This is a genomic window from Micromonospora sp. NPDC050695 (genome assembly GCF_040654415.1).
In the GTDB taxonomy this organism is placed as follows: Bacteria; Actinomycetota; Actinomycetes; order Mycobacteriales; family Micromonosporaceae; genus Micromonospora.
Genome location: NZ_JBFAHZ010000010.1, coordinates 1 through 56593, shown reverse-complemented (window position 1 = coordinate 56593; position 56593 = coordinate 1). Strand labels below are relative to the sequence as shown.

50 protein-coding genes, 1 tRNA gene and 2 pseudogenes (2 of these 53 running past the window's edge) are annotated in these 56593 nt (G+C 71.1%); 23 read left to right on the top strand and 30 right to left on the bottom strand.

Going from position 1 to position 56593, the window contains the following annotated elements; genetic code table 11:
- Nucleotides 1-13, bottom strand: partial view of a cold shock domain-containing protein gene (locus AB0H52_RS10325; RefSeq protein ID WP_088986676.1) — the start only. Its footprint begins 374 nt before the window's first position; the window shows 13 of its 387 coding nt (coding positions 1-13); the start codon lies at nt 11-13; its stop codon lies off the left edge, out of view.
- Nucleotides 1-665 carry the 5' portion of an HAD family hydrolase gene (locus AB0H52_RS10320; RefSeq protein WP_357946493.1) on the bottom strand. 49 nt of this gene lie to the left of the window's left edge, so 665 of the gene's 714 nt are visible here — the first part of the coding sequence; it begins with the start codon at nt 663-665; the stop codon falls past the left edge of the window. Before AB0H52_RS10320 ends, AB0H52_RS10325 begins: the two co-directional genes overlap by 62 nt.
- Nucleotides 666-748: 83 nt before the next feature.
- Between AB0H52_RS10320 and AB0H52_RS10315 the strand changes: the two genes are divergently transcribed.
- Nucleotides 749-3235 carry a helicase-associated domain-containing protein gene (locus AB0H52_RS10315; RefSeq protein ID WP_151487959.1) on the top strand — a complete coding sequence of 829 codons (2487 nt, stop codon included), beginning with the start codon at nt 749-751 and terminating at the stop codon, nt 3233-3235.
- Between the two features lie 28 nt (nt 3236-3263).
- Here the strand turns inward: AB0H52_RS10315 and AB0H52_RS10310 are convergent, their stop codons facing one another.
- The gene (locus tag AB0H52_RS10310) at nt 3264-3500 is read right to left on the bottom strand and encodes a hypothetical protein (protein WP_151487958.1); all 237 of its coding nucleotides are present in this window, start codon (nt 3498-3500) and stop codon (nt 3264-3266) included.
- A 278-nt stretch (nt 3501-3778) separates the two neighbouring features.
- On the opposite strand from AB0H52_RS10310, the gene AB0H52_RS10305 reads away from it, so the two are divergent.
- Nucleotides 3779-5458, top strand: a complete 1680-nt coding sequence (locus AB0H52_RS10305; RefSeq protein WP_151487957.1) for a DNA repair helicase XPB — start codon at nt 3779-3781, stop codon at nt 5456-5458.
- An 88-nt stretch (nt 5459-5546) separates the two neighbouring features.
- On the opposite strand, the pseudogene AB0H52_RS10300 reads toward AB0H52_RS10305, so the two are convergent.
- The 4 genes and pseudogenes from AB0H52_RS10300 to AB0H52_RS10285 all read right to left on the bottom strand — a co-directional run.
- Nucleotides 5547-5639 (bottom strand): annotated as a pseudogene (locus AB0H52_RS10300) (GntR family transcriptional regulator); the annotation flags it as partial.
- 158 nt (nt 5640-5797) lie between these two features.
- Nucleotides 5798-6016, bottom strand: coding sequence for a TetR-like C-terminal domain-containing protein (locus AB0H52_RS10295; protein ID WP_357946488.1), 219 nt, complete (start codon nt 6014-6016; stop codon nt 5798-5800).
- 155 nt (nt 6017-6171) lie between these two features.
- Nucleotides 6172-6891: a hypothetical protein gene (locus tag AB0H52_RS10290; RefSeq protein WP_357946485.1), complete on the bottom strand. Its 720-nt coding sequence runs from the start codon at nt 6889-6891 to the stop codon at nt 6172-6174.
- Between the two features lie 1194 nt (nt 6892-8085).
- Complete coding sequence (locus AB0H52_RS10285) at nt 8086-8838, bottom strand: TIGR03089 family protein (protein ID WP_151489302.1); 753 nt, start codon at nt 8836-8838, stop codon at nt 8086-8088.
- A gap of 141 nt (nt 8839-8979) precedes the next feature.
- On the opposite strand from AB0H52_RS10285, the gene AB0H52_RS10280 reads away from it, so the two are divergent.
- On the top strand, nt 8980-10077 hold the full coding sequence (locus tag AB0H52_RS10280) for a hypothetical protein (RefSeq protein WP_192580209.1): 1098 nt from the start codon (nt 8980-8982) through the stop codon (nt 10075-10077).
- 280 nt (nt 10078-10357) lie between these two features.
- Here the strand turns inward: AB0H52_RS10280 and ligD (AB0H52_RS10275) are convergent, their stop codons facing one another.
- Entirely contained in the window at nt 10358-11272 is a 915-nt protein-coding gene (gene ligD, locus AB0H52_RS10275; protein ID WP_151489303.1) for a non-homologous end-joining DNA ligase, read from the bottom strand.
- Complete coding sequence (ligD, locus tag AB0H52_RS10270) at nt 11262-12203, bottom strand: non-homologous end-joining DNA ligase (protein ID WP_151489304.1); 942 nt, start codon at nt 12201-12203, stop codon at nt 11262-11264. The genes ligD (AB0H52_RS10275) and ligD (AB0H52_RS10270) overlap by 11 nt, the downstream gene beginning before the upstream one ends.
- Before the next feature lie 85 nt (nt 12204-12288).
- Here ligD (AB0H52_RS10270) and AB0H52_RS10265 point away from each other — a divergent pair, with 85 nt between their 5' ends.
- The 6 genes from AB0H52_RS10265 (at nt 12289) to AB0H52_RS10240 (ending at nt 17615) form a co-directional block, all read left to right on the top strand.
- On the top strand, nt 12289-13311 hold the full coding sequence (locus AB0H52_RS10265; protein WP_278124981.1) for a Ku protein: 1023 nt from the start codon (nt 12289-12291) through the stop codon (nt 13309-13311).
- Nucleotides 13312-13383: 72 nt separating this feature from the next.
- On the top strand, nt 13384-14022 hold the full coding sequence (locus AB0H52_RS10260) for a DUF4241 domain-containing protein (RefSeq protein ID WP_151489306.1): 639 nt from the start codon (nt 13384-13386) through the stop codon (nt 14020-14022).
- Nucleotides 14023-14122: 100 nt separating this feature from the next.
- A complete protein-coding gene (locus AB0H52_RS10255; protein WP_151489307.1) occupies nt 14123-14833 on the top strand; it encodes an FKBP-type peptidyl-prolyl cis-trans isomerase in 711 nt (236 codons plus the stop codon).
- Nucleotides 14834-15022: 189 nt separating this feature from the next.
- Nucleotides 15023-15850, top strand: coding sequence for a hypothetical protein (locus AB0H52_RS10250; RefSeq protein ID WP_151489326.1), 828 nt, complete (start codon nt 15023-15025; stop codon nt 15848-15850).
- 33 nt (nt 15851-15883) lie between these two features.
- Entirely contained in the window at nt 15884-16537 is a 654-nt protein-coding gene (locus AB0H52_RS10245; protein WP_151489308.1) for an HAD family phosphatase, read from the top strand.
- A gap of 67 nt (nt 16538-16604) precedes the next feature.
- Nucleotides 16605-17615: an NADPH:quinone reductase gene (locus AB0H52_RS10240; protein ID WP_151489309.1), complete on the top strand. Its 1011-nt coding sequence runs from the start codon at nt 16605-16607 to the stop codon at nt 17613-17615.
- 210 nt (nt 17616-17825) lie between these two features.
- On the opposite strand, the gene AB0H52_RS10235 is transcribed toward AB0H52_RS10240, so the two are convergent.
- Nucleotides 17826-19460, bottom strand: coding sequence for a fatty acid--CoA ligase (locus tag AB0H52_RS10235; RefSeq protein ID WP_357946647.1), 1635 nt, complete (start codon nt 19458-19460; stop codon nt 17826-17828).
- A gap of 71 nt (nt 19461-19531) precedes the next feature.
- Between AB0H52_RS10235 and AB0H52_RS10230 the strand changes: the two genes are divergently transcribed.
- Nucleotides 19532-20023: an NUDIX domain-containing protein gene (locus tag AB0H52_RS10230; protein ID WP_151489311.1), complete on the top strand. Its 492-nt coding sequence runs from the start codon at nt 19532-19534 to the stop codon at nt 20021-20023.
- 226 nt (nt 20024-20249) lie between these two features.
- Here the strand turns inward: AB0H52_RS10230 and AB0H52_RS10225 are convergent, their stop codons facing one another.
- Complete coding sequence (locus AB0H52_RS10225; RefSeq protein WP_151489312.1) at nt 20250-21359, bottom strand: FAD-dependent oxidoreductase; 1110 nt, start codon at nt 21357-21359, stop codon at nt 20250-20252.
- Nucleotides 21360-21508: 149 nt separating this feature from the next.
- Here AB0H52_RS10225 and AB0H52_RS10220 point away from each other — a divergent pair, with 149 nt between their 5' ends.
- On the top strand, nt 21509-22363 hold the full coding sequence (locus tag AB0H52_RS10220) for a helix-turn-helix transcriptional regulator (RefSeq protein WP_225854311.1): 855 nt from the start codon (nt 21509-21511) through the stop codon (nt 22361-22363).
- Between the two features lie 46 nt (nt 22364-22409).
- Here the strand turns inward: AB0H52_RS10220 and AB0H52_RS10215 are convergent, their stop codons facing one another.
- The gene (locus tag AB0H52_RS10215; RefSeq protein WP_151489314.1) at nt 22410-24086 is read right to left on the bottom strand and encodes an MDR family MFS transporter; all 1677 of its coding nucleotides are present in this window, start codon (nt 24084-24086) and stop codon (nt 22410-22412) included.
- A 105-nt stretch (nt 24087-24191) separates the two neighbouring features.
- Complete coding sequence (locus AB0H52_RS10210) at nt 24192-24527, bottom strand: DJ-1/PfpI family protein (protein ID WP_357946475.1); 336 nt, start codon at nt 24525-24527, stop codon at nt 24192-24194.
- Nucleotides 24528-24659: 132 nt separating this feature from the next.
- Between AB0H52_RS10210 and rfaE2 the strand changes: the two genes are divergently transcribed.
- Both rfaE2 and AB0H52_RS10200 read left to right on the top strand, forming a co-directional pair.
- Nucleotides 24660-26483 (top strand): D-glycero-beta-D-manno-heptose 1-phosphate adenylyltransferase, encoded by a 1824-nt coding sequence (gene rfaE2 / locus AB0H52_RS10205; RefSeq protein ID WP_357946472.1) that lies wholly within the window; start codon nt 24660-24662, stop codon nt 26481-26483.
- Nucleotides 26480-27358 carry a glycosyltransferase gene (locus AB0H52_RS10200; protein ID WP_151489315.1) on the top strand — a complete coding sequence of 293 codons (879 nt, stop codon included), beginning with the start codon at nt 26480-26482 and terminating at the stop codon, nt 27356-27358. The genes rfaE2 and AB0H52_RS10200 overlap by 4 nt, the downstream gene beginning before the upstream one ends.
- Before the next feature lies 1 nt (nt 27359).
- Here AB0H52_RS10200 and AB0H52_RS10195 read toward each other — a convergent pair whose 3' ends face one another.
- The 3 genes from AB0H52_RS10195 to AB0H52_RS10185 are packed head-to-tail and all read right to left on the bottom strand — an operon-like array spanning nt 27360 to nt 29526.
- Nucleotides 27360-28466 carry a glycosyltransferase family 9 protein gene (locus tag AB0H52_RS10195; protein WP_151489316.1) on the bottom strand — a complete coding sequence of 369 codons (1107 nt, stop codon included), beginning with the start codon at nt 28464-28466 and terminating at the stop codon, nt 27360-27362.
- Nucleotides 28467-28474: 8 nt separating this feature from the next.
- The gene (locus AB0H52_RS10190; protein WP_151489317.1) at nt 28475-29023 is read right to left on the bottom strand and encodes an Hsp20/alpha crystallin family protein; all 549 of its coding nucleotides are present in this window, start codon (nt 29021-29023) and stop codon (nt 28475-28477) included.
- A complete protein-coding gene (locus AB0H52_RS10185) occupies nt 29023-29526 on the bottom strand; it encodes a DUF2231 domain-containing protein (RefSeq protein WP_151489318.1) in 504 nt (167 codons plus the stop codon). Before AB0H52_RS10185 ends, AB0H52_RS10190 begins: the two co-directional genes overlap by 1 nt.
- Before the next feature lie 180 nt (nt 29527-29706).
- On the opposite strand from AB0H52_RS10185, the gene AB0H52_RS10180 reads away from it, so the two are divergent.
- The 3 genes and pseudogenes from AB0H52_RS10180 to AB0H52_RS10170 all read left to right on the top strand — a co-directional run.
- Nucleotides 29707-30324 carry a pyridoxamine 5'-phosphate oxidase family protein gene (locus AB0H52_RS10180; protein WP_151489319.1) on the top strand — a complete coding sequence of 206 codons (618 nt, stop codon included), beginning with the start codon at nt 29707-29709 and terminating at the stop codon, nt 30322-30324.
- A gap of 45 nt (nt 30325-30369) precedes the next feature.
- Entirely contained in the window at nt 30370-31014 is a 645-nt protein-coding gene (locus tag AB0H52_RS10175; RefSeq protein ID WP_151489320.1) for a class I SAM-dependent methyltransferase, read from the top strand.
- Nucleotides 31015-31098: 84 nt separating this feature from the next.
- A pseudogene (locus AB0H52_RS10170) lies at nt 31099-31326 on the top strand (patatin-like phospholipase family protein); the annotation flags it as partial.
- A gap of 161 nt (nt 31327-31487) precedes the next feature.
- Here AB0H52_RS10170 and AB0H52_RS10165 read toward each other — a convergent pair.
- The 3 genes from AB0H52_RS10165 to AB0H52_RS10155 form a co-directional block, all read right to left on the bottom strand.
- Nucleotides 31488-32279: an ABC transporter ATP-binding protein gene (locus AB0H52_RS10165; RefSeq protein ID WP_151489327.1), complete on the bottom strand. Its 792-nt coding sequence runs from the start codon at nt 32277-32279 to the stop codon at nt 31488-31490.
- Between the two features lie 26 nt (nt 32280-32305).
- On the bottom strand, nt 32306-33022 hold the full coding sequence (locus tag AB0H52_RS10160) for an ABC transporter permease (RefSeq protein ID WP_357946467.1): 717 nt from the start codon (nt 33020-33022) through the stop codon (nt 32306-32308).
- Between the two features lie 211 nt (nt 33023-33233).
- Nucleotides 33234-34250 (bottom strand): ABC transporter substrate-binding protein, encoded by a 1017-nt coding sequence (locus tag AB0H52_RS10155; RefSeq protein ID WP_225854315.1) that lies wholly within the window; start codon nt 34248-34250, stop codon nt 33234-33236.
- A gap of 385 nt (nt 34251-34635) precedes the next feature.
- Between AB0H52_RS10155 and AB0H52_RS10150 the strand changes: the two genes are divergently transcribed.
- The 4 genes from AB0H52_RS10150 to AB0H52_RS10135 are packed head-to-tail and all read left to right on the top strand — an operon-like array spanning nt 34636 to nt 37691.
- Nucleotides 34636-35349, top strand: a complete 714-nt coding sequence (locus tag AB0H52_RS10150) for a GntR family transcriptional regulator (protein WP_225854317.1) — start codon at nt 34636-34638, stop codon at nt 35347-35349.
- A gap of 37 nt (nt 35350-35386) precedes the next feature.
- Nucleotides 35387-36322 (top strand): DUF6282 family protein, encoded by a 936-nt coding sequence (locus tag AB0H52_RS10145; protein WP_151489322.1) that lies wholly within the window; start codon nt 35387-35389, stop codon nt 36320-36322.
- Nucleotides 36319-37035 (top strand): PIG-L deacetylase family protein, encoded by a 717-nt coding sequence (locus AB0H52_RS10140; RefSeq protein WP_151489323.1) that lies wholly within the window; start codon nt 36319-36321, stop codon nt 37033-37035. Before AB0H52_RS10145 ends, AB0H52_RS10140 begins: the two co-directional genes overlap by 4 nt.
- On the top strand, nt 37032-37691 hold the full coding sequence (locus AB0H52_RS10135; RefSeq protein ID WP_225854319.1) for a 4-carboxy-4-hydroxy-2-oxoadipate aldolase/oxaloacetate decarboxylase: 660 nt from the start codon (nt 37032-37034) through the stop codon (nt 37689-37691). Before AB0H52_RS10140 ends, AB0H52_RS10135 begins: the two co-directional genes overlap by 4 nt.
- Here AB0H52_RS10135 and AB0H52_RS10130 read toward each other — a convergent pair.
- The 3 genes from AB0H52_RS10130 to AB0H52_RS10120 form a co-directional block, all read right to left on the bottom strand.
- Complete coding sequence (locus AB0H52_RS10130; RefSeq protein ID WP_225854322.1) at nt 37643-37915, bottom strand: ATP-binding domain-containing protein; 273 nt, start codon at nt 37913-37915, stop codon at nt 37643-37645. The genes AB0H52_RS10135 and AB0H52_RS10130 overlap by 49 nt on opposite strands.
- Nucleotides 37912-41184 carry a DEAD/DEAH box helicase gene (locus AB0H52_RS10125; RefSeq protein WP_357946462.1) on the bottom strand — a complete coding sequence of 1091 codons (3273 nt, stop codon included), beginning with the start codon at nt 41182-41184 and terminating at the stop codon, nt 37912-37914. Before AB0H52_RS10125 ends, AB0H52_RS10130 begins: the two co-directional genes overlap by 4 nt.
- Nucleotides 41185-41528: 344 nt before the next feature.
- Nucleotides 41529-41602 (bottom strand) — tRNA-Thr (locus AB0H52_RS10120).
- A 144-nt stretch (nt 41603-41746) separates the two neighbouring features.
- Between AB0H52_RS10120 and AB0H52_RS10115 the strand changes: the two genes are divergently transcribed.
- The gene (locus AB0H52_RS10115; protein ID WP_357946460.1) at nt 41747-43459 is read left to right on the top strand and encodes a metallophosphoesterase; all 1713 of its coding nucleotides are present in this window, start codon (nt 41747-41749) and stop codon (nt 43457-43459) included.
- Nucleotides 43460-43613: 154 nt separating this feature from the next.
- On the opposite strand, the gene ricT is transcribed toward AB0H52_RS10115, so the two are convergent.
- The 6 genes from ricT to tmk all read right to left on the bottom strand — a co-directional run bounded on the left by ricT (nt 43614) and on the right by tmk (nt 49536).
- Nucleotides 43614-44453 carry a regulatory iron-sulfur-containing complex subunit RicT gene (ricT, locus tag AB0H52_RS10110; protein ID WP_278125011.1) on the bottom strand — a complete coding sequence of 280 codons (840 nt, stop codon included), beginning with the start codon at nt 44451-44453 and terminating at the stop codon, nt 43614-43616.
- 299 nt (nt 44454-44752) lie between these two features.
- Nucleotides 44753-45433: a hypothetical protein gene (locus tag AB0H52_RS10105; RefSeq protein WP_151492242.1), complete on the bottom strand. Its 681-nt coding sequence runs from the start codon at nt 45431-45433 to the stop codon at nt 44753-44755.
- On the bottom strand, nt 45433-45738 hold the full coding sequence (locus AB0H52_RS10100; RefSeq protein WP_151492243.1) for a hypothetical protein: 306 nt from the start codon (nt 45736-45738) through the stop codon (nt 45433-45435). Before AB0H52_RS10100 ends, AB0H52_RS10105 begins: the two co-directional genes overlap by 1 nt.
- Nucleotide 45739: 1 nt before the next feature.
- Nucleotides 45740-46069 carry a YbaB/EbfC family nucleoid-associated protein gene (locus tag AB0H52_RS10095; RefSeq protein ID WP_151492244.1) on the bottom strand — a complete coding sequence of 110 codons (330 nt, stop codon included), beginning with the start codon at nt 46067-46069 and terminating at the stop codon, nt 45740-45742.
- A 123-nt stretch (nt 46070-46192) separates the two neighbouring features.
- The gene (locus tag AB0H52_RS10090) at nt 46193-47446 is read right to left on the bottom strand and encodes a DNA polymerase III subunit delta' (RefSeq protein WP_151492245.1); all 1254 of its coding nucleotides are present in this window, start codon (nt 47444-47446) and stop codon (nt 46193-46195) included.
- Nucleotides 47446-49536, bottom strand: a complete 2091-nt coding sequence (gene tmk / locus AB0H52_RS10085) for a dTMP kinase (protein ID WP_225854736.1) — start codon at nt 49534-49536, stop codon at nt 47446-47448. Before tmk ends, AB0H52_RS10090 begins: the two co-directional genes overlap by 1 nt.
- A 316-nt stretch (nt 49537-49852) precedes the next feature.
- Here tmk and AB0H52_RS10080 point away from each other — a divergent pair, with 316 nt between their 5' ends.
- Nucleotides 49853-51061 carry an amino acid deaminase/aldolase gene (locus tag AB0H52_RS10080; protein ID WP_151492246.1) on the top strand — a complete coding sequence of 403 codons (1209 nt, stop codon included), beginning with the start codon at nt 49853-49855 and terminating at the stop codon, nt 51059-51061.
- 23 nt (nt 51062-51084) lie between these two features.
- On the opposite strand, the gene AB0H52_RS10075 is transcribed toward AB0H52_RS10080, so the two are convergent.
- Complete coding sequence (locus tag AB0H52_RS10075) at nt 51085-51687, bottom strand: TetR/AcrR family transcriptional regulator (protein WP_151492250.1); 603 nt, start codon at nt 51685-51687, stop codon at nt 51085-51087.
- A 226-nt stretch (nt 51688-51913) separates the two neighbouring features.
- Between AB0H52_RS10075 and AB0H52_RS10070 the strand changes: the two genes are divergently transcribed.
- Nucleotides 51914-53230 carry a D-arabinono-1,4-lactone oxidase gene (locus tag AB0H52_RS10070; protein ID WP_357946453.1) on the top strand — a complete coding sequence of 439 codons (1317 nt, stop codon included), beginning with the start codon at nt 51914-51916 and terminating at the stop codon, nt 53228-53230.
- Between the two features lie 74 nt (nt 53231-53304).
- Here the strand turns inward: AB0H52_RS10070 and topA are convergent, their stop codons facing one another.
- A complete protein-coding gene (topA, locus tag AB0H52_RS10065) occupies nt 53305-56160 on the bottom strand; it encodes a type I DNA topoisomerase (RefSeq protein ID WP_357946450.1) in 2856 nt (951 codons plus the stop codon).
- Between the last annotated feature and the right edge of the window lie 433 nt (nt 56161-56593).

Here is a 56593-nt window from a genome sequence, read left to right as displayed (position 1 = left end):
GACCCGTAGGCACCTGAAAACCCCTGCTTCACTTGAGCCGCTACTGCTCCAAGGCTAGCTGGATCATGCCGTCGAGCGCCCCCTGGGAATCCGGTGAGATCGTCCAGCACCACTTCCGCACCCGCCGCGAGCAGCTCATCTCGCGAGCACGGACCCGTCGCCACGCCGATTCCCGGCACCCCGGCCGCCCTCGCCGCCACCATGTCCGCCACGTGGTCACCGACGTAGTGGGTTGCCCCGTGCTGCCGCAGGGCGGTCGCCTTCTGCTCGGCGAACAGGTCACCGGCCACCTCGTCGACCGCGATGCCGAGATGATCCAGGTGCAGCTGTGCCAGCCGGGCGATCTTGGACGTGACGACGAGCACCCGTCCGCCCCGGGCACGGATCACCTCGATCGCCTCCCGTGCACCCGGCAGCGGCACCGTCGGGGTGATCGCGTACGCCGGGTACAGCTCCCGGTACACCAGCACAGCCGACTCGACCTCCTCCGGCGGGAACCAGTGCGCGATCTCGGTACGCAGCGGCGGGCCGAGCCGGGACACCGCCAGCTCGGCGTCCACCGGCACGCCGGTCCTCGCGGTCAGCGCCCGATAGGCCGCGGCGATACCGGGACGGGAGTCGACCAGCGTCATGTCGAGATCGAATCCGACGGTCAGTGCAGACATGTCGAGAAACGTACCGCCGACTCCCGACCGGGCGGACGTCCGAGGGGCGCGACAGCCCGGTGCCGGGCTAGCGTGGAAAGACGATGACCACCTCACTCGCCGACCACCTACGGTCGCTGCCCGACGATTCGCTGGCCGCGCTCCTCCAGCTGCGGCCCGACCTCGTCGTGCCCGTGCCGGCCGACATCTCCGCCCTGGCCATCCGTGCCCAGTCCCGGGTCTCGGTGGCCCGCGCGCTGGACGGACTGGACCAGTTCACCCTCCAGATCCTCGACGCCGCCCGCCTCACCCGGACCCCGGACGACGGCACCACGGCCACCGACGCCGTGCTCGCCATGGCGACCACCGGACCCCACCCGCCGGCCCCGACGGCCGTCCGGGCCGCCGTGGGCAGGCTACGAGCGCTCTTCCTGCTGTACGGCCCGGAGCACGCGCTTCAGGTGGTACCCGCCGTCGACGAGGTGGCTCCGTACCCCGCCGGGCTCGGCCGGCCTGCCGCGGAGCTGGACCCGCGCACGGCCGCGCTCTGCGCGGACCCGGCGAAACTGCGTCGGACGCTGCTCGCCGCGCCCCCGTCGGCCCGGGCGATCCTGGACCGGCTGGCGGCCGGGCCGCCCGTGGGCAGCGTGCCCCCGGGCGCGCTGCAGGCGCCACCCGTCGGCGCGGAGGACCCGGTGCTCACCGACCCCACCAACGGCGGCGCGCCGGCCGGCTCCCCGGTGCGCTGGCTGGTCGACAACCGGCTGCTCGTGCCCATTTCGGCCGGCTCCTCGACGGCCAGCGGCACGGTCGAACTGCCCCGCGAGGTCGGCCTGCTGCTGCGCCGCGACAGCGGCCCGCTCGGCCCGCTGCGCACCAGTCCACCGCCGGTGGCCGCCGCGCCCCGCGAGGCGAAGGCCGTCGACTCCGCCGGCGCCGGTCAGACCATGGAGGTGGTCCGGCACACCGAGGGACTGCTGGAGCAGCTCGCCGCCGAACCCGCGCCGGTGCTGCGCTCGGGCGGCATCGGTGTCCGCGACCTGCGGCGGCTGGCGCGCACGGCCGGGCTGGACGAACCGATGACCGCGCTGCTGCTGGAGGTGGCATACGCGGCGGGGCTCGCCGGTGAGCTGGAGATGCCCGGTGCCGCCACCACCCGGTACGGGGTGGATCAGCAGGTGATGCCGACCGGCGGGTACGAGGTGTGGCGAGCTGCCTCACTGGCCCAACGCTGGGAGCAGTTGGCCCGCGCCTGGCTGACGATGACCCGGCAGGTGGGACTGGTCGGCCGCCGCGACGACCGGGACCGGCCGATCACCGCGCTCTCCGCCGAGGCCGAGCGGGCCGGAGCGCCGGGCACCCGACGGGCCGTCCTCGGTGTGCTCGCCGACCTGGAGCCGGCGACCGCACCCACCCCGGAGGAGGTGCAGGACCTGCTGGACTGGCGGGCGCCACGGCGCAGCCGGGGCCGGGAGGCCGGCCACCGGGAGGTGCTGGCCGAGGCGGCGCAGCTCGGCGTCACCGGGCTGGGGGCGCTCACCTCGTACGGGCGGCTGCTGCTCGGTGACCTGACGTCGACCGACGGGCGGGGTGCCGACGACCCGCTGGGCGTGCACGCGGACGTCGAGAGCGGCGACCCGTCCGACGCCGCCCGGGCGTTGGACGCGTTGCTGCCCGCACCCGTCGACCATTTCCTGGTGCAGGCCGACCTGACCGTGGTGGTGCCCGGCCCACCCGAGCCGTCGCTGGCCGCGGAGTTGGAGGCGATGACCGAACCCGAGTCGGCCGGCGGGGCGAGCGTGCACCGGGTCACCACGGCGAGTGTCCGGCGGGCGTTGGATTCCGGCTACTCGGCCGGCGACCTGCACGACGTGTTCCGGCGGCGGTCCCGGACCCCGGTGCCGCAGGGCCTCACCTACCTGGTGGACGACGTGGCCCGTAAGCACGGCGGGTTGCGGGTCGGCCTTGCCGGGGCGTACCTGCGCAGCGACGACGAGGCCCTGCTCAGCGAGGTGCTGGCCGACCGGCGGTTGGAGCCGTTGACGCTGCGCCGGCTCGCGCCGACGGTGCTGTGCACCCCGTACCAGGTCGCTCGGCTGTTGGGCGCGCTGCGCGACGCCGGGTACGCGCCGGTGCAGGAGGACGCGACCGGCGGCACGGTGCTGTCCCGGCCACGGATCCGACGGGCACCGACCCGGGTTCCGATGACCACCCGGACGCTCGATCCGCTGGCCGCCCCGAAGCTGCCCATGCCGCGTCTGCTCGGCGTGGTGGAGCACATCCGGCGCGGTGACGCGGCGGCGCGGGCGGCTCGACGGGCACCGGCGGTGGTGCGCGGTGGGGCGGCGGGGCTCGGCGGCGGTCCGGTGCCGGCGCACACCCACAGCGAGGCGTTGGCGGTGCTCCAGCAGGCGGTCCGCGACAAGGCGCTGGTCTGGGTCGGGTACGTCGACGCGCACGGGGCGACCGCGTCCCGCCTGGTCAAGCCGGTGTCGATCGGTGCGGGTTACCTGCGCGCCGAGGACGAGCGGACCGAGATGCTGCACACGTTCGCGCTGCACCGGATCACCGCGGCGGTGCTGGCGGACTGAGGTGTGACGCCGCCGGCGGCGCGGTCGGTCAGCGGCGGCTGCGTCGTACGGTGCCGATGACGGAGACGACCAGGAGCAGCGCGAAGCCGGCACCGGCGGACTCCCCGACCGAGTCGACGAAGCCCTGCTGAAGCACCAGCCACCCGAAGAGGAACCACCCGAGGAGGAGCGTCGCCGCGACGGCGTAGGCGATGACGGTCGCCCGGGACACCTCGTCGGGTGGTGCCTGCTCATGCTGTGCGATCACTTCACGGTCGACCGTCATGCCCAGCCTCCCCGCCCGGTACGGCCCTGGACTCCAGGGTGACACTCCTGGGACCGGTGTGACAGGGGATAAAACCCGGAGTGCGGCGCGTGTCGCTCAGGTGCCGGGGCGGCGGCCGATCAGCACCACCCGGGTGCCGACCTTGCCCAGCTCCCACAGCCGTCCCTTTGCTAGACGTTCGCGAGTGCCGTCCCGGTTGCACCCGGTGCGCATCTTTCTTTCGAGATTCCGAACCGTGCAACACTGGATGGTCGGCCAACCGAGGAGAGGACGCTGGCGTGAGCGGTGGACCACTGATCGTGCAGTCGGACAAGACCCTCCTGCTGGAGATCGACCACCCCGATTCGCAGGCCTGCCGGATGGCGATCGCGCCCTTCGCGGAACTGGAGCGTTCACCGGAGCACGTGCACACGTACCGGCTGACCCCGCTTGGCCTGTGGAATGCCCGCGCGGCGGGGCACGACGCCGAGGGTGTCGTCGATTCGCTGATCAAGTACTCCCGCTATCCGGTGCCGCACGCGCTGCTGGTGGATGTGGCCGAGACGATGGACCGCTACGGCCGGCTCCAGTTGGCCAACGACCCGGCGTACGGGCTGGTGTTGCGCGCGCTGGACCGGCTGGTGCTGATCGAGGTGGCCAAGAGCAAGAAGCTCGCCGGGATGCTCGGCGACAAGATCGACGACGACACGATCCGGGTGCACCCGTCCGAGCGTGGTCGGCTCAAGCAGGCGCTGCTGAAGTTGGGCTGGCCGGCGGAGGACCTGGCCGGTTACGTGGACGGTGAGGCGCACCCGATCGAGCTGGCCGAGGCCGGCAAGGACGGCCGTAAGCCGTGGACGCTGCGGTCGTACCAGCGGGAGGCCGTGGAGGCGTTCTGGGCCGGCGGGTCGGGTGTGGTGGTGCTGCCCTGCGGGGCCGGGAAGACGCTGGTCGGCGCGGCGGCGATGGCCGAGGCGAAGGCGACCACGCTGATCCTGGTCACCAACACGGTCGCCGGCCGGCAGTGGAAGCGGGAGCTGATCGCCCGCACGTCGCTGACCGAGGAGGAGATCGGCGAGTACTCGGGTGAGCGTAAGGAGATTCGCCCGGTCACCATCGCCACGTACCAGGTGCTCACCTCGCGGCGCGGCGGCGCGTTCACCCACCTGGACCTGTTCGGCGCCCGCGACTGGGGTCTGGTCGTCTACGACGAGGTACACCTGCTGCCCGCGCCGATCTTCCGGTTCACGGCGGACCTCCAGGCCCGCCGCCGGCTGGGCCTCACTGCCACTCTGGTACGCGAGGACGGCCGCGAGGGTGACGTGTTCAGCCTGATCGGGCCGAAGCGGTACGACGCGCCGTGGAAGGACATCGAGTCGCAGGGCTGGATCGCCCCGGCCGAGTGCACCGAGGTCCGGGTGACGTTGACCGACGCCGAGCGGATGTCGTACGCGACGGCGGAGGCCGAGGAGCGCTACCGGATGGCGGCGACCGCGCGCACGAAGCTGCCGGTGGTCAAGGCGCTCGTCGACCGGCATCCGGAGGACCAGGTGCTGGTGATCGGCGCGTACATCGACCAGTTGCACCAGCTCGGCGAGTACCTCGACGCACCGATCATCCAGGGCTCGACGACGAACAAGGAGCGGGAGCGGCTGTTCGACGCGTTCCGCTCCGGCGAGTTGCGGACCCTGGTGATCTCCAAGGTGGGCAACTTCTCCATCGACCTGCCCGAGGCGGCGGTGGCCATCCAGGTGTCCGGCACGTTCGGGTCGCGGCAGGAGGAGGCGCAACGCCTGGGTCGGGTGCTCCGGCCGAAGGCCGACGGCCGGCAGGCGCACTTCTACACGGTGGTCTCCCGGGACACGATCGACACCGAGTACGCGGCGCACCGGCAGCGCTTCCTCGCCGAGCAGGGCTACGCGTACACGATCGTCGACGCCGACGACGTCCTCGGCCCGTCCCTGCCGTCCTTCGACTGACCCGCGCGGCTTGATCGACGCGAGGGCGGCGCGGGGGCGGGGTGCCTGTCGTGCTCGCTTTGCAGTGATGTCGTAAACGAATCGGCCGTCAGCGCTTGGGGGACTCCGCGACAAAGACACCCCGCCCCGGACGACCGACGAGCACGCCCTGCTGCCGCAGCTTCGCCACCGCACGACTGACCGGCGGAGGGCGTACGACATTGGGTCTTCTGCGGTCGACCACTGCCCGACGGCGCGCGGTGCGCCCTGCCGGTCGACCACCTCGCGCCCTGCGCCCGACGCACGCCCCGGCCCAACCGTCGATGAACCCAGCGCGCGCCCGGTCTCGACCGCAAACGCTCACCGGGAGAAGTGGCGCACCAGCACCGCGAGCCGCCGGCCGTGGCCGTCACGTCGGAGCCGGCCACTGCGCATCAGCGTGACCAGCCCGTGCAGGCCGCTCCAGAATGTCTCGGTGACCGTCTCCAGGTCACCGTCCCCGACGAACGGACGTACCGTCTCGGCCAGCTCGGCAAAGCCCCGGGCCAGGTCGGTCGGGACGTCCTGTTCGGCGTCCACTTCGCCACCGCCGCGGTGGCCCTCCTCAACGCCGCCCTCCTCTTCGCCCTGTAGACCCAGCGCACCCCGTGACCCGCAGGGGTGATCAAGAGGTTTGCGTCATCGGGAGGCCGATCGACGACGCAAACCTCTTGATCAACAGGGTCGGCGGCCGGTCAGGACGTGGGGGGTGGGCAGCGGTCGGGGAGGGTCACCTCGCCGGGGCGGTGGTCGAAGGTGTCCAGGGTGAACCATTCGTCGAGTTCCGGGTCGAAGAGGTTCTGCAGGCCGAACTGCAACACCTGCCACCAGCGAGTCGAGTCGCGCTGGTCGACGTAGATGTCGCCGAGCGCGAGCGGAAACCGGAAGAACTCCCCCGGCACGGTCGAGCCACCGACCACGCCCACCCGCCAGTGGTCGACGTGCCGGTCCTGCTGCCCCTGCAGGATCTCCGGCCCGACGTAGCGGGCGGTCTTCAGCTTGTCGTTGAAGATCTGGCGGTTGAAGAATCCCGGAACCTTGCTGCACGCGCGCGGCGGGAACAGCGGGATGTTCGGCCACTTGTAGGTGAGCGTGTAGAGCGTGTTCTCGTAGATCAGGTTGGTGAACCAGATCGGGTGCTCCGGCCCGCCGGCGGTCATCTGGCTGTTGCCGTCCCGGCCCTGCCAGGTGAACGGCACGTCAATGCCGAGGTCCCGCACGATGTACCGGCCGGTGCCCTGGAAATCGGCGGGCAGCAGTGGAGGGCGCGGCTCCCGCGGCACGGGGGCCACGTCGCCGTCCACCCGGGCCGCGCGGGGCAGCGGCGCGGCGGACGGGCCGGGCGCGACCACGCCGAGGGCGAAGAGCCCGCCGGCCACGGCCGACACCACCATCCGACGTGTACGCCTCGACACCACCATCGCCCTCCGCCGCCCACACCTGCCTTCGGCGAAGAGTAAGAGCGGGCACAACGTGAGAGATGGTGGAACGCGTCGGCTCCACCGGACGGGTGAAGAGACGCCACCGGCCCGGGACCGCAGCGGCCAAGGCTGTTGCGTAGCCGGTTGAAGAGTGTTTGAGCTGGGGTTTTGATGCGGGACCGATCGAGGGTGGGTCCATGTAGGACGGGTACGGCCCGTTGGTGATCATGGTGTTTGCGAAGACCACATGACCCAGCAGAAGGACCGCACCCGCCGATGTCATCATCACCGACCCACCGGCACGCTCCCCGACTCAGGTGACGCCTATTGCCGGTCGCTCTTAAATTCCCCGGCCAATCGACGGTCCTGGGTTTGCCGCGTAATTGCTCGCGGATGGTTTCACGTCGCCCCCGGACCCCGCCCCCCGGCCCCGGGGGCCACCACCCCGTCCTGCAGCGTATCTGCTAACCGGATTCGAAGCGGATCGTCCTTTATAAGGATTCTCGCCTAGTCCTTGCTGATATGCATGAACTAATACCAGCATGTCATAGGCGTGAAAAGCCACAGACTCCCACGTGGGCTGACCGGCATTGGGTACCGACGCCCACTGCGCGCGTGCCTCAGAAATATCAACTTGGTTATCAGACACGAATACTGCCCAGTTATGCGCCAGATCAACAGCCAACTGCAACTTTCCGGTCTGATACGCATGCTCGCCACTCGACCAGAGGGATGCTGCCTGAAATGCAACGAGCTGATCGTGCGTGGAGTTCACGTGTCGCCGACCCCTTCCAGGTAAATCAATCGGTATGGAGCGCGCCACAGTCAAGTGGCACACTTACACAACGGGCCTGAGGGGCAGCGGGTTCATCAGAGGGCATTCGAATTCTTGAGCGGGTTGAGTCCTCCACGATCCCAGGGGATTGACCAGCCGACTTCGCCCGGGCCTGCGCCCGTTGGAAGGTACGCCAGTCGATGGGCCGGGTCGGGTCATGCTTCGACAACACCGTCGCCGAGGCGACCGGTGTGCCCTGCCGCCCGACCACACCGCGCCCTGCTCACGGCGCGCCCTGGCACAACCACCAGCGCTACGCGCCCTCTCGGAAATGATCAAGAGGTTTGCGTCACCGATCAGCATTCCGGCGACGCAAACCTCTTGATCAACGTGGTGGAGCCGTCCGGCGTGCGTCAGAGCACCCGGGTCACGTGTTCGGCAGCGACGATCGCGTCCCGCCGCGCCGGGTGGAGGTTGGCGCTGATGACCACGGACGCGCCCGCGGAGAGCGGCGCGAGCAACCACTTCAGCGGCTGCTCGTGCTCGGCGGCGTCGACCAGCAGCCGGTCGCCGGCGCGCAGGTTGAGCATCGCGGCGAACTCCTGGGCGAGCGCACCCCACTGCCCGTAGGTGGTGCCGTCCGCGGTGGCCGGGTCCGACGGGCGGATGGCGGTGTGGTCGGGCGTGGCCTCACCGTGGCGGAGCACCTCGGCGGACCAGTCGAGCCAGCCCAACGGCACGTCGGCCAGCCGCCCCGGGCCGGTGCCGACGAGGTAGCGGTGCGTCGCGTCCGGCACGTCCTCCAGCCAGTCGTCCTGCCGCTCGGGGGTCACGAACACTGCGTCGAACGGCCGGTCGCCGCCCGGTTCGAGCACCGCCAGGCCCGCGGTGGCGCGCGGCCGGAACGACACCGCCAGGCCCGAGGCCCACGCGCCCAACAACACCACGGCGGTACGCCAGTGCGGAGGCAGCAGCACCGCTACGCGGCTGCCGGGGCCGAGCCCGCAGCCGTCCCGCAGCAGGCTGGCGCTGCGCGCCGCCCACGCACCGACCTGCTGTGCGGTCAGGTCGACGCGCTCCCCGGTCGCCTCGTCGCGGTAGCTGAGCAGCGGGCGCTCAGTCTCGACGGGTTGGCCACCCAGGTCGGCCGTGACGGTCTGCCGCATCTCCACGCTCCCCGGGTCGACGTCGGCACCACCCTACTCAACGACTTTGGTCGCACCGGTCGTCGGCCGATGGCCGTATCGGGTGACCGGGTGGCCCGCGCACGGTGCGGGTGACCCCCGAGACGCCGCCGAGGAGTGCCGATGCCGACCGAACCCGACCCCGTCACCGCCGATCGACCTTCCGCCGACCGTGCGGTGGGCGCCGGCCGGCTGCCACTGCGCCGGCGGCTCCTGCCGGTGATCGCGTTGCTGCTGCTCGCGCCATGGGCGGCCGAGTGCTCGTGGGGTGGATTCGCCATCGACGACTTCCTCCCGGTGCTGATCGTCCTGGGTCCGATGTACGGCGGGGCGGCGATCCTGATCCGGGAGACCGCCCGCCGCCTCGGTGCGGGCTGGCCGACGATCGTGCTGCTCGCCGCCGCGTTCGGTGTGCTCCAGGCCGGCCTGGTCGACCAGTCGCTGTTCAACCCCGGCTACCTCGACGACACGCAGTACGCGGACACCCGGGCGGCGGCCGAGGCGTCGCTGGTGCCGGGGCTCGGGTTCAGTCTGCGGCAGGCGTTCGACTACGTGGGCAACCACATCCTGCTGACCATCTGCGCGCCGATCGCGTTCGTCGAGTCGTTCCTCGGACCGGAGCGCCGGCTTCGGCCGTGGCTGGCGCGCCCCGGGCTCGTCGTGGTCGGGGTGGTCTACCTGCTCGGCAGCCTCTTTGTCTTCTCGTCACCCGAGGGCCGGAAGAACTTCCTGTCCAGCCCGCTCCAACTGACCGTCGCCGCGCTGGTGGTCCTGGCACTCGTCACGACGGCCCTCCTGCCGCACTGGCGACGCCCGGGCCGCACGGTCGGTGGTGCAGGGCGGAGGGCACCACGTCGCACGCGCCGGGTGCCGCATCCGCTGTGGGTGGGTCTGCTGGTCGTCCTGGCCCACCTCTTCACCGACCTCACGCCCGGCTGGGCGGGAGTGGCCATCGCCCTGGGGCTCGCGGCTGCCGTCGGTGGCCTGGTCGGGCACTGGTCGTCGGGCGTGAACTGGGGGCAGCGGCACGTGCTCGCGGCCGCCTCGGCGAGCGTGGTCAGCGCCGCCGCGTTCGCGTACCTGGTGCCGCCGTACTCCCCGGCGAGCCCGGCGGCGGCCCTCGCCGGCGACGTCGCGGTCTCCGTCATCACGCTCGCCCTGGTCGTGGGTGCCTGGTGGCGGCTGCGTGCTTCGCCCGCTGTTCACGTCGCCGCAAGCTGATGCTCCCCAACGGCTGTCAGCCTCCGTCCGGGTACGACCTAACGGAGGAAGTCCTTGACACTCAGAAGAGCATTCACCGCGCTCACCGCGGCCGGTGTCGCTGCCGCCAGCCTGACCGGGGCCACCCCCGCGTCGGCGGGCGCACACCACCACCCCGGTAAGCCGCTCGCCTTCGATCGGGTCGCCACGTACCCGGTCTTTGCGAACCATCCGGCCGGCGAGGACCCGGCGACGCCGACGGTCGCCGAGATCTCGGCGTGGACGTCGGGCCGGGCGGCCGTCAGCGCGCCGGCAACTCCGGGCCGCCGTCGAGCAGCGGGGCGAGCAGGTCGCCGTACTCGTCGACCCGGTCCAGGACCTCGGCGGCGGTGAACTGGCGGACGGCTGGCCTGCGGCCGTGGGCGCCGGCCTCGACCTCGTCCCAGGTCAGCGGCGTGGACACCGACGGCACCGCCTGGGCCCGCAGCGAATAGGGCGCCACGGTGGTCTTCGCCGCGTTGTTCTGGCTCCAGTCGATGAAGACCTTGCCGGGGCGCAGCTTCTTCGCCATCTTCGACACGATCAGCTTCGGGTGCGCATTCTCCAACTCCTGGGCGATCCGCCGGGCGTAGTCGGAGACGAGATCGGACGGTTGGGTGCCGGCGATCGGGCAGCAGAGCTGCATGCCCTTCTTGCCGGAGGTCTTCGGGTACGAATCGATGCCGTCGTCGGCGAGGCGGTCGCGCATCAGGACGGCCACCGGGCAACACTCGGCGAGCCCGGCCGGCGGGCCCGGGTCCAGGTCGACGACCATCATGTCCGGGTGCTCGCCCACCTTCCACTGGGGTGTGTGCAGCTCCAACGCGGCCAGGTTGGCCAGCCAGACCAGGGTGGGCAGATCGTCGGCGACCACGTAGTCGATCGTCTCCCGGCCCTTCGTCGAGCCGGGGGCGGGCAGATTTTCCACCCGCACCCAGTCCGGGGTCGCGGCCGGCGTGTTCTTCTCGAAGAACGACTTGTCGTCCACCCCGTTGGGGAAGCGGATCCGGGTCACCGGCCGGTCCCGCAGGTGCGGCAGCAGCACCGGGGAGATCCGGGTGTAGTAGTCGATCACCTCACCCTTGGTGAAGCCGGCCGCCGGATAGAGCACCTTGTCCAGGTTGGACAGCTCCAGGGGGCGGCCCTCGACGTCCACCCGCAGCCGTTCAGCCGGCATCGTCGACCTCCTCCGGCGGCTTGTCCGGACGCAGCCGCAGCACCCGGGGGAAGCGCAGCCGGCCGTCCGGGGTGCGTTGGCCGTACTTCACCTCCACCACCACCCGGGGTGCTACCCAGATGGCGCCCCGGGCATCCTCGCGCGGCACGCCCGACGCGAACGGTGACACGCCGGAGCGCAGCGGTTCCAGCTCGGTGAGGAGCGCCCGTTCGATGGCCGCGCCGATTCCGCCGCCGACCCGACCCCGGTAGATCAGCCGGCCGTCCGGGCCGGGAACCCCGACCAACAGCCCGCCGATCCGGCGCGCGCCCGGCCGCCAGCCGCCGATGACGAAGTCTCCGGTCACCTCCAACTTGACCTTTACCCAGTCCGGCGAGCGCACCCCCGGGCGGTAGACGGCACCGACCCGCTTGGCCATCACCCCCTCCAGGCCGTGTTCGCCGGCCGCCTCGTAGGTGGCCGGGCCGTCCGAGAAGACCGGGGGCACCGCCCACCGGACACCGCCGAGAGCGAGGGCGTCCAGGGCCGCGCGGCGGCGCTCATACGGCCAGCCGGTCAGGTCGTCGCCGTTGAACCGCAGCAGGTCGAAGATCATGTACGTCACCGGCATGACCGCCGCCAGCCGGGCCGCCTTGTTGCGGTCCCGCACGTGCATCCGCTCCGCCAGGGCCGTGAACGACGGCTGCCCACCCTCCCCGAGCAGCACCACCTCGCCGTCGAGCAGCGCGTCGTCGACCTGCTCGTTGAGCGTGGCCAGCTCGGGGTACGCGGCGGTGATCTCCACGCCGGAGCGGGCGTACAGGTGCTGGCCGCCGCCGGAGATGTCGGCGAGCGCGCGGACCCCGTCCCACTTGAACTCGTACGCCCAGCCGGCACCGGCCGGGAGCGGCCCGGTCATCGCGAGCATCGGCTTGAGCGGCGCGCCGGACACGACCCGACTGTAGTAGCAGGCCGAACACCTCGCGTCATGTTCTTTCGGATGCGAGCATGGTCGATACCGGGGAAGGGAGCGCAGGATGCGTGCCATCTGGAAAGGAGCCGTGTCGTTCGGGCTCGTCTCGATCGGGGTGAAGCTCTACTCCGCGACCGAGGAGAAGGACATCCGGTTCCACCAGGTGCACCGTGAGGACGGCGGCCGGATCCGCTACAAGCGCACCTGCTCGGTCTGCGGCGAGGAGGTCACCTACGACGACATCGCCAAGGGCTACGACATCGGCGGCGGTGAGATGGTGATCCTCACCGACGAGGACTTCGCCGATCTGCCGCTGACCAGCTCCCGTGCGATCGACGTGCTGGAGTTCGTGCCGGCCGAGCAGGTCGACCCGATCCTCTACAACAAGGCGTACTTCCTGGAGCCGGAGGGCACCGCAACCAAGCCGTACGTGCTGCTGCGCGACGCGCTGATCGACTCGGAGCGGGTCGCCATCGTCAAGGTGGCCCTGCGCCAACGCGAGCAGCTCGCCACGCTGCGAGTACGCGAGGGCGTGCTGCTGCTCAACACCATGCTCTGGCCCGACGAGATCCGTACCCCCGATTTCGGGTTCCTCGACGAGGACCTCAAGGTGCGCCCACCCGAGCTGGCCATGGCCAGCTCGCTGATCGACTCGATGACCGGCGAGTTCGAGCCGGACGTCTTCACCGACGACTACCGGGCCGCGTTGCAGGAGGTCATCGACGCCAAGGTGGAGGGTCGGGAGGTCGTCCAGCCGGAGGAGGTCGAGGAGGCCCCGGCCGCGGCGGTGGATCTGATGGCCGCACTGAAGGCGTCGGTGGACCGGGCCCGGGCGGCCCGCGGCGAGCAGCCCGCCGGCGGCGGCGGGGGCGGCGAACCGACGCCCATCTCGTCGGCCCGCTCGGCGCAGAAGGCGGCCGAGAAGAAGACGGCCAAGGCACCCGCGAAGAAGACCGCGGCGAAGAAGACGACCGAGAAGAAGACGGCCGCGAAGAAGGCCGAGCCGGCGAAGAAGACGGCCGCGAAGAAGACGGAGCCGGCGAAGAAGACGGCCGCCCGCAAGACCGCACCCCGCAAGAGCGCCTGACCGTACGCGGCACCGACGGTGTCCGCCGGACCGGGTACGCTCCGCCGGCCAGTGGCCACCGGAGGAGCCCTCATGCCGTACACCCCTGACCTGGGCCGGTTGTTGACGCCCGGTGCCCGCTTCACGGATCAGCACGGCGCGTACCTCATCGAGGTCCACCCGGTGGGCGACATCGTGCTGCCGACCGGCCAGGTGGTGGGGTGTGATCCGCTGGTGCGGCCGGAGGCCGAACCGTTCACGGTCACCGTGCCCCCGGGGCGGCATCCCGCCCGGGCCTGGGTGGCCGCGGTGCTCCGGGAGGACGCCGAGGTGGACCGGCGGGTCGCCGCGCTGGAACTGGTCGTCTCCGACGAGCCGACGGTCCGCTGGGAGCCGGCCGTCGTCGGCGACCAGGACGTCGCCGCGCTCGGCGCCGACGACTACTTCGGGTACGGGGTGGACGCCGGCGCGGGCACCCTGGCCGATCCGACGGCGCTCACCGCCCTGGAGGCGTGGGAGTACGACCGGGTGGAAGAGGTGTTCATCCCGGCCGAGACGCCCGCCTCGCCCGTTCCGGGGCTGATCACGGTGGTGCTGGACGAGGCCACCGGCGCGAACGTCGTCACCGTGTCCACCGGGTGGGGCGACGGCTGCTACGGCACCTGGATCGGGCGGACGGCCGACGGCCGGGTCACCTCGTTCGTGACCGACTTCATGGTCGTCCCGGAATAACCGTCGCGGACAGCGTCACTCGGCGATCCGTTGCATCCGGGGCGGGCACAGCAGGCCGCCGGGCGGGTACCGTGTGCGTCGGCTTTCCCCCCGGCACCGCGTGCCGGCCACACCTTCGCAGCAGGGAGTCGACGACGTGAGCGAGCGCACGCAGCAGAACCGGTCGGAGGGCCAGAGCCCGGCGACGAAGGCGGGGCGGCGGCTGGCCGCCCAGCTGGCGGCGCAGAAGGCCGCCGAGGCGAAGCGACGCCGCAACGCGTGGATCGGCGGTGCCGCCGGCGTTGCCGTGATGGCGCTGCTGATCACGGTCTTCGTGATCGTCGACAAGAACCGGGAGGACAAGCCCGCGACCCAGGCCGGCGCGACCCCGTCCGCCTCCGCCCCGGCCCCGGACGCCCCGACCGCGCCCCCCGCGCCGCAGCTGCCCGAGGGGGCCGACCCGGCGCTGGGCAGCAAGCCGGCGGTGAAGGCGGGCACGGGTGAGCTGAAGAAGCTCACCGTCACCCCGGTGATCAAGGGGACCGGCGCGGCGGTGAAGAAGGGTCAGTCCATCACCACCAACTACGTCGGCGTCTTCTACAAGGACGGCAAGGAGTTCGACTCCTCCTGGAACGCCGGGCGGCCGGCCTCCTTCCCGATCGGTGTGGGTCAGGTCATCCCCGGCTGGGACCAGGGGCTGGTTGGCGTGACCGTGGGCAGCCGGGTGCAGCTCGACATTCCGGGCGAGTTGGCGTACGGCAAGGACGCCGCCGCTAGCGGTTATCCCGAAGGCCCGCTGCGCTTCGTGGTGGACGTGCTCGCCGCCCAGTGACCTGCCCGGATCGTCCTGGTTGTCGCCGGGACGCGATGGAGTTGTTCACATGAGGCTTCCGGCCCGTCACCCTCCGGCAGTAGGTTCGGCGACACCCCGGGCGGCCCCCCGTCCGGGGTGACCATGCGGACGCAGGACCCGGAGGTGCACGTGACGGCGCTGGACGAGCCCGGGCGGACCGCTCGGTTGATGTGGACGCACTTCGAGCCGGTGCACGCGGTCACCTACTTCCACCCCCGGGCTCGGGCCGCGTACGAGGCGGTCGGGCTGCGCGGCTACTGGCGGGGCTACTTCGCCGGTCGGGCCGCACCGCTGGGCGCGACCGAGGCGGCCCCGGTGATCGCCACCTTCTTCACCTTCGCGCCGCCGATGGTGACCCGGGCGCTGCCGGCGGTCTGGCGGCTGGCCACTCCGCAGGAGGCGCTGCGCGCCCGGCTGACCGGTGCGGTGCAGGCCCTCGCCGAGCTGACCTACGAGCTGCCGGAGACGCACCTGGCGGAGGCCGCCGACCTGCTGGAGAAGGCCGCCGGGGCGGCGCGGACGGCTGGCCGGGTGCTCGGCGCGGTCAACGCGGCGCTGCCGACCGGGGAGTACCCCCTCGCCCGGATGTGGCAGGCCGCCACCACGCTGCGCGAGCACCGGGGCGACGGGCACGTGGCGGCGCTGGTCGCCGCCGACCTGGACCCGGTGGAGACGCTGGCGTGGCGGGTCGCGTTGGACGGCACGGCGCCGGAGTATCTGCTGGGCCGGGGCTGGTCGGAGGAGCAGTGGCACGCCGCCCGCGAGCGGCTGTCGCAGCGGGGCTGGTTGACACCGGACGGAGCGGCCACCGACCACGGGCGGGTCGCCTTCCAGGCGGTCGAGGACGCCACCGACCAGGCCGCCGCGCACCCGTGGCAGGCCCTCGGCCCGTCCGGCACCGATCGGCTCCGGGAGCTGCTGGAGCCGATCGCCCGGACCTGCCACACGCTGATCCCGGCGGGCAGCCCGATCGGGCTGCCCGCGCTGCCCGGCTGACCGGACGCCTCCGGTTCGGGCAGGATGGGGCCCGTGGTGGATGCGGTGGTCTTCGACCTGGACGGCGTGATCGTGGATTCCGAACCGGTGTGGGAGGAGGTCCGGCGGGCGTACGTGGCGGCGCACGGCGGCACCTGGCAGCCCGACACGCAGCGCCGGTTGATGGGCATGAGCACCGGCGAGTGGGCGCACTATCTAAGCGGTGAGCTGGGCGTGGACCGCACCGCCGCGCAGGTCGCCGACGAGGTGGTCGAGGAGATGACCCGGCGCTACCGCGACCACGTACCCCTGATCGACGGCGCCGACGACGTGGTGCGCCGGCTGGCCGCGCGGTGGCCGCTGGGGTTGGCCAGCTCGTCGCCGACCCGGCTGATCGCGGCGGCGCTGACCGCCACCGGCCTGACCGACGCGTTCGTGACGACCCTGTCCACCGAGCAGACCGAGCGCGGCAAGCCGGCGCCCGACGTCTACCTGGACGTCGCGCGGCGCCTCGGCGTCGACCCGGCCCGCTGCGTGGCCGTGGAGGACTCGTCGAACGGGGTCCGGTCCGCCTCGGCGGCGGGGATGCGGGTGGTCGCGGTGCCGCACGGGTCGTACCCCCTCGACCCGGACGCCGCGGGCCTGGCCGTGGTGTCGCTGAGCGCGATCGGTGAGCTGACCCCGCAGCTGGTGGACGACCTGGGTTGACGCGCGCTGAGCCGGGTACCGCAGCCGCGGTGCCCGGCCGGACGCCCTGCGTGTGAGGAGATCACGGATGAAAGCCGTCGTGTACGAACGCACCGGCGACCCTTCGGTGCTGGAGCTGGTCGACCGGCCGGTGCCGGAGCCCGGAGCGGGCGAGGTGTTGATCCGGATGGCGGTCTCCGGGGTGAACCCGACCGACTGGAAGTCGCGCCGGGCCTTCGCACCGGACGGCTGGCAGATCCCCGGGCAGGACGGCGCGGGTGTGATCGAGGCGGTCGGCGAGGGGGTCGACCGTGAGCTGATCGGCGAGCGGGTCTGGATCTGGGAGGCGGCCTGGCAGCGGCCGTGGGGCACCAGCGCGGAGTACACGCTGGTGCCGGTCCGGCAGGCGGTGCCGCTGGGCGACGCGTCGTTCGAGGTGGGGGCCAGCCTGGGCATTCCGTTCCTCACCGCGCACCGCTGCCTGACGGCTGGTGAGTTCATGCCGGACGCGCTGCGCGCCGGTGCGCTGACCGATCACACCGTGCTGGTGCAGGGTGGGGCGGGTGCGGTCGGCAACGCGGCGATCCAGCTCGCCCGCTGGGCCGACGCCACGGTGATCGCCACGGTGAGCAGTGCGGAGAAGGCGCAGCTCGCGGCGGCGGCCGGCGCCTCCTACGTGATCAACTACCGGGAGGAGGACGTGGTCGAGGAGGTCCACAAGATCGCTCCCGACGGGGTCCACACGATCGTGGAGGTCTCTCCGGCGCGGAACGCGGCGGCGGACGCGCAGGTGCTCCGTAACGGCGGCGCGGTCTGCGTGTACGCCGACGACGGCGGGACCGACGTGACGATCCCGATCCGCCCGCTGTACGTGGTGAACGCCCGCTGGCAGTTCGTGCTCGTCTACACGGAACCGAAGGCGGCGAAGGCGCAGGGCGTGATCGACGTCGCGGCCGCCGCCAACCAGGGTTGGGTGCGTGTCGGGGCGGACGCCGGTCTGCCGCTGCACCGCTACCCGCTGGCCGAGACGGCCGCCGCGCACCAGGCGGTGGAGGACTCGGCGGTGGGCAAGGTGCTGATCAGCACCAGCGACGCCTGATCGGGTCGCTCAGCACCCGATTTCCCCGTCATCAGGCCCGATTTCCCCGTCATCAGGACAGAGGCGAACAAGTTTCGCAACAATGACTGTGCGGGTCGCCCCGCGTGAAGCGGGCGGCCCCGGCGCGGTGCGAACGCCGGGGCCGCCCCCTGGGGGGAGGAACGTCAGGAGTAATCCCTCACCCAACAGGCGACGGTGCCCGGAAAGACGTTACGGGGCTGTCAGCTCCCGGACAGTCAGCTCGCCCTCGGCGTACCGCGAACGGACGACCTTCTTGTCGAACTTGCCGACGCTGGTCTTCGGCACCGCGTCGATGAACGCCCACCGCTCGGGCAACTGCCAGCGGGCCACCGAACCGGCCAGGAAGTCACGCAACTCCTCGGCGGTCACCGAGGCACCCTCCCGGACCACCACGGTCGCCAGGGGCCGCTCGTCCCACCGCTCGTCCGGCACACCCACCACGCACGCCTCCAACACCGCCGGGTGGCCCATCAGCGCGTTCTCCAACTCCACCGACGAGATCCACTCACCGCCGGACTTGATGACGTCCTTGGCGCGGTCGGTCAGCGTGATGTACCCGTCCGGGGAGAGGGTGCCCACATCCCCCGTACGCAGCCAACCGTCGCGGAACCTTTCCTCGTCTCCGACGTCGTCACCGACGTACCGCGCGGTCACCCACGGCCCACGGACCTCCAACTCGCCCACGGCCGTGCCGTCGGCGGGCAACGGCTCACCCAGCGGGCCGACGATCCGCGCCTGCACGCCCGCCGGCACGCGGCCCTGCGTGTAGCGGTAGCGCCACGCCTCTTCGCCACTCACGCCGGCCGGCGGGCGGGAGACCGACCCCAACGGCGACATCTCGGTCATCCCCCAGGCGTGGATGACGTCGATCCCGTGCCGCTCGTCGAACGCGTGCATCAGCGCCGGCGGACAGGCCGACCCACCCACGATCACCTCGGTGAGCGACGATGTGTCCACCTCGTGGCCGTCCAGGTAGGCCAGCAGGTCGGTCCAGATCGTCGGCACCGCGCCGGCCAGGGTGGGTCGCTCGGCGGCGATCATCTCGGCGATCGGCGCGGCCTGGAGGAAACGGTCCGGCATGATCAGCGACGCGCCGGAGAGGAACGCCGCGTACGGCAGGCCCCACGACATGGCGTGGAACATCGGCACGATCGCCAACTCCCGGTCGGTCGGCTCGAGGCCGAAGCCCTCCGGCATGCAGACCTGCAACGAGTGCAGGTAGATCGACCGGTGCGAGTACGCCACACCCTTCGGGTGGCCGGTGGTGCCGGAGGTGTAGCAGAGCGCCGCCGCGTCGTGCTCGTCCACCGCGGGCCAGTCGTACACGTCGGGACGGTCGGCGAGCAGCGCGTCCCAGTGGTGCACGGTGATCCGGTCGCCGGCCGCCGCCACCAGCGGCGCCGGATCGCCACCGCCGACGACCACCACGTGCCGCACCGTGGTCAGCTCGCCGATCACCCGGGCCAGCAGCGGGATGAGGGTGCTGTCGACCAGCACCACCCGGTCCTCGGCGTGGTTGGCGATGTAGACGACCTGGTCGGGGAAGAGCCGGATGTTGAGCGTGTGCAGCACCGCGCCCATGCTCGGCACCGCGAAGTAGGCGACCAGGTGCTCGTTGTTGTTCCACATGAAGGTGGCGACCCGCTCGTCGCCGGTCACCCCGCACTCGTCCCGCAGTGCGTGTGCCAGCCGGGCGGCGGCCCGGCCCACCTCGGCGTACGTCATCCGCCGGGGTTCCGCGCCGGTCCAGGTGACCACCTCGGCCGTGCCGTGCACGGTGGCGCCATGGTCGAGGATCCGGGCGACCTGCAGAGGGGCGTCCATCATCGTGCTACGCATGGGTAACAAGCTAGTGTCGCCGGTCACACGTTGGGAACCCCCGTAAATTGTCGCAGGTGAGCATCTCCTGGGCCGACTCGTACGTGGGGCAGTTACGCGCGCTCGCCGGCGACCGAACGCTGATGTTCGTCGGTGCCCGCGCCGTGGTCAGCGACAACGCCGGCCGCACCCTGCTGATCCAACGCTCCGACAACGGCCAGTGGGCCATGCCCGCCGGGGCGATGGAACTGGGCGAGTCGATCGCCGACTGCGCGGTGCGCGAGGTCCGCGAGGAGACCGGGCTGCGGGCACTGCGGGTCTGCGCGTTCGCCCTCTACACCGGGCCGGACCGGACCAGCACCAACATGTACGGGCACACCTACCAGGTCTTCACCACGGCGTTCAAGGTGGAGGAGTGGGACGGACAACTGACCCGGACCACCGACGAGACCACCGACGCGGGCTTCTTCCCCCGCGACCGGTTCCCCAGCCCGCTCTCCGCCTCCGTCGCCGAGACCCTGGCCGACCTGGACGTCTTCGAGCAGACCAACCGTCTGATCCTGAAGTAGGTCCGGCTCCGGAGGGCCGGGTCGGCCGGCCGGCCGAGGTAGATGTCCAGCGGCTCGGCCGAGCCGCCCGCCGGCACCGGACCGGAGATGTTCACGCAGACGAACGGGGAGTAGTCACACTGCCAGGACGGCTCCGGTTTCACCGTAGTGGTACGGCGCGCCGGCCTGCCTGCGCATCGATCCGCACGACGGGCGCGTCAGAATCGCCGTCAGCCGGTCGGTCTGCTCAGGCAGCCGTGGGGCCGAACTGTTCGGTGAAGCGCCCGGTGAACAGGTCGACACCCTTGTACTCGGAAACCGTCGCGGCGGGAACGACGGCCGGGCCGTCCGGCGTGGGCATCTGGCCGACACCGCGACGCGACCCGAGTGGAATCAGGATCATGGGGTCGGGCATCGGTCGGTAGGTGGCCGCGACCTGCTCGCCACGCAGGTGCGCGGTGATGTTCTGCGCCACGACCTCGGCGTGTCGCAACGCGTACGCCGCCATCTTGTCCTCGGCGACATCGGTGAGGTCGCCGATCGCGTAGACGTGGCCGAGGATGCCGTCGGGCCCGTGGACGTTGAGGGTCTCGGTGACGGACACCTGCCCCTGCGGCGTGAGCGTGGTGAGCCGGCCGTCGGTGAGGTAGTCGCTGTTGACACGCAGGCCGAAGGCACGGAACCAGATGTCGGCAGTGATCTCCTCACCCCCGGTGGTGGTGGCCGTGAAGGTCCCGGCCCGACTGGCCTCGGTCGTCGGCGGTGCGGTCAGGCCGGTGCCCAGCCGCACCTGGATGCCCAGCTCATCGAGCTGCCGGTGCAGGTCGTCGCGCATCTCCGACTTGAAGTCGGGCAGCAGCCGCTCGGCCGGATCGACGATGGTGACGTGCTTGTCCGGCCAGACGTCCTTGATCTCACCGGCCAGCTCCAACCCGACCGGCCCGGCACCGAGGATCAGCACCCGCTCGGCGCTGGCCAGCTCCTTGTGGGTCTGGCGCAGGTCGTCGAGTGCCTCGTCGACGGAGTCGGCGTTGAGTCTGGCCGGGTAGGCGTAACTGGAACCGGTCGCGAGGACCAGATAGTCCGCCGCGACGCGCCGGCCCGAGGCCAGCGTGACGCCGTCGGGATCCACCGAGACCGCTCGGTCGCGGATCACCGTCCCCCGCGTGAGCAGCGTGTCGAAGGGAAAGAACATGTTGCCGGCCCAGTCGGGCCGGGTCAGCGCCCGCAGCGATCCCGCCACGTTGACGAACGCGTCCCGAGGGTCGATGAGGACGACGTCGGCCTCGTCCTGGAGCGCCTTGGCGACCGCCGCGCCCCCGTAACCGCCGCCGACGACGACAACCGTACGACTCATGATTTCAGCTCCTGCCGACCATCGATGTGCGCTCGACCGCTGTCGAGCGCCGTCCCCAACCGTCGTCAGCTCGACGGCACCCAGGGAGGCCGCTGTGAGGCTGGTAGTGGCAGGGACACCATCGGAATGGCCGGCGTTGTTACGTTCGGATGGTGAGCGACAACGAACTCGGACTGTTCCTGCGCGTCCGCCGAGAGGCGGTGACTCCGGCCGAGGTGGGGCTGCCCTCCGGGTCGCGCCGGCGCACCACCGGGCTACGCCGCTCCGAGGTGGCGGCCCTCGCCGACGTGAGCGTGGAGTACGTCACGAGACTCGAACAGGGCCGTGACCGTCGACCGTCTCCGCAGGTGCTCGCCGCCCTCGCCACCGCACTCCGGTTGACCCGCACCGAACGCGTTCACCTGTACCGCCTCAGCAAGGGGGCCGATCCCGGCTTCAACTGCCGGGGCGACACCACGCCGGAGCGCACGGTACGTCCGACCGTGCAGGCCCTGCTCGACCGTCTCGGTCCGACACCGGCGGTGCTGCTCAACCAGCTGAGCGACATCCTCGCCCACACCGCCGGCTTCGTCCGGCTGGTCGGACCGATCGGGTTGCTGGACGCGACACAGCCCAACCTCGCCCGGTTCGTCCTCAGCGACTCCCGGGCACGGGGCGCGTACCCCGACTGGGACCACGTCGCCGACGAGCAGGTCGCCACCCTCAAGCAGGGGCCGTTTCGGGCATATCCGCCGATGGCCGCCCTGGCTGACGAGTTGACCGTCACCGCGGGCGACGCGTTCACCCGTCGCGTCGACACGGTCCCCAGCCTGCCGAAGGCCAGCGGCATCGTCCGTCTGGCCCATCCCGAGGCGGGCATGCTCCGGCTGGCGTACGAGATCCTCGAACTCCCCGACGACGACCAGCGGCTGATCGTCCACCTGCCCGCCGACGCGGCGACCTCCGCCGCGCTGGACCGCCTCACCAGCCAGCACTCGCAGCCCCTGCGCCTCGTGGCCGGATGACGCCGGCCGCCTCGGAACTGGTCCGGGGCGGCCGACGTCGACGCGGTCAGATCATCGTCTGGGACTTGGACTCCATGTCCGCGGCGGCCTCTTCCTTGGACTCGCGGTTCAACGGCTTACCGCCCGGCGCGGCGGCCTTACCGCCGAGCGGGTCGGCACCACCGGTGGCGCCCTCCGGCCCCGCGCCCCGCAGCGTGCTGTTGGGCATCGTCACCGTGACCAGCACCGCCACGATGGCGATCAGGCCGGCGGTCAGGAAGACCAGGTGCAGTGATTCGACGAACGACGCCTGGATGGCGGCCCGGACGGCACCGGGCAGCGCCATGATGGTCGCCGGGTCGTTGATGGAGATGTTCGTGCCGCCGCCGGCGGCGACCGCTGCCCGCTGCTCCGGGGGCAGCTGGGCGATCGCTCCGGGCAGCCGGTCGGCCAACTGCGAGTTGAGCCGCGACGACAGCAGCGTACCGAGGATCGCCACCCCGAACGAACCCCCCAGCGACCGGAAGAAGGTCGCCGAGGACGTGCCGGCGCCCAGGTCCCGCACGGAGACCGCGTTCTGCACCGCGAGGACCAGCGACTGCATGCACAGACCCAGGCCGACGCCGATCACCACCATGAAGCCGAACGCCACCCAGAGCGACGTGCCCACCTGCAGTCGGGTGAACAGCAGCATGCCCACCACCAGGGTCGCCGACCCGACCACCGGGAACCACTTGTACCGCCCGATCCGGCTCATCGCCCGCCCGGTCAGGATCGAGGTGACGATGATGCCGGCCATCATCGGCAGCATCAGCAGACCGCTCCGGGTCGGCGAGGCGCCCTTCACGATCTGCAGGTACAGCGGGATGAAGATGATCGAACCGAACATCACCAGACCGAGCACGAAGCCGGCCGAGTTGGCGAGCGCGAACGTGGCGCTGCGGAACAGCCGCAGCGGCAGGATCGGTTCGGCGACCCGGGCCTCCTGGAGCACGAACAGGACGGCCAGCACGGCACCCGCCACCAAGAGGCCGATGATCACCCCGGAGCCCCACGGGTACTCGTTGCCGCCCCAGCTCAACGCGAGCAGCAGACAGCTCACCCCGGCCACCAGCAGTCCCGCGCCGAGCCAGTCGATCGCGTGGTCACGGCGCTCGAACGGGATCAGCCGCATCACGTGGTAACAGACCACGATGGCGAGGATCGCCAGCGGCACGTTGATGTAGAAGATCCACCGCCAGTCGGTCTCCGCGAAGTAACCACCGACCAGCGGACCGGCCACCGACGAGATCCCGAAAACGGCACCGAACAGCCCCTGGTAGCGGCCACGCTCCCGAGGTGACACGACATCCGAGATGATCGTGAACGCCAACGTCAGCAGACCACCGGCACCGAGGCCCTGGATGCCCCGCGTGACGATCAGCTGGGTCATGTTCTGCGACAACCCCGCCAACAGCGACCCGACCAGGAACGTGCCGATCGAGAACAGGAACACCGGGCGGCGCCCGTACAGGTCGGCCATCTTGCCGTACAGCGGCGTCGACGCCGTCGAGGCGAGCAGGTACGCGGTGACCACCCACGAGTAGTGGTTGATCCCGCCCAGCTCGCCGACGATGGTGGGCAGGGCCGTACCGACGATGGTCTGGTCGAGTGCGGCCAACAGCATGCCGGTCATCAGGCCGAACATGAGCAGCCGGATCTGCTGGCGATTCAGCACCGGCGCTGCGGAGGCTTCGGTGGTCATGTGCCCATCTATCCCGCGAGCCCCGAAACATGCGCCGAACCGAAAAAAACCTCCCACCGCCCACGCAGGGTTGATCAAGAGGTTTGCGTCATCCCGCACGGCGTGTCATGACGCAAACCTCTTGATCACCGGGGTGGGGTTAGGAGGTTGCGAAGGATTTCGTGATCTGGGCGCAGAAGGCGGGGAGGTCGTCGCCATCCCGCCCGGCAGCACCAGCGCGTCGTAGCCGCCCGCGTCCGCCTTGTCCGCGGTGACGTCCACGTCGTACGTCCTGGACTTGTCCAGGTGGTTGAAGGACTGGATGGAGCCGGGCTTGAGCGAGACCAGCTCGACCGTCGCGCCGGCGTCCTCGACCGCCTCGCGCGGCTGGACGTACTCGACCTCCTCGACGCCGTCGGCGGCCAGGAAGGCGATCCGCTTGCCCTGCAGTGTCGGTGCCATGTCGGTACATCTCCTTTCCGGGGGTACCAGAGTTCCCTTCCCGACCTCGAACGCCCGAAACAGCCCAGCGGGGGCTTCCGGGCCGAGCAGCGGGCAGGTTTGTCCCGAGGGCCGCTGGGGACCCGGGGAGGCATGGCAGGAGCAGCAGCGGAACAGCGCCGGCTCGCGACCGTCGTGGAGAGCTGGCTCGGACGCCCAGTCCTGATCGTCGGCGACGCCATGTTGGACGAGTGGCGGTTCGCCGACTCCGACCGGCTGTGCCGGGAGGCGCCCGCCCCGGTCCTCACCCTGCGCCGGCGGATCTCCGCCGCCGGTGGGGCCGCGAACACCGCGGTCAACGTCGCCGCCCTCGGCGGTCGGGCGGTGCTGGTGGCACCGGTCGGTGCCGACGTGGCCGGCGACGAACTGCACGACTGTCTGGACCGGGCCGGCGTCTGGGACCGTACGGTCAACCAGCCGGGCCGGCCCACGCCGGTGAAGCGGCGGATGCTGGCGGGTAACCAGATCCTGCTCCGGGAGGACTCCGGCGACGCGGACGACGCGCTCGACCCGGACGGCGTGACCCGGCTGCTCACCGCGCTGGACTGCGCCACCGAGGAGCTGCGCGCCGCCGCCGGTGGGCAGGCGCCGACCCTGGTGGTCTGCGACTACGGTCTCGGCGCGCTGCCCGCGCCGGTGCGCGCCTGGCTGGTCGAGCAGCGGGAGCGGTACGCCACGGTCGCGCTGGACGCCCACGACCTGGCCGACTGGCGGGGCCTCGCGCCCACCGTGGTCACCCCCAGCTTCGCCGAGGCGACCCGGCTGCTGGCCCGCGCCGGCGGTGCGACCCGGCCGACGGCCGACACCGGCCTGCACCTGGAACACCCCGACATCGACCCGGCCGACGGTCCGTCCGAACTGAGTGTCGGCGCCGCCCCGGGCGGGGCCCGCGCCGACGATCGCCCCGGGCCGGTCGGTGAACCCACGCCCGGCGAGGGCCGGGTGGCCCTCACCGGCGACGGGCTCAGCGTCACCGGCACCGGCGTCACCGTGAACACCGAGGCCGGTGCGGGTGTCGACCGGGCCGTCCTGGCCGAGTCACGCCTGGCCGAGCTGCGCGCGCACACCGGGGCGGACGTGGTCGCGGTGACCCTGGACACCGAGGGTGCGGTGGTCGGCGGCGCCGACGGGGAGCCGCGGCGCAGCCACAGCACCCCGGTCCCGGCGAGCCACGCCGTGGGCGCCGGCGACGCCTACCTGGCGGCGATGACGCTGGCCCTGGCCGCCGACGCCCCGCTGCCCACCGCCGCCCAGCTCGCCCAACTGGCGGCCACCAGCACGGTGTCCGACACCGGCACCTGCGTGTGCCGGCGCGAGGATCTGCTGACCGCGCTCGACCTGCCGGCGGAGACGATCGGGCACCCGTCGCTGGTCGGCACCGACGAGTTGGAGGCGCTCGTCGCCGAGCACCGCGACGCGGGGCGTTCGGTGGTGTTCACCAACGGCTGTTTCGACGTGCTGCACCGGGGTCACGTCCGCTACCTGGAACAGGCCCGCGCCCTGGGCGACCTGCTCATCGTCGCGGTCAACTCGGACGGCAGCGTACGTCGCCTCAAGGGCCCGGACCGGCCGGTCAACCCGGTCGAGGACCGCGGTGCCCTGCTCGCCGCGCTGTCCTGTGTGGACCACGTGGTGGTCTTCGAGGAGGACTCACCCGCCGCGCTGATCGAGGCCGTCCGCCCCGACGTGTACGTCAAGGGCGGCGACTATCCACCTGAGCTGGTGCCGGAGGCGCCGCTGGTGCGCCGGCTGGGCGGCCAGGTGCGCACCCTGGGGTACGTGCCGGACCGGTCCACGTCGGCGATCATCGACCGGATCCGGTCCCACACCCAGGACCGGGAGACCGAGCCGACCCGGGAGAACGACCCGGCCCGGGAGAACGACCCGTCGCTGAGCACCCGCACCCGGGCGTCGTGAACCGCCCCCTCGACCTCGACACGCCAGCGGGCTTCCGTACCGAACGGCTGGTCGACGTGCTGATCCCGACCCGTAACCGGCCGGCCGAACTGGCGGTCACCCTCGCCGGGCTCGCCGCCCAGGAGGGGGTGCCCGGTTTCGGGGTGGTGGTCAGCGACCAGTCCGACGCCGAGCCGGCGTACGCGCACCCGGCCGCGGCGACCATGGCCCGGGCGTTGCGCCACCGGGGTCACCCGGTGCTGCTGACCCGCCGGCTGCCCCGGCGCGGGTTGGCCGAACACCGGGCGTACCTGCTCGCCGCCTCGGCCGCCCGGTACGTGCTCAGCCTCGACGACGACGTCTGGCTGGAGCCGGGGGCGCTGCACCGGCTGGTCACCGCGATCGAGGAGCTGGGCTGCGGGTTCGTCGGCAACGGCGTGCACGGCCTCTCGTACGTCGACGACGTACGGCCGGAGACACACGGGCACTACGAGGAGTGGGACGGCCGGCCCACCCCGGAGCGGATCCGGCCGGGGACACCGGAGTGGAACCGGGCCCGGATCCACTCGGCGGCCAACCTGCTGCACGTCACCGCACAGGCGGCGCTGCCGCCCGATGCCTGGCGCGCGTACAAGGTCTCCTGGATCGGTGGGTGTGTGCTCTACGACCGGGCGAAGCTCGTCGACTCCGGCGGTTTCGACTTCTGGCGGCGGGTGCAGGAGAACCACCAGGGCGAGGACGTCGCCGCCCAGCTCGCCGTGCTGGCCCGGCACGGCGGGGCGGGCATCCTGCCCAGCGGCGCGTACCACCTGGAGTCCCCCACCACGGTCACCGCCCGGGACGTGGAGGCGTGGGAGGTCGTCCTCGCCGACGAGGACACCCCGCAGCCGGCCTGACCTACGGGTTGAGCAGTTCGCGGGCGGCTTCCAGGACTTCGACCACCGGCACGTCGGTGACGAACGAGTCGCGGTGCGGGCACTCGCCGTCGCCGGGCCGGTGCGGATAGATGCCCGGCGTGCAGTCCACCCCGCAGACCGGGCAGTGCACCATCCACGAGCTGATCGGCCGGTGCCGGCCCCGCAACGGATTCGCCGTGGTGATCAGGTTGCCGACCCAGAAGATGCCCACCGTGGGCGTACCCACGGCGGCGGCCAGGTGCACCGGGCCGGTGTCGTTGGAGACGACCAGCGCGCAGTCGGCGTAGCAGCCGACCAGCCCGCCGAGGCTGAGCGTGGCCACCTGCGGCCGGACCGGCACCCCCGCCGCAGCGACGACCCGGTCCACCACCTCCTGCTCGGAGGGCGTACCGGTCACCAGCACCTCGTACCCGTCGCCGTGCAGCGCACGGGCCACCTCGGCGAAACGCTCGGCCGGCCAACGGCGGCGGGTGTCGGTGGCACCCGGATGCAGCGCCACCCGGGGCCGGTCGGCCGGCCCGAGCACCCGGGCCGCCTCGGCCCGGTCGGCGTCGGTGACCGCCAACGCCGGCACGATGGTGGTCGCCGGTGCACCCACCAGGCCCACCACCTCCAGGTAGCGGATCACCTCGTGCTGGTAGTAGACGTAGCGCAGACACCGGTCCAAAGGGGGCGCGTCGTCGGCGCGCAGGCCGACGGTCACCCGTGCGCCGAGCCGGCTCACCAGCGGATTCGAGTTGGCGCCACCGCCGTGGATCTGCACCGCCACGTCGAAACCCTCGCCGGTGGCAGCCGCCAGGAAGTCGTCCATCGACGACTCGGGCTCACCCGATTCGGGCGTACGGATGCCGGGCGCGGGTGGCACCACCAGCACCCGGTCCACCGGGCCGGGCCGGTCGCGCCAGAGCTTCACGTGCCACGGCGCACCGAGCAACACGATCTCCGCCGAGGGGTACGCGGCACGCAGCGCGTCGAGCGCCGGCAGCGCGAAGATGAAATCGCCGAGCGCGTTCGCGCGCAGCACGGCAATCCGCCGCACGTCGGGGACGTACCCGGCCGTCGGGCCGAGCAGGGGCGGGGTGACCACGCGGCCCGCTACGGCCGGTCGATCTCGCCGACGGTGTCCGGGCGGTGCATCTCCCGGTCCGCCGCGGGATCGGCCGGCATCGGCGTACCCCCGAAAGAGCCGCCGGAACGCGGCCCGGTGCGGCCGACGGTGATGGTGCGGGGCGTGGGCCGCGTCGCCCGGGGCACCCGGACGCGGAGCAGGCCGTGGTCCATCACCGCGTCGATGCCCTCCGGGTCGACTCGGGACGGCAGGTCGATCCGATATTCGAAGCCGCGGGTCTCGAAGCCGCCCGGGATGCCCTGGTCGGCGTTGACCTCGGCCTCGGAGCGGGCCCGCACGCACAGCTCCCGGTCGTCCAGCTCGACCGCCACCTCCTCCGGTGCCACACCGGGCAGCCGGACGACGACCTCCCAGCCGTCGGAGGTCTCGCTCAGATCGACGTCGGACGCCCCGGCCCGGCCACCGACCAGGCGACTCAGCTCGGCGCGCAACGCCTGCAACTCGCCCATCGGATCCCAGCCCTGCTGGCGGCCCCGCCATCCCCGGCCGAAACCGCCGCTCTGCTGCTCGCTCATCACACCTCTCCGATCCGCCGGGTGGCCGTGGTCGGCCGCAGTGAGCTGGGGGCGTCCAGGCCGGCATCCCGGTCGACGCCCACACCGAGCCGGTCGACCAGCTCGCCGCCGAGCCAGGCGCTGATGCCGAGGATCGCCACCGCGACCAGCTCGATGGCGATCAGCGCGCCGCCGGCGGCCCGGGAGTCCGCGTTGAGCCGGACCGCCCAGACGGCGGCGAAGAGCAGGATCACCGCGACGTTGGCGGCCGCGTGCAGCAGACCGACCCGCTTGGCGCGGGTGCCGGTCGGTATCGCCAGCAGGTCGAACGAGCCGGCCACCGCGGCGAGCAGGCCGCCGATCAGACCGACGGTGATGTTCCAGTACGCGACCTCGGCGAGGAAGTCGGGACCGCCGACCGTGTCGACCAGGTCGAACAGCACCGCGGTGACCAGCAGCGCGACCGGGAACATGACCAGCATCGGATGGACTGGGTGACCCAGCACCTTGAGTCGGCTCTCCATCTCCCGGCCTCCACTGGTCGGCTTACTGGCTGACTGGCTCCTGCGGACGGTTCGTGCGGCGGGCGTGTCGGGTGAGGCCGTACCCCCGGCAACCAGGCACAAACCTCGCCCTGGTCACGGCGGCCTAGGCTGAGAACCGGTGGTGCCCGCCACCGGGTCAACGGCTGAGGGAGGATCAACGTGACGGTGGAGATCACCTCGCATGAGGAGCTGCGCGAACTGCTCGGGGTGCCGGGCGCGCGGGCCGCCAACAAGGATCGCCCCCGCCTGCACGAGCGGGACCGGCAGTGGCTGGCCGCCGCGCCGTTCTGCCTGGTGGCCACGGCCGGCGCCGACGGCAGTTGCGACGTCTCCCCCAAGGGCGACCCGGCCGGCTTCGCGCTGGTGCTGGACGACACGACCATCGCGCTGCCGGAGCGGCCCGGCAACAAGCGGGCCGACGGCTACCGCAACATCCTCGACAACCCGCACGTCGGGCTGCTCTTCCTGATCCCGGGCCGGACCGACACGCTGCGGATCAACGGGCGAGCCCGGCTCGTACGCGACGCGCCCTGGTTCGACGACATGGTGGTCAAGGGGCACCGGCCGGTGCTCGCCGTCGTGGTGGAGATCGAACAGATCTTCTACCACTGCGCGAAGGCGTTCCTCCGTTCCGCGCTGTGGCAGCCGGAGACCTGGCAGCCCGACGCGCTGCCGACCCGCGCCCGCCTGATCAAGGAGGTCGAGGCGCCGGTGGAGAGCCTGGAGGACCTGGAGCGACACTACGGCCCGGAGTACGCGAAGAACATCTACGCCTGAGGGGCCGCGGGACACCATCCACTTGGGGTGATCTAGCTTTACGGCGTGGACGTTGACGACTGGCTGGCCGACACCCGCACCTCGTACGACAAGGTCGCGGTCAGTTACGCCCAGTTGGTGACCGACCTGCTGGCGCAGGCACCGTACGAACGGGCGGCGCTGGCGTTGTTCGCCGATCTCGTCCGCGCCGGGGGCGGCGGTCCGGTCGTGGACGTGGGCTGCGGGCCGGGCCGCATCACCGCCCACCTGCACGAGCTGGGCCTCAATGCCTTCGGGATCGATCTCTCCCCCGGCATGGTCGCGGTGGCGCGGCGCGACCACCCCGGCCTGAGGTTCGAGGTGGGCTCGATGACCGACCTCGACCTGGCCGACGGCTCGGTCGCCGGCCTGATCGCCTGGTACTCGCTCATCCACGTCCCCGACGATCGGCTCCGCGCGGTCCTCGCCCAGTTCCGGCGGGTGGTGCGTCCCGGCGGCCCGCTGCTGCTCGGTTTCCACGTGGGCGACGAGACGACCCTCAAGACCGAGGGGTACGGCGGCCACCCGATGAAGGTGCGCGTGCATCGGCGCCAGCCGGCCCAGGTGGCGGCCTGGCTGCGCGAGAGCGGCTTCCGGGTCGAGTCGGAGACAACTCTCACTTCGCCGGAGAGCAAGCTCGGCGCGATCATCTTCGGGCGCCGCGAGCCCTGAGCACCCGTTGTCAACCCTCCGCCGCCCCTGCTGGCCTGAAACTGCGAACACCGTTAGCAGTTGACTGCCTCAGGTGGAGGACCGATGACGGACGACGCACGAGCCGTCTGGGTGCTCGGCGGCGGCGGAGTGACCGGCATCGCCTGGGAGGTGGGCATTCTCGCCGGGCTCGCCGACGAGGGGGTGACCGTGGTGCCGGAGGCGGTCATCATCGGCACCAGCGCCGGTGCCGTCGTGGGCGCCCAGATCGCCAGCCGGACTCCGCTGGCGGACCTCTACGAACGCCAGCGCCAAGGCGTGCCACCCGAGACCTCGGCCGCACTGGGCTTCTTCGACCTGCTCCGCCTCGCACGGGCCCAACTGTTCGCCCGCAGCCCGGAGCAGGCCGCCCGCCGCCTCGGCCGCCTCGCTCTCGCCACCCCTCGACCATCGCCAACGTCCCAACCGACCACCCCAACCGCCGGTGACCGAGTTCAAACGACAAGCTCGGTGGGCCCGACTCTTTCCGGCGAGTCGCTGCCAAGTAGCAGTTGGTGCAGTTCCGCGGAGCAGGCGGCGACCTGGTCCATGTGGGCGTTGTGCCCGAAGGAGCGGGGCCGTGGGATGTCGATGTCTACGAGCTGTCGTAGCCGGCCGGGCCGGGCGCTCAGCACCGCCACCCGGTCAGCTAGCAGGACAGCCTCCTGGATGGAGTGGGTCACGAAGACGACGGTCGTGCCGAGATCCATGTGGATTCGCTGCAACTCGGTCGCCATCTCCTCCCTGGTCAGCGCGTCGAGTGCGGAGAACGGCTCGTCCATCAACAGGACCTTCGGCCGCTGGATGAGCGCTCGGCAGAGCGAGACCCGCTGCTGCATGCCACCGGAGAGCTCGTGGGGGAGGCGCTTGGCGAATCCGTCAAGCCCGGTCATTTCCAACAGGTGCATGGCGTGATCGCGATGCTCTGACCTGTGCCACCGGAATATCTCGACTGGCAGCAGCACGTTGCTGAGGACCGTCCGCCAGGGCAGCAGTGCTGGGCGTTGGAACATCATGGCAACGTCACGGCGAGGTCGGGTTACCGGCTCGCCGTCGACCCGGACGTCGCCCGCCGACTGCGGGATTAGTCCGGCGATGAGCCGCAGTAGGGTGGATTTGCCACATCCGGACCGGCCGACCACGGCCATGAACTCGCCGTCGCGGATGTCTAGGTTGATGTTTTCTAGTGCCTTGACAGTACCGGTCCGGCTCTTGAACGACCGTGACACTTCACTGAGGTTGATCATCATGCTCCCAGAGGTCTGTGCGCCGGTCATGACGCGATCGCTCGGGCCCACGGCACGAGGATTCGCTCGAGTGCCCCCACGAGGTAGAACAGGCCGGCCCCCATGATGGCGAGCAGGGTCAGCGCGGCGAAGGCGAGCGGGGTGTCGGCGGACTGCCCGGAGCTGACGACGACCGAACCGAGACCCCGGTCAGGCTGGATGACCTCACCGATGATCGCCCCGACGATGGCCAGTGAGGTCGCCACCTTCAGACCTACGAAGACCTGCGGCAGCGCCCAGGGAAGGCGGACCTTCACGAAGGTTTGCCACCATGACGCGGCGAGCGAGCTGGCTAGCTCGCTCAGGTCGCTCGGAGTCGCGGTGAGCCCGGCCATGGCGGAGACCAGGATCGGGAAGAAGCAGAGCAGGACGACCATCACGATCTTGGGTTGGGTTCCGAACCCGATCCAGACCAGCAGGAGAGGCGCGAGCGCGACCTTCGGTACTGCGTTGATTCCGGCTATGAGCGGTAGGGTCATCCGTTCTATCGTTCGGGAGGCGGCTAGCACGATCGCGATGGCCAGTCCGCCAGCCGCGGCGATGCCGAAGCCGGTGACCGTCTCCAGGAAGGTCACCCAGGCTTCGCTGAGTAGATAGGCGGGCAGCCGGAAGAAGGCGTCGACGACATCGGGTGGGGCAGGCAGGAAGAATGGCTCGATGTTGAAGACTCTGGTGGCCAGCCACCAGAGGGCGACCGCCAGCACCGCGCCCAGGACAGGCAGCCCGGCACTCGACCAGAGTTGTGATGACCTGGGGCTGGTCCGCTTGACAGGCATGGTGGCTTCCTCCGTGGAGGGTCGTGTGGCAGGGGTTCGGCGGCGAGGCGCTGAATGGTGTGCCCGGTGGTCGTGAGGGGATGGCGCCCACCTGCGGCAACCATCCCCTCACGTTAGGTCCGCGAGGTGACGCTTTTGGTCAGCCCTTGGGGATGAAGCTGTTGTCGACGATCTTCGCCGGGGTCAGGCCGTTCGGGATCACACCGGCGCCCTGCAGGATGGCGATGGACCGAGTTACCCGCACCTCGTCCATGGATCCGATCGGAGCTCCGCCGGCCGGTGACACGTACGCGGCCATCGCCTCGATCTCACCCACGCCCGCCGCTACCGGGTAGGTCGGCTTGACCTTGTTCAGGATCGTCGCTGCTTCCTGCGGGTTCTTGACGCTGTACTGCAGCCCCTTGAGGATCGCCGCGGTGAAGCGGCGCACCAGGTCCGGGTTCTGCTGGATCAGGGTCGGGGTGGTGATGATGGCGTTGCCGAAGAGGTCCCCGAGGTAGTCGCTGTACGGCAACACCACGACCTCCTTCTTCGCGGTCGTCGCCAGTGCGCCACGGCTGAGCAGGAAGGTGCCGAGCGCGTCTACCTTGCGACTGGCCATCAGCCCGTTCAGCGCGGTGGTCTGCGCGCCCTGGATCTTGACCGAGTTGGGGTCGAGCCCGGCCATCCTGGCGTAGGCGGGAAAGAGCAGTTCCGTGACCGAGCCGGCACCGGTGGCCATCGTCTTGCCTGCGAGGTCCCTCGGCGCACTGATGCCGGTGTCCTTCGTGGTCATCACGGCGACCAGTGTCTGCTGGTGAACAGCCGCGATTGCCCGCCAGTCGGTGAACTCGCCCTTGCCCGCCTGGATCACCGCGCCGGTGAAGTCGAGTGCGCCGAACTGAACCTGACCAGACTTGAGGGCGGTGAGGTTCGGCACATTACCCGAACCCTCCTTTATCTCCACCTCAATGCCGACCTCATCAAAATAGCCCTTCTCCTTCGCTACCCAGGCGAAGGCGTCCCGACCGACAGCACCGAAGGCCGTGACGTACGCGACTTTATCGACCTTCTTCGAATCCTTGGGGTCGGCGTCTGAACCACTGCAGCCGCCCACGGCCACGAGGGCCGCAGCAAGGACCGCAGCTGCCAGCACTCGGGAGCGCGCAATCATCATTTCTCCATCTTCCAGGGGGTTGAGAGGCGGGCGCGGGGAGCGCCCGAGCAAGGCGGGTAGAGGCAACCACTGATCATCGATCGTGGACTGTAGAGGATTCACGCCGCACCTGTCACCGCCGAGATACGACCGATCTGAGCTCCAACAGCCGGCCACATTGCTCTTCCGGCAGCTCAATGGCCTGTTGACATCCGGATCGCGAGCAACGATCCTGTCTACAAGATTGTGCAAGATTTGGCGCACAGTTTGCAGGGCGGTCTCCGGCAGCGGGGATGCGGCAGGGCCACCACGATGCCAGGCGGTCCACTGCGGGCGGCGGCACCACACCTGGTGCCGCCTAATCGGTTCGGGCTCGGCAAGCCGTGCCCGGCGACACGGGAGATCGGTGACCGCAGCCATGGGTACTTCGCCACGACGTCCGGCAGGCATCTCCGCCGAGGAGGCCTACGAGCACCTGCGCCAGGCGATCCACAATGGCGAGCTCGGGCCCAACGAACGGCTGGTCGAGGCCACGTTGGCCGACAGGCTTCAGGTCACCCGCGGGGTGGTGCGCACCGCGCTGATCCGACTGACCCAGGATGGTCTGGTCGTTCGCACCCCCAACCGCGGGGCACACGTACGGATGTTCACCGAGGCCGAGGCAGTCGAGATCCTCCAGGTGCGTGCCGCCCTGGAGGCGCTGACCGCACGGCAGGCGGCATTGAACGCGACTGACCAGGAAATCGCCGCGATCCGGCGGCAGCTCGACCAGATGACTCTGAAGCTCAAGCAGGATGACCTGCTCGGCTATTCGGAGGGCAATGCCAAGCTCCACGCGGCGATCATCGCGGCCGCCCGGCACGGGACCGCGGCGCAGCTCATTGCCGGCCTGCGTGCGCAACTCGTCCGGTTCCAGTTCCGCACGATTCTGGTTGCCGGCCGACCACCCAAGTCGCTCGCCGAGCACACCGCGATCGTCGAGGCCATCGCCGATCGCGATCCCGACGCCGCAGAAATCGCCATGCGCCAGCATCTTACGAGCGTCGTATCCGCCTTGGACAAGACCGCGACGGCGATCCGGCGTCGGTTCTCTCCCGTCGACTCCACCCACGCGGCTTGAGTCGAGCGTCACCCCACCAGCCCTCCCAAGGAGCAGCATGTCAGACCACCCCGTCCCGTCCCCGCGTGCCCGCGCCCTGGTCACCGGGGCGTACGACACCCACGTACACGTCGCTCCCGACGTGATGGAACGGCGGATCGACGACCTCGACCTGGCACGACGGTTCGCCGAGGTCGGCCTCGCCGGCTTCGTACTGAAGTCCCATTACGTGCCGACCGCTGAGCGCGCGGCAGTAGTGCGCAAGGTGGTCCCCGACGTGGACGTGCTCGGCGCGGTCACGCTGAACGGATCGGTCGGCGGCATGAACCCGGCCGCAGTCGAGATCGCGGGCCGCCAGGGCGCGCGGATCGTCTGGATGCCCACCGTCGACTCGGGCAACCAACGCCGCAGCAACGCCACCGATCCACCCGGTGCCAAACCAGCTATGTGGGGAGCGCTCCAGGCCGACCTGCACGCCCAGGGCATTGTGCCGGCCGTCGTCGAGGTCATCGACGAGGAGGGCCTGGTGCTCGACCACGTGCGGCAAGTGCTGCGGGTCATGGCCCGTCACGACCTGGTGCTCGCCACCGGGCACCTGAACGGCGACGAGATCCTCGCCGTGGTCCGGGCCGCGAAGGAGGAAGGCGTACGCCGCATCGTCGTCACCCACCCTGAGTTCACCTCCCAGCGCCTGCCAGTACATCGACAGAGGGAACTGGCCGAGGCCGGCGCCCTGCTGGAACGGTGCTTCACCACGCCGCACACCGGAAAGGTCGCCTGGGACGACCTGTTCGCCAACATCCGGCAGGTTGGCGCCGAACACTCGATCCTCTCCAGCGACCTGGGACAACCATTCAACCCGCCAGTCGAAGACGGTCTCGCGCTCTTCGCCGACCGCCTGCTGGACGCCGGCTTCAGCGAGCAGGAGATCCACACGATGGCAGTGGTCAACTCCCGGCAGGTCGCGGCGGCGAAGACGGAGGTACCGGCATGAGTAGGCGCAGGCTGCTGGTGGTCGGGGCGCACAGCGCGGACTTCGTCTGGCGGGCAGCCGGCGCGGTCGCCACCCACACCGCCGCCGGCGGGGAGGCCCTCGTGCTGGCCCTTTCGTACGGCGAACGGGGCGAGTCCGGCGAGCTTTGGAAGGACCCGAACCAAACGATCGAGAACGTCAAACGGATTCGGCACGCAGAGGCGGAGCGGGCCGCAGCCGCCGTGGGGGCCAAACTCGAGGCGTTCGATCTGGGCGACTACCCACTACGTATCCGGGATGAGGACATCGATCGGCTGGCCGAGCTGATGCGCGACTACGCCCCCCACGTGATCCTTACTCACCCAGACCGGGACCCGTTCAATCCGGACCACCCGGCCGCGCACGCCGCGGTGGCGACCGCCCGGCAGCTCACCTCCGGCGCCGGTGTCGCCAGCGGCTTCAAAACCGCACCACCCTCGGAGTTCCTGGTCTTCGAACCACACCAGCCCGAGCTGTGTGGTTTCACACCCACCGTCTTCGTCGACATCACGGAGGTGATGCCAGCCAAGCAGGACGCGATGGCCGCGATGGGCGCCCAGGGCTACCTCCGTGAGTACTACACCCAGCGGGCCGAGCAGCGCGGCAACCACGCTCGTCGGGTCAGCGGCAACACCGCGATCCGGCAGGCCGAAGCATTCCAGCGGCTGATCCCGAATGTGGTCGGTGCGCTGTGAGCGCCACTCCCCATCGCACCGAGATCGACCCTGACGCCCTTGCCGCATTGATCGCCGGTGGCGTTGCCACCGTGTACGAGGCGTCAGGGCGGCGCGGTCTGATCGACGTGGAGCTGACGCAGATCGTGCCGGGCGCCCGTGTCGCCGGCCCGGCCCGGACCGTCCAATGCGGACAGGGCGACAATCGAGCCGTACACGAAGCCATGACGGTGCTCAGGCCAGGCGAGGTGCTGGTCCTCAGCATGCCCGATCCCGTACCGACCGCGCTGATCGGCGAGTTGCTGGCAACGCAGGCCAAGGTGGCTGGTGCCGTTGGTGTGCTGGTCGACGCGGCGGTCCGGGACGTGGATGAGTTGCGCGCACTTGGCCTGCCAATCTGGGCCCGCTGGCACCGCGTACGGGGCGCGACCAAACAGGAGCGGGGCTCGCTCGACGTCGTGGTGATGGTGGGTGGCGCCGCCATCGCACCCGGCGACATCGTGTTGCTCGACGCCGACGGCGCAGTGGTCGTCGACAGGAACAGCCTCGCCGAGGTGGCTGCGGCGACCAAGGCCCGAATAGAGAAGGAGACCGGACTGCGGGCGCGCCTGGAGGCCGGCGAATTGAGCTACGACCTGCACGGGATGAGGGCGACAGACGAGTCCGCAGCTCTCTGATCTTGTCGGTTGAGATCCGTCGCTGGCATCGTTCTCCAGTCCACGACGTCGAGGGCTTCGGTAAAGATCGGTCGGCAGGCCCCTGCCGCGCCCGGAGATCGGTGAGGTATGCCGGTGTAGAGCAGATTGCGCTGCAGCATCATCCAGGCGCTGGTCGTGATCGGGATGACCACCGCTGGATATTCGGAGCCCTGCGAGACGAGACAGCCATGGGCACGAGTCAGTCGAGCAGGCTGCGGATGTCAGCGGCGGTCAGTTCGGCGGAGGCGAACTGACCGCCGTCGAGGACGCTGCTGAACAACTCGGCCTTCCTGGCTTGTAGCGCCATGACCTTCTCCTCAATGGTGTCTTTGGCAACCAGGCGGTACACCATGACCTTGCGGGTTTGACCGATGCGGTGAACACGGTCGACCGCTTGGGCTTCGGTCGCCGGGTTCCACCACGGGTCTAGCAGGATGCAGTAGTCCGCCTCGGTCAGGTTCAGCCCGAAGCCGCCCGACTTGAGGCTTACCAGAAAAGCCGGTGCCGTTCCGTTCTTGAAGTCGGCGATGGCCTCCGCCCGCCGCCGTGTCTTGCCGTCGAGATAGCAGCAGGCGACGCCGGCCTCCTCAAGGCGTTGCCGGGCGGTGGTCAAGAAACGGGTGAACTGGCTGAAGATGAGAACCCGGTGCCCCTCGGCGGCGAGATTGGTGACCTGGTCGCAGAGCGCGTCGAGTTTCGTCGACGCGATGGCCTGGTGTTTCGGGTCGATCAGGGTCAGGTCGAGGCTGGCCTGGCGCAGCAGGGTCAGCGAGCGGAAGATTTCGAAGCGGTTCTTCTGCATGTCGCCGAGCAGGCCGAGGACTTTCTGCCGTTCCCGCTGCAGATAGGTCTGGTACATCCGGCGATGCTTGGGGTTCAGATCCAGTTCGATGATCTGTTCCTGCTTGGCCGGCAACTCCGTGACCACCTCAGCCTTGCGGCGGCGCAGCATGAGCGGGCGGATCCGGCGACGTAGTTGCGCGAGCCGCTCCTCGTCGTGGTCCTTCTCGATCGGCCGGCGGTAGTAGTCGGTGAAACGGTCGAGCCGGGGCAGCAGGCCGGGTGCGGTGATGGAGAGCAGTGCCCAGAGCTCAGCCAGGTTGTTCTCCATCGGCGTACCGGTGATCGCGAGCTTGAAGGCGGCGGGCAACTGCTTTGCGCACCGGTACGTCTGCGACTGAGGGTTCTTGACGAACTGCGCCTCGTCCAGAATTAGACCGGTCCACGGCAACGCGGCGTAATCGTCGTACTCAAGCCGGAACAGGGTGTACGACGTGACCACGATGTGCGATCCGGTGACCGCTTGTTCCAGCGTTCGGGCCCGACGCGCACCGGTCTGGACGATGGGGGTGACGCTGAGATGCGGGGCGAAGCGCGCCGCCTCGTGAGCCCAGTTGCTGACGACACTGGCGGGGGCGGCCACCAGGAACGGTGCCCCGGCAGGAGCTTGTTCGATGGCGCGGCAGATCAGAGCCAACGCCTGCAACGTCTTACCCAGCCCCATGTCGTCGGCCAACACCCCGCCGAGATCATGCCGGTACAGGGTGGCGAGCCATCGGAAGCCTTCCAGCTGGTACGGCCGGAGGGTAGCGTCCAGCCCCACCGGTGGCGGGTCGGCGGGACCAGCCTTCGCGTCGCTGAGCGCGCGCACGGACTCCTGCCAGACCGCCGCCTGACCGGTGACCAGGCCCAACTCGGACAGCTCCTGCCACAGCCCCGCCTGAAAGCGTCCGACCCGCACCACACCGGGCGGGGCGTCCTCCAACTCACGGGACTCCGTTATCAGGTCGCGCAGCTGCCGGAATTCTGGCTGCTCAAGCCGGAAATAGCGACCGCTGGGCAGGATCATGAACTCCTGTTCGGCGGCGAGCGCGAGGAACAGCCTTTCGAAGCCGACCTCCTCAGCATCGACGGTGACCCGGACGGACAGGTCGAACCAGTCCTGCGTGCCGGCGCTGGTTTCGGTCGCGCTCGCAAACGAAACGACCGGGGCTTCCTGCGTCTCGACATACTCCGGGACGTCGTCATCCGTCTTGACGACCACTTCGACGCCGTCCAGCGCGCCGAGTCGGGGAAGCACGTCGCGTACGAGCCGCAGCATCGCGTCGTCGGCAACGACAGCATGCTCCAGCAGCCGCCGTCCGGCTGGGTACGGCTCGGTCAGCCCGTACGCCGGGTCCGCCACCAGAGCGGTGATGCCTCGCAGCGTCGCGGCCCGGTCAGGATCGTGGTGCACACCGGCGTGCAGTGGCTCTACCTGGTTTCCCGAACCGACGACGGTGACCCAATCCCAGGACAACGACATACGATGTTCCGGTAGCGGCCGCACCGACAGCGTCAGCGTCGCCTTCCCGAGCTCAGGCAGACCCACCGTCTCGTCGACCGGCACTACATCGACCTGACGGACGAGCCCCGGATAGTACTGCCGCAGGAAACGGGGCTCTTCGACGGCCGGGACGACGATCGCTGGAGCAGCCAGTGCCTCCGTGACCCGCGCGCTCAACGGTCTCGCCAGGGGCGCGAGCCGCAAAGTACCCGGATCAGTCGAGGAACCTGGCCCCGTCGTACCCCACCAGGCGACGCCGTGCGCCGGCTGCCCGACCACGATCAGCTTCTCGGGATCGATCGTCTCCGTGCCGTCGGTCAGCGCCGAACGTAGCCGCAGGCCCGCAGCGACTCGATCGGCCCGCACCGAGAATCGCACCGGCCGTGCCCACATCTGAACCGGTGACGCGGCCCGGCCGCTCTGCAGCAGGGGCAGACCCGCCTCCCGCGCCTCGGCCAGAACGTCCCATACTCGCCGGCTACGGAACTCATCCAGATAGACGACGCGCTGACCCGAGCCGTAGTAGCGGTAAGCGTACGGGGCACCCCCCTCGTCGTCCGTCAGCGCGAGCAACTCCGTCAAGAGATCCACGTGATGCTGCGTGTGTGGTGAATCAGGAACGTACCCGAAGCCGAGGGTGCCCCACGAGACACCGCTCCGGATCCAGCCCCTCTTGCCCGGCACGACCGGCCGGAGCCCGATCCGCCACTTCCCGCGGCCGTCACCGTCCTCGAGCTCGAACTGCAACGCCAGTTCCGCAGAACCGGGCACATCGGCCGGACTGTCGACGCTGACCAGGTCAGTCAACGCCAACTCCCATGACGACGACGGCGGCTGCGGCTTGGACGCCTCGGAGGTGCAGGCGATCAACGCCAAGGCAGCCGGATGCGCACACACCGGAGCTGCCGAGCACGTGCACGTGCCACTGACGCTCTTGAGAGCACCGTCGGCGCCGACGACGACCGACACCGTCACCCAACCAGATCTCTCGCCTTGCACGGCGGCCCGTCCACGGCCGGAACGCGGGTCCCAGCTCACCTCGACCAGAGCGCCGCTCGCGACCAGTGAACGAGCTTGCACAAACGATCTGACCCCGACGGCCTCACACACCGCCGCCTCATCAGCCGTCAGCACCAGCCGCCCCACAAGGAACCTCCGGCAGGTCGGTCATCGGGGACCCCACACTACCGAGCGACCAGGCGCCACCGACGCAGGCATCACCCCACCCGAGAAACCGGGACCACAGTCTGCGCCCGGTTGGGGAACTTCTGGTCCGACTGAACGACGTGACCAACGGCCCTACCCGAACTGTGTCCGCACCTCACGCCTTCTCCGCGGTGCATCGCCACCGCTGGCCGGCCACGCCCGCACGACGGCCCGATCTGACTCCGTCCAGCCGGCACCAGGGGCCATTTTCGGGGGGTGACTCAAATCCTCATGGATGAAAATAATGCCCTGACCTGCATTTCTGCTGGTCAGGGCATTACACGAGCCGCCTGACGGAATCGAACCGTCGACCTACGCATTACGAGTGCGTCGCTCTAGCCGACTGAGCTAAGGCGGCAACGATCAGCAAGTGTACGGCACCACCCGCGCACCGACCGAACGGGATACCCCCACCCCGGCCGGCACGACCATCCGGACATCGGCCGCCATCTGGACGCTTACCGGACAGCGGATGATCGGGTCCGGGACTACGCTGCGCCGGGTGAGCGACGAAAGCGACCACCCCGACAGTGAGCGGGCCGCTCGACGGCCACGCAGCACCGACCCGCTGGAGTTGGGCTTCACGCCGCGCAAGCCGGTGCCGTGGCTGGCACCGTTCCTGCTGATCAGCACCGGCATCCGTACGCTGCTGGCGATGCTCTTCGGGGCGTACCTGGACAAGCGGGAGTTGCAGAACGCGTTCGGCGACGACATCTTCCGCCAGGTCGGGCCGGACGGCGGGGTCTGGCTCGACTACGTCGCCGATCTGGGCGACGGCTTCAACGCCACCTACTCGGTGGCGTACCTGCTGGCGCAGCCGGAACTGACCGTGGACGGGCACCGGCTGCCCCGGGCACAGACGCTGGTCATGGGCGGCGACCAGGTGTACCCGTCGGCGGCCTACGCCTCCTACGAGGACCGGTGCAAGGGCCCGTACCAGGCCGCGCTGCCGGCGATGCCGCCGGAACGTCCCACGCTGTTCGCAGTGCCCGGCAACCACGACTGGTACGACGGTCTGACCGCCTTCCTGCGGCTGTTCGTCCGCTCCCGGGACCGCAACTTCGCCGGGTGGCGTACCGGGCAGTCACGGTCGTACTTCGCGGTGGAGTTGCCGGCGGGCTGGTGGCTGCTCGGTGTGGACGACCAGTCCGGCTCATACCTGGACGACCCGCAGCTGGCCTACTTCGACGAGGTCGCCCGCCGGCTCGGCCCCGAGTCCAAGGTGATCATCGCGGCACCGGCGCCGACGTGGGTCAAGGCGGCGGACAACCCGACGGCGTACGACTCGATCGACTACTTCGTCCGTACGATCATCGACCCGACGGGGGCGCAGGTCCGGCTGCTGCTCTCGGGCGACCTGCACCACTACGCCCGCTACGCCGGCACGGACCGGCAGTTGATCACCTGCGGTGGCGGCGGGGCGTACCTCTACCCCACCCACAAGCTGCCCGAGCGCATCGAGGTGCCGCCACGGGACACCCCGACCCGGCGGGCCAGCCGCACCGAGCCGTACGACCTGGTGGCCCGCTACCCGGACGCGGCCCGTTCCCGCCGCTACGGCTGGGGCATCTTCGGCCGGCTGCCGTTCCGCAACCCCGGCTTCGCGACACTGCTCGGCACCCTGCACACCCTGCTGATGCTGGCCATGGCCGGTGCGACGGCGAACTGGGCCGACAGCACCGACCAGCGACTGTTCAGCGTTCCGCTGGTGATGATGGTGCTCGTGACGGTGGTGGCGGCGGCCCTGTTCGCCAAGCCGCCCAGCGCGAGCGGCAAACGGCACGCGCGGCACTGGATCCTCGGCGTGGGGCACGGCGTGGCTCATGTGGCGTTGGCCGCCGGCGGCACCTGGGTCTGGCTGGCGCTGCCGTTCTACCACTGGCCGTGGCCGCTGCCCGCAGCCGCCGCGGCGGTGCTCTACGGCCCGGTGATCGGGCTGGTGGCGAGCCAGTTGGTGGCGGCGTACCTGCTGGTGGCGGGCGCGTTCGGGGTGAACGTCAACGAACTCTTCGCCGGTCAGGGCATCGAGGACTCCAAGTCGTTCCTGCGGCTGCGCATCGACCCCGACGGAACGCTGACCATCTACCCGATCGCGGTGGACCAGGTCTCCAGAGACTGGCAGATCAACACCGACCAGTCTCCCACCGCAAGCTGGCTGACCCCCAAAACCCCGCTACCCCCCCGCCTGGCCGAACCCCCGATAGTCCTCCCCTAGCCCCGCCCCCCATTCCCTGGTGATCAAGAGGTTTGCGTCAGATGGAGCCCGATTTCTGACGCAAACCTCTTGATCACCGAGGCGAGGTCCGGGTGGGAGGTCCGGGTGGGAGGTCCGGGTGGGAGGTCCGGGTGGGAGGTCCGGGTGGGAGGGGTTAGGGGGTGTAGTGCTGGTCGTGGGCTTGGCGGGGGGCGCAGACGGAGGCTCGGGAGCAGGAGCAGCGGGAGCCGTCGGCGTCCAGGCGGACCGTCACCGCGTCGCGCGGGACGCTGTGGCCGACGACCCGGCCGTCGCCCTCGGGGGTGGAGACCCGGCTGCCGACCGCCGGGGCGGTCTCCTGGAAGCGCTGGTAGAGGGGGTGCTCGTACTTCAGGCAGCACATCAGCCGGCCGCACGCCCCGGAGATGCGCAGGGGGTTGAGCGGCAGATCCTGATCCTTGGCCATCCGGATGGTCACCGGCTCGAAGTCGGTGAGGAACGTCGCGCAGCAGAGGTCACGGCCACACGAGCCGATGCCGCCCTGCACCCGCGCCGAATCGCGGGCCGAGAGCTGGCGCAGCTCGACCCGGCAGTGCAGGGTGGCGCCCAGGTCGCGGACCAGGGAGCGGAAGTCGACCCGGTGCGGCGCGGTGAAGTAGACGGTGCTGCGCTCACCGCCGCCCTCGGCGGAGCCGAGGACGTGGTCGACGGCCACCACCTTCATCGGCAGGCCGTGCGCGCGGATCAGCCGCTTCGCGGCCACCTTGGCCTCGGCCTTGCGTCGACGTAACGCCTCGTCCCGACTCAGGTCGTCGTCCCCGGCCAGCCCCACCAGCCGGGGAAAGCCGTCGGTCTCCTCGGTGACCCACTGCGCCGCCCAGACGCACTCGGCCACCTCGGGCCCGTCGTCGGTCGGCACGAGCACCTTGTCGCCGACCTGCGGACGCAACTCACCCGGGTCGAGGTAGTAGAGGCGCCCGTACCGGTTGAAGCTGACCGCGCAGAGCATGCCCATGCCCTCCACCCTACGACGGCCCAGCGCGCAGAGCGCACCGGCCGGCTACGCCCCGCCGCCATCCATGACCGTCGACTTGACCTATTGCCGGGCGACCCGTCGTGCCGTTGCTCATGGCCCGGACGGTTGAATCCGGGCCGCGGCAGGGGACAAACGCGTCCGGGCGGCGTTGAGTGGAGGCAGACCTGCGGGGGGTGCAGGGGGAAGACCACGGCGTCGCCGTGGGCGCCGGCTCTTCTCGGGTGTCCGCGAGCGACGCCGTGGTCTGTCCGGGCCGTCGACGGATCGGGACGGGTGGGTTACCAGCCGACCCGGGTGGGCTGGTCGTAGCGGGGGCGACCGTCCGCCGGCGGCCGCCAGGCGGACTCGGCCAGACTCGGCGCCCACTGACGCAGCAGCGTCTCGGCACCGTCGTACGCGACGCAGAGCACCGCCAGCACCCGCGCGGCGATCTCGGCCGCGTCGGCCACCCCGGGCCCGATCGGCCCGGGGCGCAGCGGTGGACCCGCGACGGTGGCGGCGACCACGGCGACGGCCTCCGCCGAGCGGAGCACGTCGGCCAGCGTCCGGGCCAGGGCGAGGCGGCTGCCCTCCACCCAGTCGGCGAGCGCGTCCGCGTACCCGGCGGTGGACTCCAACCGCCCGACCAGGCTGTCCGGCCCCTCGTCGAGGTGGCGCAGCAGCGCCGCGCGTTCCTGCCCGTACGCCGAGGCGGCCGGCCCCGCCCACAGCACCGGGTCGGTGAGCGCGGCGGACACGTCGTCGTACCCCCGGACCAGCCGGCGCACGGCGTGCCCGGCGCCGGTGAGCGGCGTCGGATGGAGGTCGAGGAAACCGCGCACCGCGTCGCCCGGCAGCACCTGCATGCGGCGCAGCAGCGGCCAGACGCGGTGCCCCTCGGGGACGCCGGCGGCGAGCAGCGCGTCCACCCGGTGCAGCAGGTCCAGGCCGGGCTCGGCGAGCCGGTCCAGTGGGTCCATCACGGCTCCCCGGTGATCCGCCGGCGGGCGGCCCGGTCGACCTCGCCGTAACGGTCGGCGGCTTCGCGGACGGCCGAGGCGGCGGCGGCCAGCCGGACGGCGGCCGCGCGCGCCTCACGTGCCCGGTCATCGGTGGCGGTGGCCCACTGCCGGTGCAGCGCCCGGCCGATCTCACCGGGTCGACCGGGAGCGTCCGCGCCGAACGCGACCTGGGCCGGATCGCTGGCGGTGACCGTGCGGGACAGGGCGGCCAGCGTGGCGCTCGCCTCGTCCAGCCGGGCGGAGAGCGCGCGCAGAGCGTCCATCTCAGGCCCCCGCGAGCGGTCGGTAGGCGGCGAACGTCTCGTTGTGCAGCTTTTCCCGGGCCCACTCGGCGGCGTCGGCCGCCGCGGTGACCGCGGCCTGCACGGAGCCGGCCACGTCGCGTGGGCTGCGGGTGTGCAGCGGGCCGAGGAACCGGACGCCGGTGATCCGCCCACCGGCGGTGACCACCACCTCGACCAGCCCGTCCGGCGACCGGACGGTGACCTCGACGGTCGACACCGCCTGGTCGAACTCGGCCTGGAGTGACTCGATCCGGCGGTAGCGCCGCACCGCCTCCTCGATCCAGGCCTCGTCGATCTCCCCCCGCGGCATCGGCCGACTCCTCCCGGATGATCCCTCACTGAGCGTGCCGTCACCGTCACCACGGCACACCGGACCGTACCGCACGGCAATCGGGCCTGTCGATGCCTGTGGACAACGGCCGGAAGCTGCGGGTCAGCCCTTCCAGAGGGCGAGCATCATCGCCTCGACGGCGATCCGCGGCTTGACGTTCGCCTCGATCGCCGCACGGCAGGCGAGCACGGCCTCCAGCCGGCGCAGCGACCCCTCGGCGTCCCACTTCTGCGCGCCGGCACCGGCCAGCGCCGCGGTGTCGGTGTGCACCGGGGCGACCGGGGCGCGCAGCGCCATGGTGAGCGCGTCCCGGTAGAAGCCGGCCAAATCGACGAGCGCCCGGTCCAGTGCGTCGCGCTGCGCCCGGGTGGCCCGCGACTTCTGCCGCTTCTCCAACTCCTTGAGCTGACCGGCGGCACCCCGCATCGCACCGGCCGCACCCCGGCCGGTGCCGCCCGCGCCGAGCGCGGTCTCCAGTGCCGTCCGCTCGGCCGTGTCGGATTCGGCGACCAACGCCTCGGCCTCCGCCTCGGCCGCCTCGATCAGCGCGGACGCCGCGTCGAACGCCGCACCGACACCGGTCAGTCGGCGGGGCACGGCGAGCACCGCCTCGCGCCGATTGCGGGCCTCCGGGTCGCGGGCCAGCCGCCGGGCCCGACCCACGTGCCCCTGCGCGGCCGCCGCCGCCCACTGCGCCACGTCGGGCGCGATGCCGTCCCGACGGACCAGCACCTCGGCCACCGCGGTGGCCGGCGGCTGCCGCAGGGGTACGACCCGACAGCGCGACCGGATGGTCACCGAGACGTCGTCGGGGTGGGTGGACGGTGCGCAGAGCAGGAACACCGTACGCGGCGGAGGCTCCTCGATGGCCTTGAGCAGCGCGTTGCCGGCCGCCTCGGTGAGCCGGTCGGCATCCTCGATGACCACCACCTGCCAGCGCCCGCCGGACGGGGTGCTGGCCGCGCGGAGCACCAGTGCGCGCATCTCGCCGACGCCGATGGAGAGCCCTTCCGGCACCACCATCCGCACGTCGGCGTGGGTGCCGCCCATCGTGGTGTGGCAGCCGGGGCACTCGCCGCAGCCGGTGCCGTACGTGCACTGGAGTGCGGCGGCGAAGGCCCGCGCGGCGACGGAGCGGCCGGAGCCCGGCGGCCCGGTGAAGATCCAGGCGTGGGTCATCCCGGCGGAAGGATCCACCCCGTCGGGAGCGGCGCCGCTGGCCGGGCCGGCGGCGATCAGCGCGGGCTCCCGGTCGGCGACGCCGGCCCGCAGCACGGCCGCTGCCGCGGCGGCGGCCCGGCGCAGCTCGGTCACCGCCTCGTCCTGACCGACGAGGTCGGCGAAGACGTCCGGCATCAGGTCTTGTGCTCCATCGTCACCAGCTCCGCGTCGGATAACTCCGGCTGCACCGAGGTGTCCGGGCCCTGCGCCGGGCGGGGGTGCACGATGCCGCCGGGCTTGCCGAGCATCTCCTCGACACGCCGGACCACCTGCCCGGTGATCTCGTCGGCCGGCCGGGACGCGTCGAGCACCAGGTAGCGCTTCGGGTCGGCGGCGGCGAGGTCGAGGAAGGCGTACCGGACGCGCTCGTGGAAGGCGACCGACTCGGCCTCCAGGCGGTCGGTGCCGGTGTTGCGCGAGGCGACCCGGGACAGGCCGGTGCGTGGCTCGACGTCCAGCAGCACCACCAGGTCGGGCTTGAGCCCACCGGTGGCCCAGGAGGAGAGCCAGGAGACCTCGTCGACGGGCAGCGTCCGGCCGGCGCCCTGGTACGCCAGGGACGAGTCGACGTACCGGTCGCTGATCACCACGCCACCCCGGACCAGCGCGGGCCGCACGACGGTGGCGACGTGGTGCGCCCGGTCGGCGGCGTAGAGCAGCGCCTCCGCGCGGGGTGACGGCGCCTCGTCGCCGGAGGTGTCCAGCACCAGCGACCGGATCCGCCGGCCGACCCCGGTGGCCCCCGGCTCGCGGGTGACCACGACGTCGCGCCCGTGGGCGCTCAGCCGCTCGGCGAGCGCGGAGAGCTGGGTGGACTTCCCGGCGCCCTCGCCGCCCTCGAAGACCACGAAGAGCCCGGCGGAGACGAACGGCTCGGCCGGCATCAGCGGGCGGCCCCGGATGGAGCCCCAGAGGTCGGCGAGGACGGGTACGCCCTTCTTGTCGTCCATCTGCCCGAACGCGCTGATCCCGGCGAAGATGCCGGCGGCGCCGGCGGCGAGCAGGAGCAGTCGGGTCGAGGAGATGGACAGGCCCAGGTCGGCGATCTCCAGCTTGCGCGAGCCACCGACACCGGCGAGCAGGCTGCTCAGCGCGATGGCGAGGATCAGCACCAGCCGGGTGCCGATCTGCACGACGGCGAAGACCCGGCCGCGGACCTCGTCCTTGATCTCACCGCCGAGCAGGGTGGTGCCGGCCAGGAAGGCCATGCCGGCGCCGGCGCCGACCAGCACCGCGCCGACGATCGCCATGGACAGGTGGATGGCGAAGGAGAGGGTCATCACGGCGGCGCTTGCCAGCACGATGCTCATGCCGAACCAACGGCGCCGGGACATCTCCTTGACGATCATCGGGCCGAGCCCGATGCCGAGCGCCAGGCCGACGAAGATGGCACCGAAGAGCAGCGAGAACGCGGCGTCACCGGCGCCCAGCGAGCTGGCGAAGAACTTCGCGGTGCCGATCACGATGCCGCCACCGGCGAACGCGCCCAGGATGCCGAGGACCAGGCCGCGGACCAGCGGGGTCTGGCCGATGAACTGCCAGCCCTCCTTGAACTGGCGCAGCATGCTCTGCTCGGTGCGGTCGCCCTCGGCGGTCTGCCCCTGGCTGATCTCCTTGATCCCGAAGGCGACGACCAGGGCGGTGGCCAGTCGGGAGAAGGCGTTGAACCAGAGCGCCAGCTGGGCCGGTTCGGCCCAGTTCGGGAATTCGCCCCCGGTGATGCCCCGGACGCTGCGGTCCAGGCCGGCGCTGACGGCCGCGGCGAGCACCGGGGTCAGGCCGTACGTGGTGATCAGCGTGAGCTGGTTGGCCGCCTCCAGCCGGGCGCGCGGGATCAGGTTGGGGACCGCGGCCTCCTTGGCCGGAATCCAGATCAGGGTGATCGACTCGATCAGGAAGGTCGCGACGGTGGCCCACAGGACCACCACTCCGCCGCTGACGCCGGCCAGGGCCACCATCGGGATCGAGGCGAAGAGCACGAACCGGAGCAGGTCGCAGATGACCATCGTCCAGCGGCGGTCGAACCGGTCGGCGAGCACGCCGGCGATCGGCCCGAGCACCAGGGCCGGGAGCAGCCGGATGGCGATCACACCGCCGAATGCCGCGCCCTTCGCGGTGTTGCCCTGGACCTGGGAGGCGGCGAAGACCGAGGTGGCCAGCAGGCCGAGCCAGTCACCGAAGGAGGCCGCGCCGAGCACGATCCAGAGCCGGCGGAACGGCCGGATGCGCAGGACCGAGCGGATCGCGGCGTAGCCGGACGGATCGACCTGGCCGGTGCTGGGCTGGTTGGCGGCGTTGCCCGACTGGTCGCCCGAGCGCGACACGCCGGACGACTCGCCGCTGTTCTGGCTTTCGATGGCCGTACCTCCACGTGCCGGCCCATCGCTGGGCACCCCCGGTGGAACACTCTAGACCCGGTGGGGGCCGCCCCACCGGCGACATTCTCCTGCTCGCTGAGCCTAGGCCGCCGAAGGTACCGCCCGCAGCCCGGCCGGACGCGAGGGTATTTCGCATTCATCGTCGGACAGTTAGCGTGCAGACGTGGCTATCGAAAGCGACAAACTTCGCGAGCGCCTGGACCGGGCAACGGCCCACCTCGACCCGCCGTACGCCGTGGTCGACCTCACCGCGTTCGACGCCAACTCGGCCGCCCTGGCCGACCGCGCCGCCGGCAAACCGGTCCGCCTGGCCAGCAAGTCGGTCCGCAGCCGGGAACTGATCGACCGGGCGCTCGCCCGGCCCGGTTGGCGGGGCGTGATGGCGTTCACCCTGCCCGAGGCGATCTGGCTGGTCCGCGCCGGCGTGAGCGACGACGTGCTGGTCGCGTACCCGACCGCGGACCGGGCGGCACTCGCCGAACTGGCGGCCGAGGAGTCACTGGCCGCCGCGATCACCCTGATGATCGACGGCACCGGGCAGCTCGACCTCATCGACGCCGTCCGGGCCCCCGGGCAGCGCGCCGAGCTACGGCTCTGCCTCGATCTGGACGCCTCCTGGCGACCGCTGCGCGGGCGGGTGCACGTCGGCGTCCGCCGCTCACCGGTGCACAGCGCCCGGGCGGCCGGCGCGCTCGCCGCCACCGTCGCCGGCCGCGCCGGCTTCCGGCTGGTCGGGCTCATGTCGTACGAGGCGCAGATCGCCGGCCTGGGCGACGCGCCGCCTGGGCAGACGCTGCTGGCCGGCGCGATCAGGCTGGCCCAGCGCGGGTCGTACCGCGAGTTGCTGGCCCGGCGGGGCGCGGCGGTGGCCGCGGTACGCGAGCACGCCGACCTGGAGTTCGTCAACGGCGGCGGCACCGGCAGCGTGGCGGCGACCAGCGCCGATCCCGCGGTCACCGAGGTCACCGCGGGATCGGGCCTGTACGGGCCGGCGCTGTTCGACGCCTACCGTGCCTGGCGGCCCACCCCGGCGGCGTTCTTCGCCTGCGCGGTGGTCCGCCGGCCAACGCCGGAGCTGGCGACCGTGCTCGGCGGCGGTTGGATCGCCTCCGGTCCGGCCGCGGACAGCCGGCTGCCCCGACCGTGGCTGCCGGCCGGCCTGAAGCTCGTCGGCACCGAGGGAGCCGGCGAGGTGCAGACCCCGCTGGCCGGCCCGGCGGCGGCCACCCTGCGCATCGGCGACCGGGTGTGGTTCCGGCACGCCAAGGCCGGCGAGCTGTGCGAACGGGTCAACGAGCTGTACCTCATCGAGGGGGACGCGGTCGTGGCGACCGTGCCCACCTACCGGGGCGAGGGGCGGGCCTTTCTCTGAGACCACCGCCTCGGGCACCGGGGTCAGGCGGGTTGCGCCGCCTCGGCCTGCTGGTCGGCGGCCCGGTCGCTGTCCCGGCCGTCGACCTGCCGGTGCAGGTACTCCCGGATCAGCGCCTTCGCCTCGAGCAGCACCCGCTCGTCACCGTCGGACTTCCGCCGGAACGCGAGCTTGATCAGCGCGTCCGCCGCCTCCACGGCGATCTCCAGCACGAAGCGCAGCTTCGGCACGTCGGTGAGACCGAACCGCTCGGTGAGCACGCGGGCCAACTGGTCGGCGATCACGCCGTTGTTGTCGCGCTGCTCGTCGAGCAGGTGCAGGTCGACCACGTCGCCGAAGTGCAGGGTACGGAAGCCGGGGACGGTGCGGTGCATCGTGATGTACTCGTCGATGCCCGCGTCGACGCCGTCCCACCAGTGCGTCATCTCGTCGGAGGCGAACCGCTCGTCGAGCCGCTGTAGGTAGGACTCCATCGTGCGCAGGGTCAACGCCTGCACGATCGCCCGCTTGTCCGGGAAGAACTGGTAGACCGACCCGATCGCCACCTCGGCGCGCTCGGCGAGCAGGGTGGTGGTCAGCCCCTCGTACCCCACCTCGTCGACGAGTTCGGCGCAGGCATCCAACATGCGCTGTACCCGCGCGACACTTCGACCCTGCACCGGTACGCGGCGCAGCGGCCCGGTCGTGGCGGCTGGTGTGGACACTCGGCGCCACCCCCCTTCGACGGATGAACATATCTACACGTCACGAGTCCGTGACTACCGGTACAACGAGCGGGCCTCGATTGCGGTATTTACCAGGTACAACGTTCCTGATATGAAGTAAGTTCATATTCATGAATGGGGAGTGCGCATGGTCGGCACGGCACCGCTCACCGCCCGCTGGTCCAACTGGGCCGGTAACCAGCGTGGCAGCGCCACCGCGATCCTGCGCCCCGCCTCGCCGGACGACGTCACCGAAGCCGTCCTCGACGCCGCGGCGACCGGCCACCGCATCCGGGTGGCCGGCAGCGGCCACTCGTTCACCGCCGTCGCGCTCGCCGACGACCGACGCATGGACCTCTCCGAACTGGCCACCACCGTCAGCGTCGACGTCGAGCGCCGACTGGTCACCGTGCCGGCGGGAATGACCCTGCACGCGCTCAACGGCCTGCTCGCCCGGCACGGCCTGGCGCTGCCCAACCTCGGCGACATCGACGCGCAGACCGTCGCCGGGGCGATCTCCACCGGCACCCACGGCACCGGCGCCGGCTACGGCTGCCTGTCCACCTTCGTCGAGGCCCTCACCCTGGTCACCGGCACCGGCGAGGTGCTGCGCTGCTCGGCGGACGAACACCCCGACGTCCTCGCCGCCGCCCGGGTGTCCCTCGGCACCCTCGGCGTCCTGATGGAGGTGACCCTGCGCTGCGTGGACGCCTTCGTGCTGCACGCCCACGAACGCCCCGCCGCCCTGGCCGACGTGCTCGCCGACCTACCCGCGCTGGTCGGCGGCCACGACCACGTCGAGTTCTACTGGTTCCCCTACACGTCCCGGGTCCAGGTCAAGACCAACAACCGGGTACCCGTCAACGACCGGCCCCTGCCCCGCTGGCGCGGCTGGCTGGACGACGACTTCCTGTCCAACACCGCCTTCGGCGGCGCCTGCCGCCTCGGCCGGGCGGTGCCGGCACTCGCCCCGAAAATCAGCGCCGTGGCCGCCCGAGCGCTCACCGAACGCCACTACACCGGCCGCTCCGACCGGGTCTTCTGCACCCCGCGCCGGGTCCGCTTCGTCGAGATGGAGTACGGCCTGCCCCGCGAGGCGCTACCCGAGGCGCTCGCCGCGCTCCAACGGATCGTCGAAGGGCTGCCGTTCAAGGTGCTCTTCCCGGTCGAGGTGCGCTTCACCGCCGCCGACGACATCTGGCTCTCGCACGGCTACGGCCGGGACAACGCGTACATCGCCGTGCACCAGTACGTCGGCACCCCGTACGAGCCCTACTTCCGGGCCTTCGAGGAGGTCGCCGCCGGGCTGGGCGGCCGCCCGCACTGGGGCAAGCTGCACTACCGCGACGCCGCCTCGCTGGCGGCGGCGTACCCCCGCTTCGCGGACTTCCAGGCCGTCCGCGACCGCCTCGACCCGAACCGGGTCTTCACCAACCCCCACCTGACCCACGTCCTCGGCGCCTGACGGACTCCTGTAGATCTTGGTACGAGACGGTCCCTCCAGGGGCGCTCACGTACCAAGATCTCGTTAGAGCCAAGTTACTCCGTGCTGGACGCGGCCTTGCCGGGGGCGGCCTTCTTCGCCGGGGCCTTCTTCGCCGTGGTCGCCTTGGCCGTCGTCGTCTTCTTCGCGACCGTGGACTTGCTGGCGGCGGCCGTCTTCTTGGTGGCCGTGGCCTTCTTCGCCGCCGTGGCCTTCTTGGCCGGAGCCTTCTTCGCCGCCGCCTTCTTCCGCGGCGCCGGACCCTTGGCCCGCTTCTCGGCGAGCATCTCGGAGGCTTCCTCGAGGGTCACCGCCTCCGGGGTCTGCCCGCGCCGCAGCGACGCGTTGAACTCCCCGTCGGTGACGTACGGGCCGAAGCGGCCGTCCTTGATCACCAGCGGCTTCTCGGTCGCCGGGTCGGCGCCCATCTCGCGCAGCGGCGGTGCGGCGGCACGCCGGCCACGGGTCTTCGGGGCGGCCAGCAGGGCCAGCGCCTCGTCCAGGCCGACGGTGAACATCTGCTCTTCGGACTCCAGCGAGCGGAACTCCTCGCCCCGCTTCACGTACGGACCGTAGCGGCCGTTGTTCGCGAACACCTCGACGCCGTCCGGCGCGACACCGACCAGCCGGGGCAGGCTGAGCAGCTTGAGCGCGTCCTCCAGGGTCAGCGAGTCCGGAGTCTGCGTCCGCAGCAGCGACGACTTGCGCTCACCGCTGGACACGTACGGGCCGAACCGGCCGGACTTGAGCACGATCGGCTCGCCGGTCGCGGGGTCGTCGCCGAGCTTGCGCTCACCCCCGCCGCCGAGGAACAGCTCGTGCACCTTCTCCGGGGTCAGCTCGTCCGGGGCCAGGCCCTCGGGGATCGGCGCCCGGTCGCCCTGGGTGCCACCCTCCTCGCCCTCACCCGAGGCGGCCGGAGTCGGCTGCTCGCCGCCGGGCAGCTCCCGCTGCAGGTACGGCCCGTACCGGCCGACCCGCACGACGACCTCACGGCCGTCGTCGTCGGTGAAGAGCGGGATGGAGTTGACGCTGCGGGCGTCGATGTCGCTGAGGTTCTCGGTGACCAGCTTCTTCAGCCCGCCGGAACGGGCGATGTCCTGATCGCCGGCGCCGTTGGCGCTGCCGAAGTAGAACGCGGTGAGGAAGTCGACCGCGGCGTGGTCACCGCCGGCGATCTCGTCCAGCTCGTTCTCCATGGTGGCGGTGAAGTCGTAGTCGATGAGGCGGGGGTAGTGCCGCTCCATCAGACCGATCACCGCGAAGGCCAGGAACGTCGGGATCATCGCCTGGCCGCGCTTGGTGACGTACCCCCGGTCCTGGATCGTCTGCATGATCGACGCGTAGGTGGACGGGCGGCCGATGCCCAGCTCTTCCAGGGCCTTGACCAGCGACGCTTCGGTGTAACGCGACGGGGGCTGGGTGTGGTGCCCCTGCGCGGCCAGCTCGTCGGCGGTCAGCGGCTGGTCCTTGACCAGGGTCGGCAGCCGACGCTCGGCGTCCTCGGCCTCGGCGTTCTCGTCGTCGCTGGACTCGACGTACGCGCGCAGGAAGCCCGGGTCGGTGATGGTCTTGCCGGTCGCGCCGAAGTCGGCCTCCTCCTGCGAGGTGGAGACCGCGCGGATGCGCACCGACACGCTGGAGCCGACCGCGTCGGTCATCTGCGAGGCGATGGTCCGCCGCCAGATCAGCTCGTAGAGCTTGAACTCCTCGGCCGACAACTCCTTGGCCACCTCGCCCGGGGTACGGAAGTTGTCCCCCGCCGGGCGGATCGCCTCGTGCGCCTCCTGCGCGTTCTTCACCTTGCCGGTGTAGCGGCGCGGCTCCGGCGGCACACTGCGCTCGCCGTACAGCTCGACGATCTGCCGGCGGGCCGCCGAGATGGCGGTCTCCGACAGGTTGACCGAGTCGGTACGCATATAGGTGATGTAGCCGTTCTCGTAGAGCCGCTGCGCGGTGCGCATCGTCTGCTGCGAGGACAGGCGCAGCTTGCGGGCCGCCTCCTGCTGGAGGGTGGAGGTGATGAACGGCGCGTACGGGCGGCGGCGGTACGGCTTCTCCTCGACCCGGGTGACCGTGAACGGCCGCCCGTCGAGCCGGGCCGCGAGACCACGGGCCCCGCCCTCGTCCAGGTGGACGACACCCGCGCCGGCCCGGACGCGGCCCGTGGTGGGCTCGAAGTCCTTGCCGGTGGCGATCCGGTCACCGTTGAGGGCGATCAGGGTGGCGTTGAAGGTGCGCGGCCCCTCGCCGGCGTTGGTCACCGCCAAAGTGGCCAGGATGTCCCAGTACTCGGCGGTGCGGAAGGCCATCCGCTGCCGTTCCCGCTCGACCACGATCCGGGTCGCCACGGACTGGACGCGGCCCGCCGACAGCCTCGGCATGACCTTCTTCCACAGCACCGGGGAGACCTCGTAGCCGTAGAGCCGGTCGAGGATCCGTCGGGCCTCCTGGGCGTCGACCAGATCCCGGTCGATCTCGCGGGGGTTGGCCACCGCCGCCTGGATCGCCGGCTTGGTGATCTCGTGGAAGACCATCCGCTTGACCGGCACCTTGGGCTTGAGCGTCTCCACCAGGTGCCAGGCGATCGCCTCGCCCTCGCGGTCCTCATCCGTCGCCAGGAAGATCTCGTCGACCTCCTTGGACAGCTTCATCAGCTTGCTGATCTGCTGCTTGCGGTCGGCGGAGACGACGTAGAGCGCGTGGAAGCCGTTGTCGACGTCCACCCCGAGGCGGGCCCAGGACTCGCCCTTGAACTTGGCCGGCACGTCGGCGGCGTTGCGCGGCAGGTCGCGGACGTGACCGAAGCTGGCCTCCACGACGTACCCCGGGCCGAGGTAGCCCGAGATCGTCTTGGCCTTCGCCGGTGACTCGACGATGACCAGACGGGTGGTTCCAGCGTTACTCGGCACGTCTCTCCCCGACCTCACTCCTGCTCGTGGCCTGCCGGCGCCCGGACAGCGACCGCTCTCGACCCCGCCGTCGCACCGGCGATCCGGATGTCCAACGTAACGCGCCGCCCGCGTTTCGGGTTTCGCGGGCGGCAAACCGCCTCCACGCGGCGGCCAACTCCCGCCCCGCCGCGCTCGGCACTGCCGGACGGCGCCACCGTACACCGTGGGTAGGGCTCGAAGCGGGTCACTGTGACGATGGCGGACCCTCGGCCGAGGTCCGACCCGCCCGTTTTCCGCGTGGATCGACCGGCCGGACTGTCCGGCACCAGACACCCCGCCGTCGCCGCCGACCCGCGCGTTCGTCGCCGAGCGTGACCGGTCCGGCGGAGTCGTCCGGCTTGACGGCGCGGTCTGTCGGGCCCCGCTCGGAGTCGACCGGGTCGAGCGGGTT

What these genes read in the sequence shown, in the direction of transcription:
- AB0H52_RS10315 (WP_151487959.1), top strand. Translation starts at nt 749, where the DNA reads ATGACCACCTCACTCGCCGACCACCTACGGTCGCTGCCCGACGATTCG.
- AB0H52_RS10310 (WP_151487958.1), bottom strand. Translation starts at nt 3,500, where the DNA reads ATGACGGTCGACCGTGAAGTGATCGCACAGCATGAGCAGGCACCACCC.
- AB0H52_RS10285 (WP_151489302.1), bottom strand. Translation starts at nt 8,838, where the DNA reads ATGCGGCAGACCGTCACGGCCGACCTGGGTGGCCAACCCGTCGAGACT.
- AB0H52_RS10280 (WP_192580209.1), top strand. Translation starts at nt 8,980, where the DNA reads ATGCCGACCGAACCCGACCCCGTCACCGCCGATCGACCTTCCGCCGAC.
- ligD (WP_151489303.1), bottom strand. Translation starts at nt 11,272, where the DNA reads ATGCCGGCTGAACGGCTGCGGGTGGACGTCGAGGGCCGCCCCCTGGAG.
- AB0H52_RS10265 (WP_278124981.1), top strand. Translation starts at nt 12,289, where the DNA reads ATGCGTGCCATCTGGAAAGGAGCCGTGTCGTTCGGGCTCGTCTCGATC.
- AB0H52_RS10260 (WP_151489306.1), top strand. Translation starts at nt 13,384, where the DNA reads ATGCCGTACACCCCTGACCTGGGCCGGTTGTTGACGCCCGGTGCCCGC.
- AB0H52_RS10250 (WP_151489326.1), top strand. Translation starts at nt 15,023, where the DNA reads ATGTGGACGCACTTCGAGCCGGTGCACGCGGTCACCTACTTCCACCCC.
- AB0H52_RS10240 (WP_151489309.1), top strand. Translation starts at nt 16,605, where the DNA reads ATGAAAGCCGTCGTGTACGAACGCACCGGCGACCCTTCGGTGCTGGAG.
- AB0H52_RS10235 (WP_357946647.1), bottom strand. Translation starts at nt 19,460, where the DNA reads ATGGACGCCCCTCTGCAGGTCGCCCGGATCCTCGACCATGGCGCCACC.
- AB0H52_RS10225 (WP_151489312.1), bottom strand. Translation starts at nt 21,359, where the DNA reads ATGAGTCGTACGGTTGTCGTCGTCGGCGGCGGTTACGGGGGCGCGGCG.
- AB0H52_RS10220 (WP_225854311.1), top strand. Translation starts at nt 21,509, where the DNA reads ATGGTGAGCGACAACGAACTCGGACTGTTCCTGCGCGTCCGCCGAGAG.
- AB0H52_RS10215 (WP_151489314.1), bottom strand. Translation starts at nt 24,086, where the DNA reads ATGACCACCGAAGCCTCCGCAGCGCCGGTGCTGAATCGCCAGCAGATC.
- AB0H52_RS10210 (WP_357946475.1), bottom strand. Translation starts at nt 24,527, where the DNA reads ATGGCACCGACACTGCAGGGCAAGCGGATCGCCTTCCTGGCCGCCGAC.
- rfaE2 (WP_357946472.1), top strand. Translation starts at nt 24,660, where the DNA reads ATGGCAGGAGCAGCAGCGGAACAGCGCCGGCTCGCGACCGTCGTGGAG.
- AB0H52_RS10190 (WP_151489317.1), bottom strand. Translation starts at nt 29,023, where the DNA reads ATGAGCGAGCAGCAGAGCGGCGGTTTCGGCCGGGGATGGCGGGGCCGC.
- AB0H52_RS10185 (WP_151489318.1), bottom strand. Translation starts at nt 29,526, where the DNA reads ATGGAGAGCCGACTCAAGGTGCTGGGTCACCCAGTCCATCCGATGCTG.
- AB0H52_RS10165 (WP_151489327.1), bottom strand. Translation starts at nt 32,279, where the DNA reads ATGATCAACCTCAGTGAAGTGTCACGGTCGTTCAAGAGCCGGACCGGT.
- AB0H52_RS10155 (WP_225854315.1), bottom strand. Translation starts at nt 34,250, where the DNA reads ATGATGATTGCGCGCTCCCGAGTGCTGGCAGCTGCGGTCCTTGCTGCG.
- AB0H52_RS10145 (WP_151489322.1), top strand. Translation starts at nt 35,387, where the DNA reads ATGTCAGACCACCCCGTCCCGTCCCCGCGTGCCCGCGCCCTGGTCACC.
- AB0H52_RS10140 (WP_151489323.1), top strand. Translation starts at nt 36,319, where the DNA reads ATGAGTAGGCGCAGGCTGCTGGTGGTCGGGGCGCACAGCGCGGACTTC.
- ricT (WP_278125011.1), bottom strand. Translation starts at nt 44,453, where the DNA reads ATGGGCATGCTCTGCGCGGTCAGCTTCAACCGGTACGGGCGCCTCTAC.
- AB0H52_RS10105 (WP_151492242.1), bottom strand. Translation starts at nt 45,433, where the DNA reads ATGGACCCACTGGACCGGCTCGCCGAGCCCGGCCTGGACCTGCTGCAC.
- AB0H52_RS10100 (WP_151492243.1), bottom strand. Translation starts at nt 45,738, where the DNA reads ATGGACGCTCTGCGCGCGCTCTCCGCCCGGCTGGACGAGGCGAGCGCC.
- AB0H52_RS10095 (WP_151492244.1), bottom strand. Translation starts at nt 46,069, where the DNA reads ATGCCGCGGGGGGAGATCGACGAGGCCTGGATCGAGGAGGCGGTGCGG.
- AB0H52_RS10090 (WP_151492245.1), bottom strand. Translation starts at nt 47,446, where the DNA reads ATGCCGGACGTCTTCGCCGACCTCGTCGGTCAGGACGAGGCGGTGACC.
- AB0H52_RS10075 (WP_151492250.1), bottom strand. Translation starts at nt 51,687, where the DNA reads ATGTTGGATGCCTGCGCCGAACTCGTCGACGAGGTGGGGTACGAGGGG.
- AB0H52_RS10070 (WP_357946453.1), top strand. Translation starts at nt 51,914, where the DNA reads ATGGTCGGCACGGCACCGCTCACCGCCCGCTGGTCCAACTGGGCCGGT.